This is a genomic window from Mesorhizobium sp. M0296 (assembly GCF_040321675.1).
In the GTDB taxonomy this organism is placed as follows: domain Bacteria; phylum Pseudomonadota; class Alphaproteobacteria; order Rhizobiales; family Rhizobiaceae; genus Mesorhizobium.
Genome location: NZ_JAMYRZ010000005.1, coordinates 170,680 through 227,577, shown reverse-complemented (window position 1 = coordinate 227,577; position 56,898 = coordinate 170,680). Strand labels below are relative to the sequence as shown.

Here is a 56,898-nt window from a genome sequence, read left to right as displayed (position 1 = left end):
CGCGAACACCACCGAAACACGCAACACCTGTCCATACTGCTCGGTGGCTTGCGGCATAATCTTGTATTCGAAGGGCGATCTCAGAAAGGGCGAGCCGGCCGAGATCACCCATATCGAGGGTGACACTGATCATCCGACCAATCGCGGCACCTTGTGCCCCAAAGGGTCGGCCCTGCTCGGATTTGTCAAGTCGCCGACCCGTCTGCAACATCCGATGATCCGCAAACCGGGCTCGGACAAGTTCGAGCCGATAAGCTGGGAAGACGCGCTCGGCCGCATCGCCCGCCTGATGAAGGACGATCGCGACAAGAACTTCGTCGCGACGAACAATGACGGCGTGACGGTCAACCGGTGGATCACCACCGGCTTCCTCGCCGCCTCGGCTTCGACCAATGAAACCGCGTTCGCGACCTACAAGGTGGTCCGCAGCGCGGGCATGCTGGTGTTCGACAACCAGGCACGTGTCTGACACGGCCCGACGGTGGCGAGTCTCGCCCCAACATTCGGCCGCGGCGCAATGACCAATTCCTGGACCGACATCAAGAACACGGATCTCGTCGTCATCATGGGCGGCAATGCCGCGGAAGCGCATCCTTGCGGCTTCAAATGGGTCACAGAGGCGAAGGCCAACCGCGGCGCCAAGCTCATCGTCGTCGACCCGCGCTTTACGCGCTCGGCTTCGGTGTCGGATCTTTACGCGCCGATCCGCCAGGGAACGGACATCGCCTTCCTGCTCGGGCTGATCAACTACTGCATCCAGAACGATAAGGTGCAATGGGACTATCTGAAGGCCTTCACCAACGCGACGTATGTCGTCAAGGAGGGCTTCACCTATCAGGACGGCCTCTTCTCCGGCTATAACGAAGCGAAGCGAGACTATGACAAGTCCAGTTGGGACTATGACATAGGCACGGACGGCTTTGCCGTTGTCGACGCGACATTGGCCAATCCCCGCTGCGTCTGGAATCTGCTCAAGAAGCATGTCGCGGTCTACACGCCGGAGATGGTCGAGCGCATCTGCGGCACACCGAAGGACCGGTTCCTGAAGGTGGCCGCAATGGTCGCCGAGACGTCGTCTCCGACCAAGGCGATGACCTCGATGTACGCGCTCGGCTGGACCCAGCACTCGAAGGGCTCGCAGAACATCCGCGCCATGGCGATGCTGCAGCTTGTTCTCGGCAATATTGGTATACGCGGCGGCGGCATGAACGCGCTTCGCGGTCACTCCAACATCCAGGGGCTGACCGACCTCGGGCTGATGTCGAACCTGCTGCCCGGTTATCTGACGCTGCCGACCGAGAAGGAGGTCGATCTGGCAGCCTACATGTCGACCCGAGGCTTCAAGCCGCTCCGGCCGAACCAGATGAGCTACTGGCAGAACTACAGGAAGTTCTTCGTAAGCTTCCAGAAGTCAATGTGGGGCAACGCGGCAACGCCGGAGAACGGCTTCGCCTACGACTACCTGCCGAAGCTCGACCTGCCGGGCTACGATCTGCTGCGGGCTTTCGAGCTGATGCACCAGGGCAAGATGAACGGCTATTTCTGCCAGGGCTTCAACCCGCTACAGGCAGCTCCGAACAAGAAGAAGGTGATCGAGTCCCTCTCGAAGCTCAAATACCTCGTCATCATGGATCCGTTGGACACGGAGACGGGCCGGTTCTGGGAGAACCACGGGCCGTACAACGATGTCGATCCGTCGCAGATTCAGACGGAAGTCTACCAGCTTCCCTCCACCCGAGGACGACGGCTCGCTGGTCAATTCGGGGCGCTGGCTGCAGTGGCATTGGGCCGGTGGCACGCCCCCCGGCGAGGCCAAACGCGATACCTGGATCATGGCGCAGCTCTATCTGCGCCTGAAGGGGCTCTACACCAAGGAAGGCGGCGCCTTCGCCGAGCCGATCGTCAAGCTCAACTGGCCTTATGCCGATCCCGGCGATCCGAAGGCCGAGGAGCTTGCCCAGGAGATCAATGGCAGGGCGCTCGCCAGGGTAACCGACACGGCCGACCCGACAAAGGTGCTGGCCGAGGCCGGAAAGCTCTTGCCGGGCTTCGCCGCGCTGCGCGACGACGGCTCCACCTCCTGCGGCTGCTGGATCTATTCCGGCTGCTTCAACGAAAACGGCAACAACATGGCCAGGCGGGACACCACCGATCCTGACGAAACCGGCGCCTATTCCAAATGGGCGTTCTCATGGCCCGCCAACCGCCGCATTCTCTACAACAGGGCGTCGGCTGACCTCACCGGAAAGGCTTGGGATCCAAGCCGCAAGGTGATTGAATGGGACGGCACGAAGTGGTCGGGCTACGATGTCCCCGACATCTTGCCAACGGCAAAGCCCGATCAAGTAGGCCCGTTCATCATGAATCCGGAAGGCGTCTCGCGCCTCTTTACCCGGGGCATGATGCGCGACGGACCATTCCCGGCGCATTACGAGCCATTCGAGTCACCCATCGCGAACCCGATAGCTCCCAAAGTTCGCGGCAACCCCGCAGCGCGGGTGTTCGAAGGAGATATGGCCCAGTTCGCCGAATCGGCTTCGCAGGAGTTCCCCTACGCGGCGACCTCCTACCGACTGACCGAGCATTTCCACTTCTGGACCAAGCACGTCATCACCAATGCGGTGATGCAGCCGGAGTTTTTCGTGGAAATTTCGGAACAGCTTGCGGCCGAGAAGGGCATCACCAAAGGCGGCTGGGTGCGCGTCTGGTCGAAGCGCGGTTCCGTTGTGGCGAAGGCCATGGTGACCAAGCGGATCAGGCCGCTCACCTGCGATGGCAAGACCGTCCACATCGTCGGAATACCATTGCACTGGGGCTTCACGGGAGCGGCGAAGAAAGGCTTTGGCCCGAACATGCTCACCCCCTTTGTCGGTGACGCCAACATCGAGACGCCGGAATACAAGGCGTTCCTTGTCAACATCGAGCCCATCGTCGGGCCGGTAGCGTAGGAGGAGTAAGCGATGTTTCCTCCACTTCCAAATCCTTCGACGACGGATACCGCACCGCGTTTTTCCGACAAGGACCTCATCCGCCGCTCTGCCTCGACGGTTCCCGCGCCCGAGCAGCAATTGACGGAAGTCGCCAAGCTCATCGATGTTTCGAAATGCATCGGCTGCAAGGCGTGCCAGACGGCCTGCATCGAGTGGAACGACACGCATCCGGAGATCGGCTTCAATGCCGGCGTCTATGAGAATCCTGCCGATCTGACGCCGGACATGTTCACGCTGATGCGCTTCAGCGAATGGGACAATCCCGAGACGAACGAACTCGAATGGCTGATCCGCAAGGATGGCTGCATGCACTGCGCTGACCCGGGCTGCCTCAAGGCTTGTCCGGCACCAGGCGCCATAGTGCAGTATTCGAACGGCATCGTCGATTTCGTCCATGAGAACTGCATCGGCTGCGGCTATTGCATCAAGGGTTGCCCGTTCAACATTCCGCGCATCTCCAAAGTCGATCACACGGCCTACAAATGCACGCTCTGCTCCGACCGCGTGGCTGTCGGCCAGGGACCAGCCTGCGCCAAGGCCTGCCCGACCCAGGCAATCGTGTTCGGCACAAAAGACGAGATGAAACAGCACGCCGACGGCCGCATCAAGGACCTGAAATCGCGCGGCTATTCGAATGCCGGCCTCTACGATCCGCCCGGCGTCGGAGGGACGCATGTGATGTATGTGCTGCACCATGCCGACCAGCCGGAACTCTATTCTGGTCTGCCGAAGGAGCCGAAGATCAGTCCGCTCGTGGAGGCGTGGAAGGGCGTGACCAAATATGCCGGCCTCACCATTCTCGGCGTGGCGGCCGGCGTCGGCCTGCTTCACCATCTGGTGATGGGACCGAACAGGGTCTCCGAGGCGGATGAGGAGCATGCCGAAGAGCTGACGGAAGGCGACAACGATGGCCGCATATGACGTGAAGCCGAACGAGCAGGTACATCCCGGCAAGCCAGTCATCGTGGACCGCTACACGGTGAGCGCGCGGATCAACCATTGGATCACGGCGGCCAGCCTGATCCTGCTCGCCTTGTCCGGCCTTGCCATGTTTCACCCGAGCCTGTTCTTCCTGTCGGGGCTGTTTGGCGGCGGCCAGTTCACGCGCTTCATTCACCCATGGATCGGCGTCTTGCTCTTCTTCAGCTTCCTTGGGCTTTTCCTTCGGTTCTGGAAGGCCAATTTGTGGAGGCCCGAGGACGGAACGTGGCTCGCCCGTTTCCGTGACGTATTGTCCAATCACGAGGACAACGTTCCCGACGTCGGCAAGTACAATGCCGGCCAGAAGCTCGTCTTCTGGTCAATGTCGATCCTCATCATCATCCTGATTTCGAGCGGCATCGTCATCTGGCAACAATATTTCGCCGCTTACACCACGATCGGCCAGCAGCGGGTGGCGCTGCTTGTTCATTCGATCGCTGCCGTGGCGATAATCGGCGTCTGGATTATCCATTTCTATTCGGCCATCTGGGTACGCGGCACCATTCCCGCCATGACGCGCGGACGGGTGACCGGCGGCTGGGCTTGGCGGCATCATCGCAAATGGCTGCGTGAACTGGTCGCAGGCAAACCGGACGGACGTTCGGGATCGAATCCCGCCGAATGAGCGGGTATTTGTTTTTACGCAATTCCGGACGGAAAACCGTTACACACTTTTCGTGGAATTGCTCTGGAGCAGTATCAAGCCGACCACGTGGCCCGTGAGGTTCGTGAGGTTGAAATGCCAAAGCAACAAGATCCGTCACGCCCTGACCCGACTGTAATCGGCGAGGTCTCGGCCCCACCCTTTGCGCGCCTGCCTGATCCGCGGACCTTGTTCATTCGCCGCTCCGAGCGATTGGATGTGTTGGCGGATGACCACCAGCTCGGCCCCTATCTCCGCTTCCTTTCTGCACTGACGGATGCGCAGCACCGCATCCAGGACGGCTTGCCGGAGATCGAATTGCCGACCGCGGAGGCGCGCGAGCGCGCACGAACCTTCGGTATGCCGCCGCTCGATCGCAGCCAATCCACTTCGGATGCCGCCCTTGGAATGACGCTCGGCCGCCTGTTCGAAGTGGCAGCCACGATCGAAAAACCCAAGGCGGCCGCAGCCGCCTTGGACAGGCTGGCGAATATCGATGCGTCCGGGGTCGACTCCATGGTGCGCAATGTGCTCACCGATGCGATCCCAATGAACGCGCTTGCCGAGCATGTCTATGTCGCGGCCGCGCTGCAGGTTCACTTTGCCCGCCTCGCGGCATGTCTCGACAGCTCGAAGCTGGTTCCGGTTGCCGACGGCGCCTGTCCGGCCTGCGGTGGGCCGCCCGTATCCTCGATCATCGTCGGTTGGCACGGCGCACACGGGGCGCGGTTCTGCGTCTGCGCGCTGTGTGGAACATTGTGGAACCACGTCCGTGTCAAATGTACGCTGTGCGGCTCGACTAAGGGGATAGGCTATCAGGAAATCGAGGGAGGCCCTGGCACGGTCAAGGCCGAGACCTGCGATGCATGCGGCTGCTATGTAAAGATCCTGTACCAGCACAAGGATCCGGCTCTCGATCCGGTCGCCGACGACGTGGCGACGCTCGGCCTCGACCTGCTCGTCCGCGAGGGTGGCCATCGCCGCGGATCGTTCAATCCGTTCCTTGTTGGCTATTGAGGATACGATGACCGCTTCATCCGCAAACCCTTTGCGCAATCTTCCGTCGGTCGACCAAGTGCTGAGGACCCCGCTGGCGGCGGCCGCAATCGAGCGCTTCGGACGGCAGGCCGCGACGGAGGCCATTCGCCGAGCCGTCGCCGATGCGCGAATGGCCTCCCGCAATGCCGCAGCCGTCGTGCCGGAGGCAAACGATCTTGCCGGCGACGCGCTCGTGCAGCTCAGGGACGGCGAACGCTCTTCCCTGCGCCCCGTTTTCAACCTGACCGGAACGGTGCTGCATACCAATCTCGGACGAGCCCTCCTCGCGAAAGAGGCGGTCGAGGCTGTTCGGCTGGCGATGCGCGAAGCGGTGGCTCTCGAATTCGATGTCGAGAAAGGCGAGCGCGGCGAACGGGACGATCATCTTCGATCGCTCGTTTGCGAGCTGACCGGAGCCGAGGATGCAACCGTCGTCAACAACAACGCGGCTGCCGTCCTTCTCGTGCTCAACACGCTGGCGCTCGGTCGCGAAGCGATCGTTTCGCGAGGCGAGTTGATCGAGATCGGCGGCTCTTTCCGGATGCCCGAGATCATGACGCGCGCCGGCGCCAGGCTTGTCGAGGTCGGCACCACCAACCGCACGCATCGCAAAGACTATGTCGCGGCGATCGGCCCGGAGACCGGGCTCATCCTCAAGGTGCACACGTCGAACTACCGGGTCGAAGGATTCACGGCCGAGATCCGGGCACCCGAGCTCGCTTCAATCGCAAAGGCGCATGGGGTACCGCTGGTCCATGATCTCGGTTCGGGCACGCTGGTCGATCTAGCCCGCTACGGCCTTGGGCGCGAGCCGACCGTGCGCGAGGCGGTCGCCGACGGCGCCGATCTCGTCACATTCTCCGGCGACAAGCTGCTTGGCGGTCCGCAGGCGGGTTTCATCGTCGGCCGCAGGGACCTGCTCGCAGCGATCAGCCGCAACCCGATGAAGCGGGCGCTCAGGGTCGACAAGCTTCGTCTGGCCGCGCTCGAGGCGACGTTGAAGCTCTACCGCGACCCCGACCGCCTGGCCGAGCGCCTGCCGACGCTAAGGCTGCTCTCGCGCTCGGTGAGGGAGATTGCAGCGCAGGCAAAGCGCCTTGCTCCCCTGGTTGCTGACGCCGTGGGCGACGCCTTTGCGGTCGACACGGTGGAGTGCCGGAGCCAAGTCGGATCCGGCGCGCTGCCGCTCGAAACTGTGCCAAGCGCCGGGCTTGCTCTCAAGCCGCGCTCAGGGAGCGGCCGGGCGCTCGAAGCGCTTGCGGCTGCGCTGCGTGGGCTGGGCGTCCCTGTGATCGGGCGCATCGAAAACCAGGCGCTCGTGCTCGATTTCCGCTGCCTGGAAGACGAGGCGAACTTCATCGCCAATCTAGCCGGCTTAAATCCGGGAGGAACCGATGCGCTGGCTTGACCGCCTTGCGCGCCGCCCAGCCGAGACGCCTGTGGCCGCACGCATGACCGAGGCCCTCGAAGCCGCGCGGCGAGGCGATCATGCCGTGGCTCTCTCCATATGGGAGCCGCTGGCTCACCAGGGCGTTGCCCGCGCTCAGAACAATATCGGCGCCTGCTTCGCCGAAGGGCTCGGCGTCGAGCGTGATGCGGATATGGCCTTTCGCTGGCTGGCGCTCGCCGCCGAGGCAGGAGATCCTGTCGGGCAAAGGAACCTGGCGTCGCTCTATTTCCGCGGCGAAGGCGTCGAGCAGGACTTTCGCCGGGCGGCCGAGCTCTATCGGGCCGCGGCGGAAACTGGCGACGGACCGGCGCAGGATATGCTGAGCTGGATGCTGCTGGAGGGCGAAGTGATGGCTCCCGATGCCGGCGAGGCGCGACGCTGGGCGCTTGCCGCGGCCGATCAGGGCATCGCATCCGCTATGACCCGGATCGGCATGCTTTATCACAATGCGCTCGGCGTGCCGCGCGATCCGGACGAGGCTGTCCGCTGGTGGCGCCGTGCTGCCATGCGAGGAGACGCCGAAGGGCAGGCAATGCTCGGCGCCGCCTGCCATCTTGGTACGGGCGTGCCGGCTGACGCGGTCGAGGCGCTGGTTTGGCTCCTGCGTGCCGAGGCAGGCGGCAGCGCCCTTGCCCGCCGCTATCTGGCTGCGGTGCGGGCCGAATTGAGCGCGGGCGATGCCGCCGAGGCCGAGCGTCGCGCCGCCGCGCCGTTGCCGGAGACCGCATCATGATCGTCGGCACGGCGGGACATGTCGACCATGGCAAAACTGCGCTGGTGCATGCGCTGACTGGTATAGACACCGATCGTTTGCAGGAGGAAAAGACACGCGGCATGACGATCGATCTCGGCTTCGCCTATTTGCCGGTGCCGGGTGGGGATAGCATCGGTTTCGTCGATGTTCCCGGGCACGAGCGTTTCGTACACACGATGCTCGCCGGCGCCAGCGGCATCGACTTCGTGTTGCTCGTGGTGGCCGCCGACGACGGCGTCATGCCGCAGACCCGGGAGCATCTCGCCATCGTCGATCTGCTCGGTGTCAGGCGCGGCGCCGTCCTGCTCACGAAATGCGATCTGGCCAGTCCCGAGCGCCGTACCGCGGTGGCGAGCGATATCCGCTCGGTGCTTGCCGGGACGATGCTTGCCGAGGCCCCCCTGATTCCCGTCTCGGTCGTTACAGGCGAAGGTATCGATGAACTCAGGTATCTCTTGTTCGAGGAGGCGTCGCATCTTGCCCGGCGTGCAGTTTCGGGCCGTTTTCGACTAGCGGTGGACCGCTCGTTCACGCTGCGCGGCGTGGGCACCGTCGTGACGGGCACCGTGCTTTCGGGTTCTCTCGGTACTGGCGACAACGTGGTCGTAAGCCCGTCAGGATTGCTTGCGCGGGTCCGATCGATCCACGCCCAGAACCGGCCGACTGAACGTGGTCGGGCGGGAGACCGTTGCGCGCTCAATCTGACCGGCGAAAGGGTTTTCAAGGAGGCGATCCGGCGCGGCGACGTAATTGTCGATCCGAAGCTTCACGCGCCGTCGGACCGGATCGATGCAAGCCTTCGCGTTCTGCCGGGTGAACGCAAGCCGATCGGCCAATGGTTTCCGGTGCGGCTCCACCATGCCGCGACGGAGGTCGGGGCACGCATTGTACTCCTCGGAGACGAACCGATCGGGCCTGGCGGCACGGCCAATGTTCAATTGGTGCTGGACAGTCCGATCGCGGCCACTGCCGGAGACGTTTACGTGGTGCGCGACACGTCCGCGCAGCGAACCATCGGCGGCGGACATTTTCTCGATCTGCGAGCGCCCAGCCGCAAACGCCGCGCGCCGGAACGGCTGGTCCAACTCGATGCCCATGCGCTATTGGCGCCCGAACTGGCCGCCGCCGCACTCCTTGATGCGCCGCCCCACTATTTCGACCTGAAGGCTTTCGCGCGCGACAGGGCGCTCAGTGACTGCGAGACGGAAGGCCTGATCGATCAACTCGGGCTTGTCCGTTTTGCCGTCGGAGAAATGCTTCTCGTGCTGTCGCCAGAGCGCTGGTTGCGATTCAAGCGCGACTTGGCCGCGACCCTGGAGAACTTCCATGCCGACAATCCGGATTTGCCGGGCGTAGGAATGGAGAGACTGCGTATTGGGCTTGATCCACGTCTGCCGGCTCCCTCTTTCATAGCAGTTCTGCGGAGCCTTTCGCATGCTGGAGAAGTTGCCTTGGACGGCGCCTGGGTGCGGCTGCCCGGTCATGAGGCGCACCTGACGGCAAAGGATGAAACTCTCTGGCTGCAGATCCAGCCTCTCATCGGCGGACCCGAACAATTCCATCCGCCGAGAGTGTGGGATATTGCCGAGGTGCTGGCCGCTCCGGAGACGGAAATCCGGCGGCTTCTGAAGCTTGCCGGCCGCATGGGGAAGGTCCACGAGGTCGCTCATGATCACTTCTTCCAGCGCCAGGCGTTGGCGCAGATCGTTGAGATCGCGCGCGACCTCGCTGCGTCGATGCCCACAGACGAGTTCGCCGCTGCTCAATTTCGCGATCGCGTGGGCAGCGGACGCAAGGTCGCCATCCATATCCTCGAATTTCTCGATCGGCACGGCGTGACGCTGCGGCGGGGAGACTTGCGCCGTCTGAACAGGCGCAGGCTGGACCTGTTCCGCCTGACAGGTGAGGGTGAGCCGCCGATGGCGCAAATTTCTGGAGGAGCATCGTCCCCGGTGGGGCGTCCGGACTTCAAATCCGGGAGGGGCCGCGAGTCGGTCTCTGGTGGGTTCGACTCCCACTCTCTTCCGCCATCCTAGTGAGCCAAGATGAACCCGACGGCTTCCTTTCTGAATGACCTGAAAACGACGGCTGAGACCGCCAGGACAACCGAGGCAAGCTTCAGGCGACAAGCGGCCAATCAGATCGCGGTTCTGGAACAGGAGCGCGCTTTCGCCTTCAGGCGGCTCAACCTCATGCAGGCGATCTCGGACGCCGTGGCCTCAGCCGAAAGTGAGGAGATCGCCGTGGCCAGCGCTTTGGCCGTCCTGCGCTTGCGGCTCGGCTGGAATGCGGACAGCGAGGCGCGCACGGAAGCGATCACGCATTTTGGCCCCGTTGCGCTTGCGTTGTTCCAGGCTGCGAAGCTGCCCGAGGACGAACCCGCCACCAATATCGGCGAGGCCCTTGCGATTTTTGAGCATTGGTACTCCGAATCCCGGGGATCGTCGTTCTGGTTGCTATTCGAGCACCAGATCGTGGACACGCCGCTGGTCGACTTTTGACCGACGGACTTTTCGGCATACCCGGATGTGAAAGCAGAGAGCGCAACGTCGCTTTATTACCGACGACACGATACGGTAACCGGCGCCTCGGTCACCGCCGCAAGCAGCTGCTTTGGGGGCGGACGCCGGAAGCCGTTCACTCCCATGACATAGGAGCCATATCGCATCATCGACAAGGCGCGCGAGCAAGGCATCAACTTCATCGACACCGCCGACGTCTACCACAACGGCAAGTCCGAGGAAGTCGTCGGTCGCGGCATCAAGGCGACGCGCGATCATTGGGTCGTGGCGACCAAGTTCGTCAACTCGCATGACAAGGGGCCTAATCTCGGCGGCCATTCGCGCAAATGGGTGATCCAGACGGTCGAGAACAGCCTGCGCCGCCTTGGAACAGACTACGCCGGCCGCGGTTTGGGTGCAGCATTCACGCGGCAGGAATTGACGCCGGAGGCGCTGAGTGTCTTGGGGGCTGTCGAGCAGGCTGACGCGCTGATCGTCACGACGCCGGTCTACAACGGCTCCTATGCGGGCCTCTTCAAACATCTGTTCGATCTCATCGATCCGCTGGCGCTCGTCGACCGGCCGGTCCTGATCGGCGCAACAGGCGGCGGTCAACGCCACGCTCTGGTGGTCGAGCATCAGCTTCGCCCCCTGTTCGGCTTCTACTCGGCACTGACGGTGCCAAGTGCCGTCTACGGCAGTGACAGCGACTTTTCCGACGGGAAGCTCACGGACCCGCAGGTTCTGGCGCGGGCCGGGCAGGCGGTGGACCAGTTCGCCACCCTGGTTTCGGCACGGCAGCCGAAGCGCCAACAGGTCAGTCTGGCCTCAGCCTAAGGGGCAGCGAGTCGTAGACGTCCCTGGTCCTTAGGTTCGCCAGACCATACGAGAGAATGCGAAGGAAATGGGTTGGCGAACCCTCCGCTAACGTATTGATTTCCCAGTAGGGAACGTTGACCCTGCAGGTCGAAGGGTCGCATTTGTTCGCCATGGCATCGTTCGCGCGTTGGAAGCGATGTTAGCATGCGGGCGAGGCATGATGAAAACGGGGAAGGTCTCATGAGTTTGGATGATATCGATCTCAATTTGCTGAGAGTGTTCGACGTGATGATGCGTGAAAGGAGCGTAACGCGCGCAGCTGCCGAATTGGGAAGAACACAATCAGCTGTAAGTCATTCCCTATCGAAGCTTCGCTACCTGTTGCAGGATGAACTGTTCACGAGAGACGGGGGCGAAATGCGACCAACCCCTCGGGCAGTGGAGTTGCTGTCAGATATTTCTGCTGCGCTGGCGACGATCCGCGCGTCGATCGACCGGCATCAGATCTTCAATCCAGCAACGACGCGACGCAACTTTCGCGTGGGACTCACTGACTATCACGCCATGATATTCATCCCAGGGCTCATTCGAGAATTTTCGAGGCAAGCGCCTGGCGCGACGCTGAACGTCATTCCCGCAAACGGACCCGAAATCGGTTCATCGGTCTATTTGAGACAAGTCGACTGTGCACTGACGGGAGCGGCAATACGCGACGACCCAGGTCTCTTGAAGGTGGAGCTTGGCCAGGATCGATTGTTTTGCGCGGTGTGGAGTGGAAGCAAGATCGCCAGGAACGCAATGACACTGGAAACATATTTGGCCAGTTCTCACCTGCAGATTTCCGCAGATGGTCTGGCAGAAGGTCTCGCGGATGCCGCCCTCAAGCAGCATGGTCTCCGGCGCAATGTCGTTGCGACCATCTCGAATTATCTGGTGCTGCCCTGGGCGCTTCGCGGCACTGATCTGATTACTCATTGCGGCGATGCAATCCTGCAAATGCTGGACGAGAGGAGTGAGGTGACGTTGGTCCCGCCGCCCCTTCCCGTTTCGAATGTGAATGCCTGGCTCATTGTTCACCGCCAGATGGCGAATGACCCGGGTACCAAATGGCTCCGGGAAATAATCATGAGCATCTACAACGAGTCGCGGACCGAGAGAGACCAAGGGTCAACTGTCGGAGCACCGGGGTTGGCTGCACCATAGGTCGCGCGCGCCGTCGCTCATTCGATTAGCCCGCCCCAAGCAAACTAGCCCGATCAGCACCCAAGCTCCCTTTCACCCGAGAGCGAGTGCCTCCTCAATTATGAATGACGCTCATTTTCGCAATGAGAACAGTCAATTTGACGAATAGTCATACTTGAGGCCACATTCCCTTCAACAAAAACAGGGGAATACCGAAATGAGATCGATGTTCAAGGGCTTTCTTGCCCTCGCTATCGCGTGCACCGCCTCCTCGGCGTGGTCCGCAACCCTCGACAATGTCAAGAAAAATGGCGTGCTGACGTGTGGCACAAATTCGGCCACGGCTGGCTTCAGCCTTCCCGATAATGAAGGCAAATGGACCGGATTTGTGGTCGACTATTGTCGCGCCGTGGCCGCTGCCGTGCTCGGGGATGCGCAAAAGGTTAAGTTCATCCCATTGACGCCAAAAGATCGCTTCACCGCCTTGCAGTCGGGGGAGATCGACATTCTTGCACACAACGCAACATGGACATCGTCGCGCGATACGTCGCTCGGCATCCTGTTTGCGGGGACGTACTTCTATGACGGTCAGGGATTCATGGTGCGCAAGGCGGACAACATCACATCAGTCAAGGGGCTCGAGGGCGCATCGATTTGCGTCACCCAGGGCACCACGACCGAGTTGAACCTTGCCGACTATTTTCGCTCGCAGTCGATCAAGTACACCACGGTTGGTTTCGCCGACGAGGAAGCTGTCGTGAAGGCTTACGAGGAGGGGCGTTGCGACGTCCTGTCGGCGGACACCTCCACCTTGAACGCATCGCGGCTTCGCATGGCCAAGCCGGACGACAGCATCGTTCTTCCCGAACTGATCTCCAAGGAGCCGCTTGGCCCGGCAGTGCGGCAGGGAGACGACCAGTGGTTCAATGTGGCTAAGTGGACGCTTTACGTCATGGTGGCCTCCGAAGAATACGGGGTCACCTCCAAAAACGTTGATGCGATGAAGTCGTCGGACAATCCCAGCATCCGCCGTCTGCTTGGCGGGGAAGGCAGCATCGGCAAGGACATCGGGCTCGGCGACGACTGGCCGGTCGAGGTGATCAAACAGGTCGGTAACTACGGCGAAGTGTTTGATCGCAATGTCGGCAAGGACTCCCCGCTGAAAATGGAGCGCGGCATGAACGCGCTCTGGAACAAAGGCGGCGTTCAGTACGCTCCGCCGATTCGCTAGGCAAAGCATGGTTGCAAGGCGCTGGCGCGTTACCGCCAGCGCCTCGCACAGATCCCGATAGGAACAGGCCATGTCCGATTTGTCGCTTCCAGCGCCCTCGCGCAGGAGCCTATCGCTGCACGATACGAAAGTGCGCGGCGTTTTCTACCAGCTCTTGCTCGCAGGTTGCCTGTTGGCTTTGGCCCTGGGCATCGGCATGCAGACCGCATCGAATATGCGGGTCCGGGGGATTCCGCTCTCATTCGATTTTTGGGGTGAGGCTGCCGGCTTCGACATCAATCAAACCCTGATACCGTATGATGCACTATCCACCTACGGTCAGGCGTTCTGGGTGGGAGTGGTCAATACCCTCTACGTCAGCTTCCTCGCAATCTTGCTGGCCACCTTGCTTGGCTTCGCCATCGGCGTTGCCCGCCTGTCACCGAACTGGATCGTTTCGAAGGTGGCGACCGCCTATGTCGAGCTTGTGCGCAACGTCCCGTTGTTGCTGCAGTTGCTGTTCTGGTACAATGCCGTCCTCAAGCCGTTGCCTTCCCCGAAGGCGTCCATCGCCATCCCCGGCCGCATCTACCTCAACAATCGCGGCCTTATCATTCCGGAGATCCAGTGGCATCCGGGGGCGGGGCTTGTGGGCCTGGCATTGGTAGCGGCCGTTTTCTGCTGCATTGCATTCTGGTTCCGCGCCAAGAGTGTCCAGAAACGAACTGGCAAGCAGTTGCCGGTGCTTTTGGTCAGTTTGGCGACCTTGATAGGATTTCCGCTGATCGTGTTCCTGGCGGCTGGCGAGCCGGTCTCGTTTATCGCGCCGCAGCTGCGGGGTTTCAATTTTCAAGGCGGGCATCAGCTCTATCCAGAGTTTGCCGCTCTCCTGATCGGTCTATCGGTCTATACCGCATCTTACATCGCCGAGATCGTCCGGAGTGGAATCCAGGCAGTGCCAAAGGGCCAGAGCGAGGCTGCATATGCGCTGGGGCTGGCGCCGGGCAAGACGCTTCGCCTTGTCGTTGTTCCGCAGGCGCTGCGTATTATCATCCCGCCTTTGACAAGCCAGTATCTCAATCTAATCAAGAACTCGTCGCTTGCGGTGTTCATCGGCTATCCCGACCTCGTTCAGATCTTTGCCGGGACGGTACTCAACCAGACCGGCGCCGCCGTCCAGGTCATGGCGATCACCTTGTCCGTCTATCTCGTTATCTCCCTTGCCACGTCGTTGGCCATGAACGCGTGTAACCGACATTTTGCGATCGTCGAGAGGTGACGCATGAGCGATCAGTCCATGCATTCGCCAGTTGTCAGCAGCGCGCCCATACCAGCGATGGCGCCCCCCGCTGACGTTTGGCCGGGTCCAGTGACCTGGATGAAAAAGAATCTGTTTTCGACGCCGTCTTCAGGCGCGCTGACAATATGCTTTCTCCTCTTCGCCGTGTGGCTGCTGCCTCACTTTCTGAGCTTTGCGATCTTGGACGCGGTCTGGAGCGGCGGTCGCGAGGCTTGCCGCACGAACAGCCAAGGAGCTTGCTGGCCTTTCATTGCCGAGAAGTTCGACTACCTGCGATACGGCGCGTACCCGGCTTCCGAGCGGTGGCGCGTTGATCTCGCACAGGCTATCGGCGCCATCCTCATCGTTTGGCTCCTGTGGACGAAGGCTCCGCGGCGCAAAGTGGCGGCGTTGCTATTCTTCCTTGTCTACCCCGTTGCCGCGTTCGTTCTCGTGCGCGGGGTCGCCTGGCTCCATTTGTCTGTCATCGATACGACGCTCTGGGGCGGTCTCCTGATCACGCTGCTGATGTCGATTGTGGGCATCGTCTTCTCGCTTCCGATCGGGGTTATCCTGGCGCTTGGACGCAGGTCCGAACTCCCTTTCGTCAAGGCGGTTTGCGTCACATTCATCGAAGTCGTCCGGGGGGTGCCGTTTATCACGGTATTGTTCATGGCGAACTTCATGATGCCGCTCTTCGTCCCGGACTATCTGACGCCTGATCGTCTCCTGCGCCCGCTCATGGCGATAGCGCTGTTCTCGTCCGCCTATATGGCCGAAGTTGTGAGGGCCGGCCTTCAGGCGATCCCGAAGGCCCAATACGAGGCGGCGAAGGCGCTTGGGATCAGCTACTTCGACATAATGCGCCTGATCGTCCTCCCCCAGGCGTTGACGATCGTCATACCGAGCATCGTCTCCACCTTCATCGGTCTGTTCAAAGACACGACTCTGGTCGCCATCATCGGCATCGCGGATTTCCTGAAAGCCATCGAAACGGCGCGCGTCGATCCGAACTGGGCAGGCCCGACGATCTCATCAACCGGCTACCTCTTTGCGGGACTGGTCTACTGGGGCTTTTGCTTCGGCATGTCCCGTTACTCGCAATCGATGGAGCGCCAATTGGCGCGCGGCCACAAATCTTAGGACGCGACGATGATGCCACAAGCAATGTACGCATCGACGAAGGGACAGCCCTTCAACAAGGCGATGGCCATTGAACTGCGTGACGTCAACAAATGGTTCGGTTCATACCATGCGCTCAGGAACATCAACCTGTCGGTGCCTCAGGGGCAGCGCATTGTGATCTGCGGCCCCTCGGGGTCGGGCAAATCGACGATGATCCGGTGCGTCAACCATCTCGAGGAGCATCAGTCGGGCGAGATCATCGTCGACGGCAAAGCGGTAACCGGGGATCTGCGCAAGATCGATGAAGTCCGCAGCAATGTCGGGATGGTTTTCCAGCACTTCAATCTGTTTCCCCCTCACGGTGCTTGAGAATTGCACGCTTGCGTCTGTTTGGGTGAGGAAGATGCCGCGGACGGCAGCTGAGGAATTGGCGCGCCATTATCTGGAGCGCGGCAGAATTGAGGAAAAGGCGGACAGCTACCCGGGTCAGCTGTCGGGTGGCCAGCAGCAACGTGCTGCAATTGCTCGGGCCCTCTGCGTGAATCCCAAAATCATGCTCTTCGATGAGCCGACCTCTGCCCTCGACCCCGAGATGGTCAAGGAGGTGCTCGATACGATGGTGTCGCTTGCTGACGAAGGCATGACGATGCTGTGCGTGACGCATGAGATGGGCTTTGCGCGGGAGGTGGCCGATCGCGTGGTGTTCATGGACCGCGGGGAGATCGTCGAGACCAACACGCCCCATCAGTTCTTCACCAACTCACGATCAGAGAGGGCGCGGCAGTTTCTGGCGCAGATCCACAAATAGAGACGTCCGCGGAGGCAAAGCGGCCGTATCCGTGGCAACAGATTTTTTCAGGTGATTATCAAATGGCTTGTGCAGACACGCCCGCATCGGCGCTTGGGCAACGGGATATCCCGGGGATAGATTTCGACCAAATCCACGACCGCCAGCAATTCGGATCCGTCAAATGGGCCAACCAGTGGGACGAGTTCTCTCCGCAGGTCGAGGGCCAGGACCTGCTGTCCCTATGGACGGCAGATATGGATTTCCGTGCTCCGGAAACCGTCATCGCGCGGCTGCGCCAGGCCGCGGATCATGGCATTTACGGCTACACACGCCGCGATCCGCGCCACTATGAGATCGTGCAATCGTGGTTCTCACGCCGGCACAACTGGTCGCCGATGCTGGAGACCCTGCTCCCCGCGCCGGCGATCATGCCGTCGGTCGCTGCGATACTGCGAACCTTTACGAAGCCTGGTGACGGCGTCATCGTTCAGTCACCCGTGTACTCGCCCTATTTCGAAGTGGTTCAGGGAAATGGGCGGATTCTGCTCACGAACCGGCTGAGGCTGCAAAACAACAGGTATGAACTCGATCTGGAAGACTTCGAGAAACTGGCGGCCGGCGGCGCCAAGGTGTTCCTGCTGTGCAATCCTCACAATCCTGCCGGAATGGCCTGGACACTCGAAGAATTGACAGCGCTGAACGACATTTGTGAGCGCCATGGGATTTTGGTCATATCCGACGACATTCACTGCGACATAAGGTTGTCGGACCGCCCGCACATCGTCTTCTCCTCCATCTCGGACGATGCCGCGGAGAAGTCGTTCATCTGCACCGCTCCGACGAAGACTTTCAACCTCGCCGGGGTGCCTTCGGCAACCATTGCGGTGGCGAGCAAAAAGCGCCGCGAGCAGCTTCTTGCCGCGATGCAGGCCTCATTCATGGTGAATGCAAACTTTTTCGGCCGCCTGGCTCTGGAGGTTGCCTACAGCACCGGCGCGCCCTGGCTCGATCAACTCTCAGGCTACATCGCCAGCAACATCGATCTGGTTTGCGAATTCGCCGGTAAACATCTCCCAGGCATCACGCCCATGCGGCCCGACGCGTCGTTTCTGGTGTGGTTGGACGCGCGCACACTCGATTGCAAAGTGGGTGGAATTCAGAAGTTCTTTGTCGATCAGGCCGGGGTCAATCTGTATGACGGCCGCGTCTATGGGCCTGGCGGCGAAGGTTTCATCCGCCTGAATGTCGGCTGCCCGCGTCCTCTGCTACGCCGAGGGCTGGAGCGGATGTCCAGCGCGCTGGCATCCTTGTGACTGAGCGGAACCAAGCCAGGATGCCCCGAATGCGAATTGCCATCATCAATCCCAACACGACCGCTTCGATGACCAGGGGGATCGTCGCAGCCGCCATGGCGGTGGCAGGCCCAGGGACGAGATAGTGGGCATGCATGCCAACGGCTGGACCTGAAGCGATCGAAGGGCCATTTGACGGTGCACTCTCCGTACCGGGCCTGCTCAAGCAGGTGGTCGCGGCGGAAATGGACAATGTCGACGCCATATATTGGCTGCTTAGACGATACGGGTCTCGACGCGGCAAGGGCCATCGCTACCAAGCCCGTCATCGGTATAGGCAAGGCTTCGCTTCATCCGTCAGCCTTGTCGCTCACAGCTTCTGTGTCGTGGCCACTCTGTCGCGTTCCGCGCCACTGATTGAAGACAACATTCGCCGTTACGGGTTCTCCCATCGCTTCCGGCGCGTGCTTGCCTCCGACATCCCGGTCCTCGAGTTGGAGAGATCTGAAAGTGGTGCCTCCGAACGAATTTCGGAGCTCATACGCGAAGGTGGAGGCATAGGCTGCTTTGGCGCCGAGCTGGAGGTGGTCTCCGACCGGTCGCCGAACTGATCACCTGGAATACACCGATGATCATGCTCGGCATGAGCGCCGGCCCAAATGCCGACGCGCAGTATTTGTTCAGCGAGGACGTGCTTGGCCACACCGCTGGCCACAGGCTGCGCCACGCCAAGACCTACCGCAACTTCGCCGCCGAATATGAGCGGCTGCAACGCGAGCGTATTGCCGCCTATCGCGAGCTCATATCCGACGTGCAGACGGGCGCTTTTCCCGAGCCGCAGCACGTGGTCCCGATCACAGATGAAGAGTTCTCGATCTTCAGCACCGCTCTCGAATAGAAAGCCAAGATACACAACAGGCTGCGAGATTCCCTTGCGGTACGCTGACCAAACGAACCTAATCTGTTCGGTCAGTTCACGACCTCGGTTCTCGCAGGTGGAGGTCAGCTATCTCCGCTCCGGACACAAAAGCTGACAGGCTGCCTTCGTGACCCAAATAGCCAATACAGAACTGCAGGGCGAGCGATCAGCGCTTGTCCGTCGGCTGGCTGCTCGTCGTCGAAGGGATGCGGGCGATGACCTTGATCTCGAAATCGAAGCCCGCAAGCCAATTGACGCCCACTGCGGTCCAGTTCGGGTAGGGAGGTGCACCGATTTCTTCCGCTCGGACGGCCAGAACTGTCTCGATCTGTTCGTCCGGGTTAGTGTGGAACGTTGTGACGTCGACGAGGTCGTCGAAGCTGCACCCGGCGGCCGCCAAGACCGCGCGCAGATTGGCGAAGGCCCGTCGAACCTGATCCTCGAATACGGGCTCAGGCGAGCCGTCCTCACGGCTCCCGACCTGACCCGACACGAAGAGAAGATCGCCGGACCGAATGGCTGCGGAATAGCGGTGGATATCGTATAACGCGTGCCGGTTGGCCGGGTAGACGGCGTCACGTGTAGGCATCTCATGTTCCTTTCTGTCTTGATAAGAGGTGGGCACGAGCAGCGGGCCGGAGCCGGGGGTCACAGCCGCGCCAACTCCTCGTCTGTGAAATCCGCCGCAACCGCGATGTCATTCTGCCGGTCGAGCTCCTCGATGCGTCCGCCGAGTGCCTTGCGGATGCCGGCATAGGCCTCGGCACCGAGCACCAGCCGTTTCGGGAGCGGACCATCCTGATCGGCAAGCCTGATCATTGCGTCCGTCATGCGGTCGGGGTCGCCCTTGATCACCCATGAGACACCCAGCGCCTCGCGGATCTGACCGGCGGGTGTTCCCTCATAGGCCGCGAGCGGCTTGGTCCGCGCGAGATTGCCGCCGAACCCGGTCCGCGCCGGCCCGGGTTCCACAAGGCTGAATTCGATGCCGAAGGGAGCAGCCTCCTGCGCCACGGACTCGACGAACCCCTCGATACCCCACTTGGTCGCGTGATAGAGGCTGAAAGCCGGATAGGCGATCTGGCCTCCCTCGCTCGATACCTGTAGAATCCGACCACCACCCTGGCTGCGCAGATGCGGCAACGCCGCCTGGATGAGCGTGATCGAGCCGATGAGATTGGTGTCGATGATGTCCCGAACCTGCACATCGCCAGCCTCTTCAGCCGCGCCGAGCAGGCCATAGCCAGCATTGCTGACGACGATGTCGATCCGAGCGGATGCCGCGAAGGCCCGGTCGACCGCGGCGCGGACCGAGCTCTGGTCCTTGAGGTCCATTACGACGATGCGGAGCCGTTCGGGGTAACTTGCACGCAGGTCGGGAAGTGCGTCCTCGCTGCGGCTGGCACCGACGACGCGGTCTCCCCTGATCAGGGTCTTCTCCGCCAGCAGCCGGCCTAGACCGGAAGACACACCCGTTATGAGCCAGGTCTTTTCCATTTCTCATTTCTCCAATTGATCTCAGCAGGAGATAGGGCAATCGCATTGCGCGCATTAGCCGTTGAAATCGGCATGGGATAATGCAAAATCCCCATCAATGCCCCGCCCGTCGCTCAACGATCTCACCGCCTTCGTCGCCGTTGCCACACACCGCAGCTTCCGCCGCGCAGCGGACGACATCGGCACGGCACCTTCCACATTGAGCCATGCGATGCGTGCGCTCGAGGAACGCATGGGCGTGCGACTTCTGAACCGCACCACACGCAGCGTCTCGCCGACAGAAGCCGGGTTCCGGTTGCTCGACCGTCTTCAGCCGGCGCTCGCCTCGCTGGACGAGGCGCTCGACAGCGTCGCGGGGTTCCGGGGCAATGTCGCAGGAACGGTCCGCCTCAATGCACCGCGATTGGTGGCCGGGCTTCTCGTTCGCGCGGTTCTTCCGCGGATGGCGGAGCGCCATCCGAACGTGACCGTGGACATCGTCGTCGAGGGACGGCTCATCGATATCGTGTCCAGCGGGTTCGATGCCGGCGTGCGCCTCATCACATCAATTCCCAAAGACATGACCGCCGTGCCGTTTGCACGCGCGTTGACGTTCATCTGTATCGCGTCGCCCGCCTATCTCGATCGCTTCGGGGCGCCGGGAACGCCCGAGGAATTGCAACGCCACCATTGCATCGGCCACCGTATGCCCAGCGGCAAGCTCTATAGATGGGAGTTCGAACGCGCAGGCCAGGAACTGGTGATCGGGGCAAACGGCCCCATCGTCCTTGATGACGAGGAACTGATGGTCGAAGCCGCAATAGAGGGTCTGGGCATCGCCTATGTGGCGGATTGGGCCGCCGAAGCGGCGTTGTCCGATGGCCGGCTGCGCAAGGTCCTGACCGCGTGGACGCCAGCACCGGAAGAAGTTGCGGTCTACTACCCCGGACATCGAGCCGTGCCGCCCGCCCTGCGGGCTTTTCTCGATGTTGTAAAGGACCTGCTGAAGAAAGAACCCTAACCAGATCAACGAAGCCGACGCCCTCGCGCGGAACAGCCGCTCTCCGGACAAAGCTGCCCTCGCCACCGGTTCCTTGGCCATGCGCGTCTGAAGTTAGTCCGTGCGTCTGAGCTGGGCTGTGTGGGCGCCTACCCACTGCGTTAGACATGGCGCAGGAAAGGACGCCTTTGACACTAACTCCTTGGCCGCTAATCAGGCGGTGACTGGCTGCATCAGTTCGAAGATGTTGCCCGACATTTGCGGAAAGCCCGGAAAGCCCGTATATTCCGGAATAAAGGAGTCTCGCCGATGAGCACCACCGTCACCGCCGCCGCCGTCTCGAAAAATTTTGGCGCCTATCAGGATGCCGCGGTCCGCGACCCGGTAATCATCACCAAGAACGGTCGCCCGCGCACGGTGCTGCTGGCCTATGAGGATTTTGTCCGGCTGTCGAAGCGCGACCGGCGGGTCGATCTGACAGCGGAGCTCGGCTCGGACGAGATCGCCGCGGTCGAAGCCTCTGAAATGGAGCCGGATCTCGACCATCTCAACGACGAGCTCTCTGGGTCAAAACCCTCGGGTCGAAACCCCACGGGGCAAAAGGCCTGACGGCAAAAAATGCTACCGGCTGAAATCAAGGTCGGCTACGTCTTCCGTTACTCCTACCTCTGGCATTGGCAACACCGCGAAGGCCGCGAGGAAGGCGAAAAGGACCGGCCCTGCCTGGTGCTCGCGCTGGTCGCCATGCAGGAGGACGGCTCGCCGGTCGTCCGGGTCCTGCCGATCACTCATACGCCGCCGTCCGATCCCGATGATGCCATCGAGATTCCGGCTGCGGTCAAGCTGCGTTTGCGCCTTGACGGTGAGCGGTCGTGGATCGTTTTGACGGAAAGTAACCGGTTCGCCTGGCCGGGGCCTGACATCCGGCCGCTGGAGACGGAGAGCGGCTACTACGGGCCGCTGCCACCGGCGTTGTTTGCCGCGGTCAAGCGCCGGTTTGTCGCCATCGCGACAGGCCAGGCGCATACGAGCACGTCGCGTACGGCGTGACGTCGGCAGGTGCTGCGGCATGCCGAGCAGCGTGAGGCAATGGCAGTCTCCATCAGGGCATCTTCCAGGCAGGTTGAGGCCTCACCGTCGATATCCATCTGCACCAGCGCGAACCGGTCGTCCGACGCCCGCAGCCAGCCGCCCTCCAGCAGCGACGCATCGCGTAGCTTCGGCTGACGCTACGCCGGTGAGCGCGGTCCGCGTTGGGGGAGCACGTCGCGTTCGGTTTCGACGCCGTCATTCGCCCAGCGCACCGACAAGTCACGATCGCCGAGGTTGATCTGGGCCGGCACCACCAGCGGCATGACCGGTCCGGTTAGCCGCATCAGATGGGGAGGCTGGCCGAGCGCCGAGCGATTCAATGAAAATCGATGCGCTTTTGATAGTCTGCCGGATCGGGCAGGGGCATGCGCTCGGTCGAGCGATAGACGGCGTCCTCATGCGGGTCGTCCACCTCGACAGGCTTGTCGAGCGGCCGATGATCGCCAGGCGGGGCGAAGCGAACAGCTGAAGATCGCGGTCCTGCTCTGACCCAGCTCGCGTCGCATGAGTTCGAGCAACTATTCGAGCGAGAGCTTCTCGCGGGAGCGCAAATTCCTCGATCGGGGCTAGCTTCCCGAGATGAGGCAGGTCACCGCCCGCATCGGGCGATGCCGCCAGATCGGTGTAGATGCCGGCGATGATACGTTAGAGCTCGACCATCGGCTGGGTCAGCACGTCCTTCCCGCGATAGTCGTCGAAGGGTGGGGGATCACATTCTTGCTCACTGGAACAGCGCCTCCCTTACCGCCTGCTCGGCAAGCAGGACGCACTGCGTCGAAAAGGTGCGGTACGAAAATATTCGCCAGATCTGACGAGACGGTCCGACTCCGGTTAAACGCAGCGTCCAATCACTACCTTCCCGTGACCTTCCGAACGTCTGCAAACGAGCAGGGCCGCGCCGCTTTTCTGGCAGCTGTGAAAACGGCCTGGGGCGGGTACCAAGCGTGAGATTCACTAGTTGCAGCTAACACGGTGGAGGCATTCGCGGCCAGTTTACTGATGAACTGATGGCTCTCAGAACGCGGTCATCTGCTTAGCTCCGTTCAGCGCACCAGCGCGTCCCGATGACAGCCACACGGATTCCGGCAGTGCCGCCGACGCTATCCCTTGACCGCCGAGCCGACGATCGAATCCACAAAGAAGCGCTGCAGGAAGACGAAGAGCACCAGTGGCGGAAGCACGGCAAGCGTCGCGCCAGCCATCACCAGTCCCGTGTTGAGAGCGCCTCGATTGTAGCTGAGCAGGCGACTAAGGCTGATGACGATCGGATATTCGTGTGCATTGCCCTGTAGAACGGTCAGCGGCCAGAGATAGCTATTCCAGTGATAGACGAAGGCAAACAGCGCCAGTGCCGCGATTGCCGGCGCCACGCTCGGCGCGACGATCTTGAACAGGATCAGGAGTTCCGACGCCCCATCCATTCGCGCTGCGTCGATCAGATCGTCGGGCACGCCGGCTATGAACTGGCGCATCAGGAAAATGCCGAACGCATTGGCGAGATTTGGCACGATAATACCGGCAAGGCTGGCGTTCAGGCCGATTGATCCGACGAGACGGTAAAGCGGGATCAGCGTGACGATCGGCGGCAGGAACATGGTGGCGATCAGCACCGAAAACAGCAGTGAGCGGCCGGGAAAGTGATGCTTGGCGAAGGCGTAGCCAGCCATCATGCTGGTGACCAGAATGCCGGCGGTGGTGATCGTGGCGATCACGAGCGAATTCCACATCGAGCGGCCGACATTGATGACGCCGGACACTTTCTCATACGCTTCGAGGCTCGGCGTGCGCGGTATCCACACCGGCGGCACCTGCATGGTTTCGGCCGGCGTTTTCAGGCTGGAGAGCACCATCCACAACAGCGGGAAGGCGGACGCCACGGCAACCACCAGCATCAGCGTGGCGAGCAGCGCTCTGCGGCCCGCCAGGCGTTTGCGCGCCAACTGGCTCGATGCTGAGCGGCCCGGCGCGCTCATTCGTCATCCTTCCGGTTGGCGAATGCAAACAGCGCACACACAATGACGATCAGCGCCAGCATCAGCATCACTGCCATGGCCGAGCCCAGCCCGCCTTGTGCCCGCTCGATGCCGACTCGGCGGATATGGTAGGTCAGCACGTTGGTCGAGCCGACCGGCCCGCCTTGGGTGATCAGCGCCACCGGCTCGAACACCTGCACGGCATTGATGATGGCAACGACGGCGCTGAACAAGAGCGTGCGGCTCAATAGCGGCAAGGTGATGAAGCGGAACTGTTCGCGCCGGTTGGCGCCGTCAAGCGTCGCCGCCTCGTAAAGACTGCCTGGGATCTGGGTCAGCCCGGCAACGGCCAGCACCGTAAAATAGCCGATCTGCTGCCAGACATTGAGGACGACGATCGAGATCAACGCCGATCTTGGCGAGGACAACCAGAGTTGCGGGCCGATGCCGGCGAGACCGAGCACCTGGTTGAGCGGCCCCTCGCTCGGCGAATAGAGCTTCGACCAGACCAGCGTCACGGCGATCATCGGCACCATGTAGGTGGAAAACAACACGGTCCGCAGCGCCGTGCCGCCTGCGACATCGCGCTGGTGGACCATCAAGCCGAACACTACCGAAAGGGGCAGGATGAGCATCACCGACAATGCCGTGTAGATGGCGGTGTTGAGCAGCGCTCGCTTGAAATCCCGCCCGACCGAGGTCGGCCCGAATATTTCGCGAAAATTGTCGAAGCCGATGAAGCTCGCATTGGAAAAAGGCGTCTGCGTCGACCAGTCCTGGAATGACAGCCACATGGTGAGCAGCATCGGCAGCAGGATGAAAACGCCGATCAGTGTCACGGCGGGCGCCAGCATGATGCCCGCCGAGGCACGATAGGTCTTGATCATCGCTCTGCTTCCAAAGCGTCGGGCTCTCGAAACAGCGCCTTCGCTATTTGGCGGCACGCTCCAGGATCGAGACGGCATCGGCCTGCGCGTTCGCCTGCGCATCCTTGGCCGAGAGCTGCCCATACTGCAACGCCTCGAGCGTCTGCTGCAGCGATTCGCTGAACTCCTGGCCGCCCGGGACGACAGGGAAGGGCTTGGCGTCGGCAAGCACGCTGACATAGCCGGACAGGAACTCGGAGCCGAGCTTGTCCTTATGGGCTTCGATGTCGGAGGTCCGCGTCGGCAAGATGCCCATCGACATCAGAATATCCGACATTGCCGATGCGCCGTTCTTGCCGGACTTCGGATTGTTCAGCCATACCAGGAAATCCCATGCCGCTTTTTGTTCGGCCTGACCGGCATTGGCGTTGACGACGGTCATCCATGAATAGGAGATCGAGTGCGGCTTGTCGCCGCTCGGACCGACCGGGATGGGTGCGGTGGCGATATTGGAGAACTTGTCGCCCATGCCGCTCTTCAATGCGCTTTCCCACCAGTTGGCCATGATGATCATGCCGGTCTTGTCGGAGACGAAATTGTCTAGGAAGGGGCCGGTTGTGTTGGCGTCGGCCGTGGCCATCGCCGGATCGCTGGCGCCGGACTTGATCAGGTCCTCGTAAAGCTGGAAAGTCTCACCGGCTTGAGGACTGTCGAGCATCGGTTTGCCGTCCTTGACCAGCTCGCCGCCATTGGAGACCAGCAGCGAGGCGAAGGGATGGACGACGCCCGCCGCCCAGGAATTGATCATGCCGAAGCCTTGCTGGCCGGCATCTTTCCTGGTCAGCTTCTGGGCCGCATCCTTCAATTCGGACCAGGTCTTCGGCGCGGCTGTGATGCCTGCCCGTTTGAACAGCTCCTTGTTGTAGTTCAGCGCATAGACGTCGATCTCGTTTGGAATGCCGTAAAGCGTGGCGCCAACAGAGGCCGCACTGACGACACCGGCCGGCCACGCACTCTTGACCTGGCCGGCAACCGCATCGGGGGCCGGCGCGACCAGCTTGTCTCGCGCCAGTTCGGGCAGCCACAAATCATAGATGCCGCCGATCGTCGGCCCGTCCGAACTGCCGCCCTGGGAACGCAGTGTCGTCAGGAGATCGCCGAAGGGAACGGCGCGTACGGTGACGGTCACATCCGGATTGCTCTTGGCGTAGTCCTTGGCCGCGGCGTCCAGCAAAGCGACCGTTTCGGGCGACCAGTGGGTCAGATAGGAGATGTTGACCGATTGGGCCCAACCAATGGTGGGCGAGGCCACCAACCCTGCAGCCAATACCAGTTTCGAAATCCAAGCCAAAGACATCCGACCCTCCGCATAGCCACACAGCGATGTCCATGACGTTATGACAACTTGAAGCAACGATGCAAGCGCTATCTTCGTGGAGAGCTCCTGCCGGTGTTGCGACGTTTTCTCACTGCGATCCACAAAGCATGCTATATTACATCGTAAAAACAAGGCAATTAGCTGATACAGTTCGAGCTGATTCTCCGCTGCCGGCCATGCCCGAACATACTGCAAGGCACTTGCGGTCGAAGTAATGTCGTTATAATGACACTGAGCCGCTGCAAAGGACGCCGATGTCGAATGGGAGACGGAGCATGGTTCATCGACACGCTGCGCTCAGCCCGATCGGCTTTGGCGCCGCGTGCACCGGGGTCTGTACGGCACTGCCGACCAGAGCCGACGACACCGTGGCGTCGTGGAGCTGGCGCTCCGAGGACCGGGCGGTGGCCAGTCGGAGCCGCTCTCGATGACACGCGTTCTCGCCATTGATCTCGGCGGCACCAATTTGCGCGCCGCAATCCATACCGGCGATGTTCGCTGGCTGGAGATGCTTAGCCGCGAGCCTGCGCCGGCAAGCCTTGATGCCTTCGTCGCCCGAATCGGTGCCTTGCGCGCCGAGGCCGGTCCGGTCGAGGCACTTGGCTTGGCGGTGCCGGGGCTTGTCGAGGGCTCGGTCTGCCGCTGGATTCCGAACCTGCCCTATCTCGACGGCATCGACATCGTGGCCTTGTTTCCTCGTCTGCGCGTTGCCGTTGGCAATGACGCGCAGGTCGCCATGCTGGCCGAAGCGGTCGAAGGTGCCGCAAAAGGCCTGTCCGATGCCATCCTGCTGGCGATCGGCACCGGTATCGGCTCCGCCGTTCTGGCCAATAACCACATCGTCGCCGGCGCACGTGGCGGCGCCTGCTCATTCGGCTGGGCCTGCGCCGAGATCGAGGATGAAGGTGAGGACCGCAGCGGCTGGCTGGAGCGCTTCGCCTCCGGCCGGGCGTTCGACGCCGCGGCGCGCCAGATCGGGCTGGCCAATGGCGGCAGGCTTGTCGAGGCCGCGCGGGCTGGCAACACGGCTGCACTTGACGCCTTGGAGCTGCCGGCGCGCCGGCTGGGCACTGCCCTTGCGGGTGCGGTCGCGTTGCTCGATCCGCAGGCGATCCTGATTTCCGGCGGCCTTGCCGATGCGCTGGACGTGGTAGGGCCGCCGCTGCTTTCGGCTTTGCAGCGTCATCTGCCGCCGCATCTGCGCGATGTCGTGCTGCGGTCCGGCGAATTCGGCTCCCGCGCCGGTCTCGTCGGCGCCTCGCTGGCCGGTCTCGCCGGAGCACAGTGGAGGCAGATAAGATGAGCCAAGTCAGCTTCCAGCTGCCCGACCGCCGAAGGCCCGAGCCGCTCTGGTATCAGGTGGAAGAGGCCATCCGCGCCATCGTCAAGAGTGGCGAGTGGGCGACTGGCGACCAGATTCCGGCCGAAGACAGGTTATGCGCCCTGTTCGGGGTGAGCCGCATCACGCTGCGCCACGCGCTGCGCAATCTGGAGGAGCACGGGCTGCTCAGGCGCGAACATGGCCGTGGCACCTTCGTGCGCTCCACCACGCTGGTCGCTGGCACCCGCGAACTCACCAGCTTCACGCAGGAAATGGGCAATATGGGCGTGGTCGCCGGCTCGCGCTTGCTCGACTGCAGCCTGACCACCGCCAATGCCGCTGCGGCCGGAGCGCTGGAGATCGAGGAGGGCGACCCGGTGGTGCGCATCCGGCGGCTCAGGCTCGGCAACAACGAACCGATCGGTATTCAGACTGCGCAACTCTCGGCCGCGCGCGTGCCCGGCTTTCTCGATGCCGGCCTGTTGCAGGGCTCGCTCTACGAAGCGTTGGAACGCCATTACGGCATCGTGCCGGTCGCGGCGCGCGAAAACTACCGTGTTGGCGCTGTCGGGGCGGCGGATGCCGAGTTGCTCGATCTGCCTGCGGGGAGTCCCGCTTTCGTGGTCGAGCGCATCACCACCGACGAGCGTGGCCCATTCGAATTCACCGTCTCGGTCATGCGTGGCGACCGCTATGAAATCCGCTCGACGCTGCGTGCCGGTCGCGCCGCGCCAACCGCAAGAGGCTGAGCCATACCCAAGCCGACCCATAACAGGAGTACCGACGTGTCCGATCTTTACATACCTCGCCTTGCCGCCCTCATCGAACAGGCCTCGAAAGCCAATGCCGAAGCCTTTGGCGAAGCGGCCAGCCGCTTTGCCGACACGCTCGAGAGCGGCGGGTTGGTTCATCTTTACGGCTCAGGCCACTCGGTGTTGCCGGTCCAGGAAGTGTTTCCGCGCTACGGCAGCTATGTCGGCTTCAATCCGCTGACCGACCCGCGTGTCATGTGGCATAACGTGCTCGGCGCCGGCGGCGTGCGCGAACTTCTGTGGCTGGAGCGGACCGAGAAATACGCCGAGAAATTCCTCGACCACCAGCCGCTGAACAAAGGCGATTCGATCATCATCTTTGGCCACAGCGGCCGCAATTCGTCCGGCATCGACACCGCGCTTTATGCGAAAAAACGCGGCATCTTCGTCGTTGCGATAACTAGCAAGAACAATCTCGACAAGCCGGCGACGCACTCTTCCGGCAAACGGCTTGCCGATGCCGCCGACCTTGTCATCGACACCTGCTCGCCGATCGAGGATGCCATCGTGCCGGTCGAGGGCTGGAGCCGCCCGGTCTCCGGTTCGTCGACCGTGCTTGCCATGATCCTGGCGCATGAGCTGATCGCCCGCACCGCCGAGGCGCTTTCGAAACGCGGCATCGAACTGCCGGTTTTTGCCTCGCCGACAATTGCCGGCGTCACGCTGCACGACACCGACGTCATCTATGGCGTCTATCGCGAGAAAATGCTCGAGGCACAGAAGAAGCACCTGCCGACCTTCCAGGCGACCATGCGCGGCGAATGACAACCGGGGAGGGCACGCAAAACGCTAGGACGTAGACTCATCACCGCGTAGCCAGATGCGAGTTGAGACGAGTTTCAGGGCAGCAAGGTAGTTTTCTGCCAGCTTGTCATATCGAGTTGCGATGCGACGGAACTGCTTGGCCTTGTTGAAGAAGCGTTCGACGAGGTTGCGGGCCTTGTAGAGGAAGGGGCAGAAGCACATCGGGTCCTTGCGGTTGGCCTTGGGCGGGATGTTGGCCCATGCCTTTTGCTCGGTGACGGCATTGCGCAAGGCCTTGGCATCATAGCCCTTGTCGGCGAGCAGCATGGCACGCTCGGGCAAATCCTTGATCAAGTCCGCTGCGTAGGCGATGTCACTCATTTGACCTGCCGTGAGCGTCAGCTTGATCGGCCTGCCTTCGGCGTCGACAAGAGCATGGATTTTGGTCGTCAGCCCACCTCGGGAACGACCGAGACAATAACCTCGATCCCCCTTTTTGCTGTCGCGCCTTGCTGATGGACGCGAACAATGGAGGTATCGATCATCTGCACCGTTGCATCATGGGCTTTGGTGATGCCATGCATGAGGCGGTCCCACACACCTGCTTTCCGCCATCGAACGAAGCGATTGTAGCAGGTGGTGCGTGGGCCGTATCGCCCCCTGGCAGATCGCGGCATGGCGCACCCGATCGCAGCACCCAGAAGATGCCGTCTGCCGCTGTGCCTGGACGGTGATCGTGCCGAAGAAAACCAGTGCTGCAGCGAACGTTCCTCGTAATATTGCGTTTAGCCATGAAAGACGACGATTCGCCCAAAGCATGCAAAAGGGGCCATCGGCTCTCGCGCCGCGATGCAAGGCCAGGAAAGCCTTACGCCAGATCAGTTTGTGAAAAGTCATTGCCCTTGTAAAGCAGGGCAAGCCGGTGAGCCTTCGCGCAAGCGTAGGCAAAACAATCGCCGAAATTGAGATCGGCTTTGTGCCCGACTGCTTTGCCGTATTTCATGCTGGCTTCGATCGCCCGGTCGCCGATGTCGCCGGATATCATGATTTCCTTGCCGGCGATCTCGATCAAAAAGGCGTCGACGGTATCACGGGCTTGCGCCAGCATGTCGGCCGTGGGCTTGGCGTTCTTTTTGATGGCTTCGGCCGATGCTCGCGCGAGACCCTGGACTGCCTCGAACCGGACGAGCGGGGAGATATACAGCGGCTTGGTCGCGGCCGCGAGCCGCTTTTCCAGTTCTTCCGCGCCAGGTTCCTCGTTCAGGATGGCAACGATCACCGAGGCATCGACGAACATCAGTCGTCGCCCCACATTTGGTCGGTGAATTTCTTCATATCGAAATCAGGGTTGGCCGGCCCGATCCGCCGCGCCATTTCCTTGACTTTGGCAAGTCTCTCGCGCAGCGGGACGCTGCCGCGGTTGCGCTCGATCTCGTGGCGCAAGGCGGTTCTGACGGCCTCGGTCTTGCTGCGCGCGTTGGTAATGTGCTGCAGCTCGACGGCCATGGCGTCGACGTCGGGATCGCGAATGAAGAGCGGCATTTGTATATCCTCCGAGTGATATATGTATATCACATCGGAGATATACTCGCCAGCGAATTCGCGAGCGGCGGTTTTGATAAGGAGGGGAGGGAGGAATGCATCTCGCGAAAATCCGTCGGGAGGTTCGGTTCTGGTGCTCAGTCCTTGGAATTGCTCGGCGTCTGAAACACGTCGCTCCGGCCATGTCATTGTCAACGCCCACATGCCCAAGGCGTATCGACGCTAAGTGCGCCGACGCATGCGCATCCCAACATCCGCGGCGACCGATTGATGTCGATAGACCGCCCACGCGCCCGACGAGGCCAGCGCCAGCTGCATCGATTGCGTCAGGTTCATTACGGCCATAATCCCGGCCCAGCGAACTCTCTCCGTTAGGGCAGCTCGGGGAGTGCTACGGCTGGATGCTCTTGGGAACATCCCGAGCGCATGATCCGGCGGCGAGGATAAACAATCTGAACCACGCGCTGCCTCCACATGATGGCGCCGGCGAACTCAACGAAGCCGTGCTGCCATTCGTGGTGAACTGGATAACACGACCTATCTTCTCGCTCGAAAATTCGGCGGCCTCGACAATCATTGCCGGGGTTACCTCGACGGATCCCTTCGCCGTCTATCCGCGTCTCATCGGCTGTCGCGCTGATCCGGATTGACAGCCACCCGCAATTAAAAGGGCCGTTTGATGCACCTAGGCCTCCCCAGCAGTATTAGTTCACAAAGCAGGTCGGCACCCCTGCGATCCGCTGGATCCGGTCAGCGTGTGCTTCGGGTTCGGGGTGCAAGATCAGGCGGTGCCATTTGCACGGATGGCGGCGAACCAACCACCACGGCAGGGGCGCCAGATTGCTCACCACGTTGGCTCTCTTCTTCGCGGCTCATACTTTGGTGAGCAGCTTGCATCTCCGGAACGGTGAAAACCGGCACCTCGCCCTTGAAACCTTGGAGCTCAAAGGCGCCCGCCTGGACGACCGGCATCGGCGCTCCTGCCGCAAAGCCGGGACCAAGCACCAGGGGGATGCCCAGCTTCTTGGTCGTCGACTCGAGCCGAGCCGTGCGGTTCACCGGCGAACCGATCGCGGTGTAATCGAAGCGCCGTTCGGAGCCGAAATTGCCTACCGAGCAGATGCCCGTCTCGATGGCGACGCCGATTGCGATGGAGGGGTGGCCGTCCGCGCTGAAGGCGGCGTCTTCACGCTTCACCCGTTCGATCAGGGCAAGCCCCGCGTCGAGCGCGCGCTCGCGATGGTCCGGCTGATCAAGCGGCGCGTTCCAGAAGGCGAGCACCGCATCGCCCATGAACTTGTCGATGGTGCCGTCGCGCTTGAGGATCTCATCGGTCGCAATGCCGAGGAAGTGGTTGACCACCTTGGCGATTTCCTGGGTATCGAGTTGTTCGCTCATCGTCGTGAAGCCGCGTATGTCGCTGAGCAGAATTGTGATCTCGCGCTTCTCGCCGGACAGGATCGCTTCGGTGTCCGAGCTTGCGAGGCGCTGCACCACGGAAGGCGATAGATACTGGGAGAATTGCCGTGCCAGGGTGGACCGGCGCTGCTCGCTGCGCCTGTAGAGGACATAGCCTTCGAAGCCGGCTACCAGGATCGTCGCCAGCGCCGGCTGCAGCGGGTCATAGAGTTTACCCTGCATGCTGTATTCGAGAGCGCCGAACACGAAGGGCGTGACGGCCAGCAGCACGAGAGCCAGGGCGCCAAGCACGACACGCCCGGCGAGCACTCCGGAAAGCCCGATGAAAATGACGGCACTGAGGACAAACCAGAGCCGCTCCACCGTACGCGCGTGCGTCGGCTCTGTCAGGTAGCGCCCGGCAAGCAACTGGCCGATTGCATCGGCGTGGATGTCCGCGCCTGGTCGCGCTGGACGCGTCGGGGTGGGCAGGTACTGCGTCAGTCCCACGGCCGACAGATCGACAATGGCGATGGCGTCCCGCAGCCGCGGATCGCCATGGCCCGAAAGGATAGTGCTGGCAGACAGGCGGGGCGTATCGGTGTTGGTTTCCCAGAGGCGGATGCTCCCCTCCGGCTCGAGCGGCACAATGGCGCCGGCCATCCTGAGTGCGTCGAACCCGGCTGCATTCATCCGGGCTATGTAACCGTCCTGTCCGGCGTAAAGGCGCAGGAGCTCGAGTGCGAAGGACGGCCACAGCTGCACGCCTTGAGCGGTGTTGCGAAGCCACAGCAGCGGCACATGGCGCAGTACGCCGTCGGGATCGGGCAAGGTGCGAATCACGCCGAGGCCCGCGGCGGCGTTCGAGAATTCGGCAAGCGAGCCGGTCAGGCCGGTGAAGCCGGGAAGTGTGTCGGGTACCTGCCCGACGATCGACCAGCCGGCTTTGGGTTCTGCTTCTGAAACCGTCGCCTCATTGCCCAGGCTGACGGCAAGCGCCGTTCGATTTTTGGCCAGTGCCGCTGCCAGGCGCTTGTCTCCGGTGATGCCCTCAGGCGAGGTGTCGGCCTCGGGCAGCACCAGCGCAAGCCCGATCACCGTGGCGCCGGATTCGGTGATACTACCGACCAGATCGGCCAGTAGGCCACGGTTCCAGGGCCATCGCCCATGTGCCTTGAGGCTGGCGTCGTCTATCGAGACGATCACGACAGGATTGCTCGTCGCCTGGCGCGGGGCCAGAAACTGGTAGAAGTCGTAGGTACGCTCACGCAGGCGCGACAGCGGCCCGTCAAAAACCAAATGGCAAGCGAGCAGCAGGAGCACGACCAGAAGGCCAGACATTTTGCGCCTGGCAGCTTGCCGCCAATCAGCCCAGCGCCAACCGGCCAGGAGGCTCATGTCGCGCGGCCGGGCCTAGTTGCAGTAGTAGTCGCAGCCCTCGCCATCGCCATCGCCATTATCCTCCATCCCGCCGCCGGCAGGTGGCGTTGGGCTGTCGGGGAACTCCATGACCACTCCCGGCAGTGCGCCATCGCTGGACTCGCAGACCTTGAGCGAGCCGCCGAGTGCCGACGCACAAAGCGCGCTTACATCCAGTCCCGGACCCGGTGCGCCTGGCAGGCCGGTGCCGGCTATCCGGTCGATGCTGTCCAATATCGGGAAGGTGTCGATTCCGCCGTAGCCGGTCAGCAGCTTGCCATCTTCCGATGTGCAGGCGTAGCCCGGGTTTGTGATGACCAGCCGTTTGCCATTGATCGTGCAGGTCATGCGGCCGGCGCGCAGAATGCCGACGGTCTGGCCGGCTGCCACCAGCACTTCGATGATGCCGCCTCTGGCTCCGAGCACCATATGCGGTGTCGCAACCTGCATGACGCCGCCTTTCGAAACCTGGCCGCCATAGAACCGGGCCAGGCCGCTGTTCATCCCGATGTCGATCTTTCCCGATCCGGAGCCCGGATTGTAGACGAATTCATCGATCGTCAGGCTGGTGTTCGGACCAATCTTGGCGCTCGATTCGTCCCGGAACACCAGCATTCCAAGACCGGTGGGATTGCTGCGCAGCTGGTCGCCGAGTTCGACGCCGGCCCCAACGTTCATTGTCCCGCCGTTGTTGCGGACGATGTTGGTCTGGTAGGCCGTCATCGACCCGACCGTCTCAGCGGCGGATGGTGCCGCGAAGGCAAGGCAGGCGATAAAAATGGCGATCTGACGGTACGGGGTCCTCATCGCGGCCTCTTTCAATTGAGCGTCAACGTATAGCTCATGAGCATTTCGAACGATTTTCGGTCGCGGTTGGCGATGTCGAAGTTGGTTTCGCGATAGGCGAGATCGACGCTGATCTTCTGCGCCTCCGTCAGCTGAAAATCGCTTTCCGAGGCAATGCGCCAGAAGTCGCTCTTGATGTTTGTGCCGATGCCGACAGACAGATCGGGAGTGTCGCTGTGGCCGGCCGAAAAGGCGATCTGGTGCGACCATGCGAAAAGATCCGGTACGTTCATCAACAGGCCGCCATAGCGGACCTCGCCCGTGTAGCTGCGGCCGATTTCGCCAGATCCGGAGGCGAAGTCATTCGACCCGACCAGGCGCAGTCCGAGCGCCTGGCCATTGCGGAAGCGGTAGCTGCCGCCTGCCTCATAGAAAACCCTGCTATCGGCGAAAATGCCTTGCGAGGGGCTTAGATCGATGTAGCCGCCGCCTGCGAAAAGCGTCGTTTCGACCGTCGGGCGCACGAGAAAGCGTCCACTGACACCGATGCCGGTTTCGTGGATATCGCTGTCGAAACGATCTGTAACGGTAAACGCCGAAAGCAGCAGGCGCAGCGAATCAATCCCACTGTTGGGCAGTCCCTTGTCCCAGGTAATCGCTGCGTCGCCGTGGATAAAAGTCTTCTCGCTACCCGGAACCGACAGGTCTTCCGTGAAAAAGCGCTGTGTCGCCGTCAACGACCCCGAAAGGACGAGAGCGTCGGCGCTTGGCGTGCCGAGGTCCCATCGCATAAAGCCTTCCGCCCGCCCATAGGGCGAGACGAAGCTGTCGTCGTCCTGCGCCCCGCCGGGCTCAAAATCGGTAAATGCGCTGAACACGCCGCCGGTCAGGGCGAGTTCCCAGGTGACGCCACGCAACGCGCGCTCGATGCGGGCGAGCAGGCGAACAGCTTCCTGCTGCTCACTTGCGGTCAGGCCGCCGACTTCGATGCCATACTGCACCTGCCGCCGGGCCAATTCATAAGAGCCGACGTGGTAGTACAGCCGGCTGGCCGCAAGCCGGGCGCGCGCATCGCGGGGATATTTGATCAGATACTGCTCGATTGAGGAGATCGCCTGATCGTATTGCCCCGCGTTGACGGCAACTGTGACGAACTGGGCGAGCGTTCCGTTGTCGGCCGGACTGGCGATGCGGGCCGAAAACGCATCGTCATAGGCCGGAAAGAGACCCTGCGCGCCGGCCGGCAATACGCCGGTACAAAGCAGCGCCGCGGCGAAGCCGAAGATAGCTGGAAACGAAGATTGCATGCCGAGAACCCACCCCAAACCCGACTAGTGCAAGGACTTAGCACGACCACAAGAAAAAAAGCGACTGAACTTTGACGAAATCGTCCGAGTTTTCAACAGCTGTTGCAGCCGCGCAACAAACCATCGGAGTTATTCCTATTCCGGCTGCGCCGGTTGTAAGAAATCTTCTCAGCGTTGCAGTAACGATTGAAGTATTCGGCACCAGCGGCAACTAAATCAAATCATCATCAGTGGCGGATCGCGCAGCCGACAAGATTAATATTGTTTGCGCGATTCTGCGCGTATCTGGTCACCGAATGAGGCTTCAAGGTCACCCACGGCTCATCCAAAGGTCTTCCGTCGCGTTGCGCAGGGTCGGAGAGCTGCCGGAAGGTGCTTATCGCGACGCGTGCGCGATGCGGCCTGGCTCTTGCTATTTCGTTGAACGCGAGGAGGTCAGCTTATCGCCCCCGACTCCCAGGGACGCGTCACCGGACGCGTCTTGCTACAGCACGAGCATGGTGGCCAGCCCCAGCATCAGGCCCATGCCTACGATATCGGTCACGGTGGTGAGAAAGATCGCCGAAGCGACCGCCGGATCGGCGCCGACCCGGCGCAGGCCCAACGGGATCAGCACGCCGGAGATTCCGGACATGAGGCACGATCCGGACATGGCAAGCAGGATCACAAGTGCCAGCATGGGCGCCTGGGCCGCCGACTCCGGTTGCCGCGACGCGTAGAACCACATCGCCGCAGCCGCCACAAGACCGACGAGCACGCCGTTGGCAATCCCGAGCGCGCCCTCCCGCATCACCAGGTGCAGCTTCGGTCGTTTGTCCACATCCCCCAGGGCAAGGCCACGCAGCGTCATAGCCAATGCCTGGCAGCCGGTGTTTCCGCTCTGCCCGGCCAACACCGGTAGAAATGCCGCTAGGGCGACGATCTTCTCGATCGTGCCTGTGAACGAACTGACCACGAAAGCGGCCATGAAGGCCGTTAGTAGGTTCAGCTGCAGCCACGGATGACGCTTCAAAAAGGCTGAAAATAGCGGCGTAAAAGAACGCTCCTCCTTCTGGACACCCACCATCTGGCCAGACTGGGCAGAAATCTCGATGATTTGCTGCTCGAACAAGCGCCAGCCGCGAACCTGCCCGAGCAGCCGGTTCTCCGCGTCCACCACCGGATAGACAGGGTAGTGACGGCGTACCGCCGCCTTGCAGGCGTCGCTCAAAGACAGACCGACGTTAAGGGCGAACGGCTTTGGCAGCATGATCTGATCGACCATCGCGTCCGGTTCGCTCAGCATCAGATCGCGCAGGACCACCAGGCCAACCAATTTATCGCCCCCGTCCGTGACGTAGAGATAAGTGAGCTCGGTCGGCACCTGGGCGCGTCTGACCGCCTCCACTGCGGCGGCAACCGTCGTCCCGACAGGAACGCTGGCGGGAATCGGGTCCATCAGTTCGACGAGCGAATCGGGGATCACGAAATCCTTGCCATCGGTATCAGGCTTGATAGGCCTCATATGCGCTGGCAAATGCTCCGCCACTTTGCGGGCGTGCCCATCCGGCAACAATTTTAGTGTGTCCCGGATGAACTCGGGAGACTCTCGGGCAAGCAATTCAGCCGCGTCATCAGGTGCTCGAGCACGCAGCGTGCGTACCAGCTTCTGAACGTCGTTCTCTTCCTTCATCTGCCGCCGCCCCCAAATTACTAGTGTCTTGCCTCTGACAGTATGACACGGATCGGATCGCTCTGTCTGGCGCGCAGTGGCCCAAGCGCCTCGATCCCGAAATCTTCGCCTCTCGGGCCCGAGTGGACCGAACCCAGACAGATCTGCGTCATTGCGTGGGTGCATACAGGCGGGCTGTAACGTCAGAGTGTCGCCGAGAATTTGACGTGTTGCGAACTTCACCGGTCTTTTGGGCTTTGCGAGCACGCCGCACCAATGAAACTTAAACCCGGAAATTCTGCAGAGGCAGGGTCTCCGGCGTTCGAATTGATTGCCTCATCCGGCGCATCTTGCCAGTTTCACCAGGTATTGACGCCACGGCCGGTTAAGATCTGCGACTGCTTGCACAGAAGGATGTGGAGCACGAGCTCCTTCGAGGACGATTTCATGACGGTCTTGCACCAAGGCAAAAACTTCGGCAAGTTCGTTGCGTCTTGGGAGAGGGCAACAACAATGAAATTATCTTGCGTAGGCATGATGCCGGTCGCGGCAATGGTGATTTGCGCAAACTCGTTCGTTCCAACCGCCGCCCGCGCTAACTCGGTTGCCTTCGATTATGGATATCAGATGGCGGCTTATTTGTTTTGCTCTCAATCGATCTATAACGACAGACGTTTTGGCGACTTTCTTGTTGAGGATGGGAATTATGACAAAACGAAAGAGTATAATCGTGGCGTTGCCGCTCTGAAAGCCGCGCTCAAAGGCCCCCACCCTAGGAAAGTGTGCTTCGATGCCGCCCGCGCCAGCGGTTGGTGGACCGACCGCTGACGGCTTTCGAACTCGGTCTTTAGTTGGTTGCTTATCGGCTTCGGCTCACCGCCAATCGGCAGGCCGTCGAAGCCGTGCAACCATGCCACGCTCGCTGTCGCGGCGCTAGCAATCCGGCTCCACGATTGACGTCCAGGGACGGATCTCGAAAGCCGGCGACTCGGATGTGCGGGGTGCGCTCTGCGAGGCGGTATCGGGTCTGGTGATCCGCTTCAAGGGCAGGGACAAGGTCAAGAGCTGGGGTGAGGCGACCGCCAAACGCTCCTGCCACCGCAGAGCCAGCGTCGCGGTGGCCCCGCAAGCTGGCGGTGATCATCATCGCCTTTGAGAACCTCTTCGCCATGGAACCGGGTCAGTTTCGGCAGACCCCGGCCGAGGTGGCGCAGACGGTTAAGGCGGTCGGCCATCCGAACTTGGTGGCGCTTATCGATTTCAGTCACGCCTATATTGAATCCACCCATCGCGGCCTGAACTTCCGCGAGCAGCTGCGGGCCATGGCGCCGGTGGCAGGGCACCTGCATGTCCATGACTCCTTCGGGCGCCCGGCAGGGCTTCCACAGAACCTATCTCCCGCAGGAGGATGCAGCGCTAGGGATAGGCGACCTGCACATGCCTCTCGGCCGGGGCGATATCGAATGGGATGACATCTTCAGTGAGCTGGCCTTCTTGCGGGGGACCGTTCTCATCATGGAAATCGGACCCCGTTATCGCAACGATCAGCCCGATTGCCTGGCCCGGGCAAAAAACCTCATCGGCTTGAACGATCGCGCTGAGCGCGGAGCGGCGGAGTAAAGGTCGAGAATTCTCGGCTGTGGTGCTGCCAATTCGACCAGAGCTGCCGAACTCGTTGCCAGCGAGCCGTTCCGCATTAGCAAGATCGACCGTAACGCGTCTTGTCGGTCCTGTTTTCGATGAGATTGTAAGAAAGAGTGCGCCTGCCGGCCTACGATACGCCGGCCAGCATTTGGTTGGCCGGTCCGTGGAGGTCGAGCGCGGGCAGGGGCCGGAAAGGTGCCAGTCGCGTACCCGTTGGCCAGCCGGGCCATCGGCTGATTTCTGCTCCATGTGATCGCATGCGTGCTCGCCAACCCAGTACCTTGGCGGCGTCCGCCAGCCCGCTTCTGACTATTCCCTTTCCGTCGCACTTATCTTGATTCCGCGCCGTTCCGCGTACTCGATCAATGCGAGTTCTATGACCGAGGTGATAGAACGCCGCTCCGCTTCTGCAAGCTGTTGCGCCAAGGCCAACACCGGCGGGTCAAGGCGGGTGGTGAACGGCTTTTTTGTCATTTTCGCTCTGCGGCTTGATATTCAGTTTCAAAAGGCGCATAGATATGCACGTGCACCGCACTTGCATCGCACGTGCGGCGGCTGGCCGGAGCGCGCCAACACTCCAGTCAGCCTGACCACAACCCAAGCTGATGGAGCTCGGATCATGGCTGATTCCGACAATACCACGACTCTGCCTTACGTCACCCGCAGGCGAGTGCTTGAGGGAACAGTCGTGGCCACCACCGCGTGGACGCTCGAAGGCAACGCGCCCGCAAGCGGCGCCGGAAGCACGAATGTGCGTTCTGATCCTGCACTGGCGCTCTGGCGGGAATGGGAGAGAGTCCACAAACAGACCGAGCGGCTTTGCCGCAAGCAGCAGCGTTTAGAGACAAGGCTTGTCGAGAGCGTCGGCTTTCCTTGTGTGACCCTCCGCGTGCCCGAAGGTGAGCAGGTGACGGTCCACTCGATCGAGAGGCTACATGAAGTGCTCGGCAAAGGGCCGGATACGGCCGCTCTCCGAGAGAAGGCCGAAACTGAGTTCGCAATGCATCAAGCACGCTGGAATGCGGCGGCCGAGGAGACAGGTTACACCGCTGCACTCAGGGCCGAACGCGAGGCTTGCGACCGGGCGAAGGATTTTCTGGAAGCCTTCTCAACCACCCACGCAACGACTCTCGCTGGCGTGGCCGGCAAGCTCGATGCCGTGTTGCGCGAAGGCGAGGCATGGGAGGAATGCTCCGAGTTCCCCTGGCCACAAATCCGTTCAGCGCTCAGCGACCTGGTGCGCATCGCCGAAGGCTTTGGTGCTGACCGGGAGCGGCGCCGAAGGATCCGTCAACCAAGCTGAAACTCTCCGCCATTCCCGATGACCGTCCGGTCAAGATCACGGCCGAACTGCCCGGCGCCGTTCATCGCGATTTCGTCGCCTATGCTGAACGGCCGCGAGACCGGACAGATAGTCGCCGATCCGGCAAGCTGATAGCGCCGATGCTGACCCGGTTCATGGCAACGGACAGAGCCTTTGCTAGAGCCCGACGAACCCTGAAGGCGGGATGACTATTCGGGTCATTGTGGCCGTCAGGACGAATACCGATCGCGCAGGAACGCGATGAAGATCGGCAGGGCAGGATTGGCGTTGTCCGGGCGCCAACGGGCAAAATTGCAGATCTGGATTGGCTTGCCCCCGATCCGCAGCTTACGGCAGACGGCACCTTCAGGAACACCGTTGGAATCTCCGTCGTGGATCAGAGCGACTCCCAGACCGTTTCCGACGAGGCGCAGAAGGATGCCCGCACTGACGTGATGTTCGACGATTGCGGGAAGCTGCACGCCATTTCCAACAGCGTCGGCGAGCAGAAATGCTTCGCCCCTGCGCACGAGCAGCGTCTCTTGGCCTAGCTCCGACCACTCGATCACGGGACGGCTTGCGAGAGGATGACTGGAAGCGAGTACGACGGCTAGGGTATCCTTCCACAATTTCAGTTCGAATGCGCCGCCAGTGGATCGGGAGGAGGAAGTGACGGTGACGTCGACCTGCGTGCCGCCCATCGCAGCCCTGGGCTCAGGATGAGAACCTTCTATCAAGCTGACGGTCACATTTGGATAACATTTCCCGAACTCAATGATTGCACCCAGCGCTCGCCCGGCGAGGATGAGTCCGTTGGAGCCGATGGAAAGCCTTTGTTGTTCATCCTTGATGCCCGTCCTGGCCAGCGTCAGAGTATTGTCCAGTTCGAGCAGCACGGAGCGAAGACGATCGAGGAAACGCTCGCCGGCCGGGGTTGGGCCAACGCCGCGGGCATGGCGATGAAATATCCTCGTTCCCATCTCGTATTCGAGATCGCGGATGCGCCGGCTGAGCGCGGTGTGATCGATCCCAGTGCGCCGTGCCGCGCGCAGAAAGCTGCCCTCCTCGGCGACTACAAGCGCATAATTGAGAGTCGCTAGTTGAATGGAGTTCCGCATCTCTGCTCGACGTCTAGGTGGCGACAAATCGCACACGTTTGAGCGCTTTTGGCCGCGGCGGGCTATCACCAAATCTCAGTATTGACTCAGATGAGGCCACCGACGCCTCTTATGAAAGAAACAACGGACGTCAGGTGGCGTGCAGCAATCTCTCGCCATCACCGGGAGCGATCCCCGAATGCGCATCGGAGTAGACGAGCTCGAATGTGTGTATGGTTTGCGCCGCCTTGACCTGAGGAGAACCTTTAAACTCGAGTGGCACTCATGGTCGGCCACGGCGCCTCGCCGTCATTTATGCTGCGTCGGTACGGTGGGTCCGCTGGCAGGGGAGGGCTCGCACGAGCCGATCAGCGATGGTAGGGCGCTCGCAGCGATGATCCCGAAGGACACTCACTCGAAAGAGACCACTCCGTTTTCGCGCTCATCTAATGGAGGGGCTCGCCCGCGAGCTCCAGGGACAATACCGGCCAAAACATCTATCTCGGAAATCCGGCGCTTGAACAAAGACGGAGCGGCGGACCGGCTCGAATTGAAGGTCCGCCGTTCCGGGTCGTTCAGATCACAAGGAACGAACCTGCTGCAAGCGACAGACCTGGAGAGAGGGTGGCGAATTGTATTTGAGCTGCGCCACCGATCCCGTCGCTGTCGAAAGAGAGCGCCCCGGTTGAGCTGTTGTAGATGATATGGTCGGAGCTGTCATGCGCGGCCGTGCCAGCAAAGAAAGCATCGGATGAAAGGCCACCCAGCTTTAGGCCGGCAAAAACCGCGTCGTCGAGTTGGATCTTGTCTTGGAGCTTGTTGAAGTCGGTGATCCTGTCGATATTGCCGGCTCCAAGAGCGCTGTTGAACACGAATGCATCATTGCCCCCGTTACCGGTCAAGATGTCGGCACCGCCGCCACCGTTGATGATGTTCGCGCCGGCATTGCCTTGGATGGTCTGGGCAAAGGCGTTGCCGGTCAGGTTGATTGCAGACGTACCGGACGGATACCTCGTGGCGAGAAGCTCGACCTCCGAGCCGGCCGCAAGCGCATAGCTCACCGTGGTGGCTATGTTGTCGCGACCGCCGCCTACCGCTTCGATCACTCTGTCGCCGACATTGTCGACATAGTAGCCGTCGTTGCCCCCATAGCCGACCATCGTATCGGCACCACCGAGGCCATTGAAGACATTGCTACCGGCATTGCCCTGGATGGTCTGGGCGAACTCGTTGCCGTTGAGGTGGATCGGCGCCGTGCCGGACGAGTTGCTGGTGGCGAGAAGCTCGATGTGCGAGCCGGCGGTAAGCGCATGGCTCACCGAAGTGATCACCTTGTCGGTGCCGCCGCCTACCGCCTCGATCGTTTTGTCGCCAGCATTGTCGACATAATAGGTGTCGTTGCCGCCATAACCGATCATGGTGTCCGCGCCGCGTCCGCCGTTGATGACATTGGCACCGGCATTGCCCTGGATGGTCTGCGTGAACTCGTTGCCGACGAGATTGATTGCGGCCGTACCGGAGGGGTTCGTGGTCGCAAGAAGCTCGACCTGCGAGCCGGCCGAAAGGACATAGCTCACCGAGGCGAGCACCTTGTCGGAGCCGCCGCCAGCGGCCTCGACCACTTTGTCGGCAGCATTGTCGACATAATAGGTGTCGTTGCCGCCATAGCCGGTCATGGTGTCGGTGCCGCCGAGGCCGTTGATGACGTTCGCGCCGGCATTGCCCTGGATGGTCTGGGCGAACTCATTGCCGGTGAGGTTGATTGCCGCCGTGCCTGATGCATTGTTGGTGGCGAGAAGCTCGATCTCGGAGCCGGCCGCAAGAGCATGACTTACGGAGGCAAGTGCTTTGTCGGTACCGCCGCCCACCGCCTCAATCTCCTTATCGCGGACGTCATCGACATAATAGGTGTCATTGCCGCCATAGCCGATCATCGTGTGGCCGCCGGCCCCGTGAAACACATCGTCGCCGCTGGTGCCATACAAGGTGTCGCTTGTGTCGACGGGAGGCGGAGCGGTCCCAGTCGTTGCGAGATTGTGCTCCCGGAAAACGGTCTGCAGTTCCGGGGAGCTCTCAAGCGCGGTGTCGCCTCGCTGCGAACCCCAAGCGTATGCGTAGTCGAAGGCGGGTGACGGAACCAGCTTGGCCCAGTGCTCCATCATGGTTTCCATCTGGGCGGCGGTGGGCACGACATATTTGCCACCCATGTCGGTGTTATACTCGCCACCTCCAAACGCCTGGTAGCCCGGAACGATTTGGCTCGTCGGGATGCCCGATGCCTGAGCGGCGGCGACGAATTTATCGATCATGTTGTAGTCGACCGGGCCATCCGTGCGGACGGGATAGACATCTATGCCGTAGTAATCGATACCCGTATTGGCGGGATTGTACGTGCCCCTAAAATCCGGATTCGCCGACGTCCCCAAGCTCATCATTGTGATGTAGGTCTTGGCGCCTGGAAAATGCTCATGGATCCAGTCGGATTCTGCCTTCAGATTTGCGGCAGAGGCGTAGGTACCCCATTGGCCGGTGGGATCCGGCTCGTCAACCAGGAAGAACCCAAATACGTTCGGATTGCCGAGGAAAGGAGTAACCTTGTCGATAAAGGATTGCGTTACTCCGTTGGCCTCGTCGAGATAGACCAAGCCTTTCATGCCCTCTGGCAGCTCGTTGACCTGGTCAACATATTGCACGCTAGCCAGATTGAATCCGGCTTTTGCAATGTCCGTGCCGGATCCGCCCGACGTGTAATGGAGAGTCGCCATCCATAATCCCTCATTTTGATTCGATAGCGCCCCGCGGATGCCTGCCTACTAGAAGGTGTATATTAGCGCCAAATCACATACCTGCACGCCCTGATAGAATGGTTGATCGGTGGCAGGGTTCTCACGTTGCGGCGAAAAATATACTTAGGGATAGTCGACATTGTGCAAAGCAAATTTATCTTCAGAGATGCCAACGTTGTTTTCCGAGAGATGATTATTGATATTTCTACTACATTCTACTTGTTACTAACAGCATAAGATAACATGATCGACGCCGTTTAAAAAAGAAAATTGAATTTTTATTAAAATTAGTTTGATGATTGGCCGGTTGCTACTAGAGAGGCGTTGGAGGCGCTGACTTATCTGAAGAAAAGCGAAAAAAAATCCGATGTTTTGGATTATAAAAAGTCTCAAACTATAAGATAGAACGCCAAGACATGGCAGAAAAACTGCTTTTTTCTACAAGATGTATTTGACTACCGGCCAATTGAGCCGACATTAAACTAAGATGCCAGCCGCATCGCGCTCTCTGCCGGAGACACCAATTTGTTGTGGACAGATACCGCAGATACCAGTCCGCGACCAAGGTGTTTGCAACTGAGATTACGACTCGGGAGATCGTCAGAATTGGAGAACTGGCTGGGGCGCCAGGATTCGAACCTGGGAATGTCGGTACCAAAAACCGATGCCTTACCACTTGGCGACGCCCCAACAGCCGGAGCCTGCCCGCTGTGCGCGCGGCCTTATAGGACGAGCCGCGAGAAAGCTCAATGCCGACATATCGACTATGCGCGACCGACCCGCCAGTTTTGCAATCGTCACTTTGAACGGACCTATTCACCCCACAGCGCCACTTCATTGCCGGCCGGATCGACGAAATGGAACCGCCTGCCGCCGGGGAATGAAAAGATGGGCTTGATGATGGTGCCGCCGGCATTTTCGACGGCGCTCAATGTTTTCTCCAGCCTTTCGGAATAGAGCAGGGGCAGCGGCTTGACCGGCGCATCTTCGCCGTCCGCCTGAAAACCGCCGTCCAGCCCTTCGGCAAAAGCTGAATAGGTCGGCCCGTAATCGGTGAACGACCATGAGAAGCTGCGCTGTAGAAAGCCTTCACGTTGTCCAGCGTTCCGCCCGTCGCCGGCACTTCCAGATAATCGAGCTTTCCGGTCATTCTCATCGTTCTGCCTTTTTGTTCGCGTTATGTTCTACAACAAAGCTTTCCAAAAAGCAAGTCTTTTCGGCGCCGCTTTTCCTTAATCGATTGTAGAGGCCGGCCGGCCTGGTCGATGCCTTGCCTTTCGCATTGCAGCATCATATCGCTCGATTTGTCAGTATTTCCAATCTCCTGCAACCTGGGAGCAAGCATGACCAAATGGGTCTACACCTTTGGCGATGGAGCGGCGGAAGGCCGTGCCGGCGACCGCAATCTGCTCGGCGGCAAGGGCGCCAATCTTGCCGAAATGTGCAGCCTGGGCCTGCCGGTGCCGCCAGGCTTCACCATCACCACCGAGGTCTGCAACGCTTATTACGCCAACGGCCACGCCTATCCGGCCTCGCTGGAAGCGGATGTTGCGGTCGCCCTCGACCACATCGGCCGGCTGACCGGGCGCCGTTTCGGCGATCCGTCGAAACTGCTTCTGGTGTCGGTTCGCTCCGGTGCCCGCGCCTCCATGCCCGGCATGATGGACACCGTGCTCAATCTCGGCCTCAACGACGAGACGGTCGAAGCCTTGGCCGCCGATTCAGGCGATCCGCGCTTTGCCTATGACAGCTACCGCCGTTTCATCCAGATGTATTCCGACGTGGTCATGGGTCTCGACCATGAGGTGTTCGAGGAAATTCTCGAAGACCAGAAGGGCGGCCTCGGCCATGAGCTCGACACCGAGCTGACAGCCATCGAATGGCAAGGCGTAATCGCGCTCTACAAGGCCAAGGTCGAGGAGGAGCTCGGCAAGCCGTTTCCGCAGGATCCGCACGAGCAGCTGTGGGGCGCCATCGGTGCGGTGTTTTCCAGCTGGATGAACAACCGCGCCATCACCTATCGGCGCCTGCACGACATTCCCGAGAGCTGGGGCACGGCGGTCAATGTCCAGGCCATGGTCTTCGGCAATATGGGCGACACCTCGGCCACCGGCGTTGCCTTCACCCGCAATCCGTCAACCGGCGAAAAGCAGCTTTATGGCGAGTTCCTGGTCAACGCCCAGGGCGAGGATGTCGTTGCCGGCATCCGTACGCCGCAGAACATCACCGAGGCGGCGCGCATTGCCGCCGGCTCCGACAAGCCGTCGCTGCAGAAGCTGATGCCGGACGCCTTCCAGGCTTTCGTCAGCATCTCCGACCGCCTGGAAAAGCATTACCGCGACATGCAGGATCTCGAATTCACCATCGAGCGCGGCAAATTGTGGATGCTGCAGACCAGGTCCGGCAAGCGCACCGCCAAGGCAGCGCTGAAGATTGCCGTCGACATGGCCAAGGACGGGCTGATCTCGAAGGAGGAGGCCGTCGCCCGCATTGATCCGGCCTCGCTCGACCAGTTGCTGCATCCGACGATCGATCCGAAAGCGGCGCGCGATATCATCGGCGTCGGCCTGCCGGCATCGCCAGGTGCTGCCACCGGCGAAATCGTGTTTTCCTCGAACGACGCCGAGGAGGCCAAGACACAAGGCCGCAAGGCGATCCTGGTGCGCATCGAGACCAGCCCCGAAGACATCCATGGCATGCATGCGGCCGAAGGCATCCTGACGACGCGCGGCGGCATGACCAGCCACGCCGCCGTTGTGGCGCGCGGCATGGGTAAGCCTTGCGTTTCGGGAGCCGGCTCGCTGCGCGTCGACTACAAGGCCGGCACGCTGATGGCGATGGGCGCGACCTTCCGCAAGGGCGATATCATCACCATCGACGGCGGCAACGGCCAGGTGCTGAAAGGCGCGGTACCGATGCTGCAGCCGGAACTCTCGGGCGATTTCGCCGCCATCATGGAGTGGGCCGACGGCGCGCGCCGCATGAAGGTGCGCACCAATGCCGAGACGCCGCTGGATGCGCGCATGGCGCGGTCCTTCGGCGCCGAGGGCATTGGGCTTTGCCGCACCGAGCACATGTTCTTCGACGGCGACCGCATCGTTGCCATGCGCGAGATGATCCTGGCCGATACCGAAAAGGACCGCCGAACGGCGCTGGCCAAGCTGTTGCCGATGCAGCGCTCGGATTTCCTCGAGCTGTTCGAGATCATGGCCGGCCTGCCGGTGACGATCCGCCTGCTCGATCCGCCGCTGCACGAATTCCTGCCGAAGACCGAGGAGGAGGTGGCCGAGGTCGCCGCCGCCATGAACGTATCGCCGGACAAGCTCCGGCGGCGCACCGAAGCGCTGCACGAGTTCAATCCGATGCTCGGCCATCGCGGCTGCCGACTTGCCGTCTCCTATCCCGAAATCGCCGAGATGCAGGCGCGCGCCATTTTCGAGGCGGCCGTCGAGGCCGGCAGGAAGGCCGGCGCGCTGGTGGTCCCGGAGATCATGGTGCCGCTGGTCGGGCTGGCGAAGGAGCTCGAATTCGTCAAGGCGCGCATCGACGCCGTCGCCAAAAGCGTGATGGAAGAGACCGGCGTCAGGATCGGTTACCTGACCGGCACGATGATCGAGCTGCCGCGCGCCGCGATCCGTGCCCAAATCATCGCCGAGGCGGCCGAATTCTTCTCCTTCGGCACCAACGATCTGACCCAGACCACCTTTGGCATCTCACGCGACGATGCGGCCTCGTTCCTCGAGACCTACCGGAAAAAAGGCATCATCGAGCAGGATCCGTTCGTGTCGCTTGACATAGACGGTGTCGGCGAGCTGGTGCGGATGGCGGCCGAAAAGGGCAGGGCGACGCGGCCCGACATCAAGCTCGGTATTTGCGGCGAGCATGGCGGCGACCCGGCCTCGATCCATTTCTGCGAAAAGGTCGGCCTCGACTATGTCTCGTGCTCGCCCTATCGGGTCCCGATTGCCAGGCTGGCCGCCGCGCAAGCGGCGGTGCAGGCTGCAAAGAACGGCCGCGGATAGGAGTTGGAGTCCACCGGCATCTGACCTTACCGATTTGTAACCGAGTTCACGCGAACGTGCGTCTGTCGGCTCCAAATCCCGACATCGTTTCTGCCCAGTTTCCGGCCCCCGAACCCGCCCCGGTGCCAGAAACAGATGTTGCAGAACCCGCCCACGCACGTCCGCTCGATTCTCATCCTCCAGACGAAATTCATCGGCGATCTTGTCCTCGCTTCCGCGCTCGCCAGAAACCTGCGCCTCCAATATCCAAAGGCCAGGATAGTGTTCCTTTGCGAGGCGAACTTTGCCAGTTTCCTGTTGGCTCATGGCATCACCTCGGACGTGGTGGCGTTCCGGCGCGTACGGATGCGTGGCACCCCTGTGCAGCGTGGTCGCGAGCTTTACGCGATGGTGCGCGCTCTGCGCCGGTTCCGGTTTGACCTGACCATCGACCTGGCCGATTCCAAAACCTCACGCATCATCGTCAGGCTCGTCAACGCCAAGACCCGCGTCGGATATGATCCTCCCGAAAAACCGTTGCGCTGGCTGGAACGCCAGCCCGCCAACGTCCTAGCCAAGCCGTTTGGCTTTGGTGGCCAGCATTATCTCTACCGCTATCTTTCGCCGCTTGAGGCGCTTGGCGTGGAGTTGCGTGCGCCGGTCCCAACGATTGAGCCGCTGCCGCTGGAGACCGCCAGGGCATTGGCGCTTCTCGACCGGCATCATCTCCGGCGTAACGCCTTCATAGCCGTTCATGCAGGAGCGAGCTTCCGGGGGCGGCAATGGCAGCCGGAACGATTTGCGCTGGCGATCGACGAGATCTCGCGGCAGACCGGGTTGGACTTCCTGCTTGTCGGCGGCCCCGATGAACGGGCATCTGCCGAGCGCATCGTCGCCAAGGCCGCTTCGCCGGTCGTCAACGTGGTCGGGGCGCTGTCGCTGGCAACGCTGCTGGCGCTCCTCGGCCAGGCACGCCTGTTTCTGGGAAACGAGAGTGGTCCGATGCACATGGCCGCCGCCGCCGGAACGCCGGTTGTCGGCCTGTTCGGCCTGACCGACCCGGCCGTCTGGGGCCCTGTCGGCGTGGCCAGTGTTACGCCGCGGCCCTCCATGCCTTGCGAGTGCATAGCCAGGGACCTGTGCCGCCGACCCGATCCGAGCAAGGCTTGCTGCGTCTGGCGACTTGAGGTCAAAGCGGTGGTCGACGCGGTGCTCGCGATCCTTTCACGTAAGGTTAAGGACGTGGAGCACGCATTGTGACCTCGCGCTTGCCAAAGGTCAGGCTGGCGGTCAAATTGCCGCTGCCGACGCTTTTGCAGGGGCATCGTCCCGATTTCCGCCTTGATGGCGGTCTTGGGGTCGCCGCTTCAACTTTGATCCGGCCGACCTGGAAATAATCGATGCGCCCGTTCCAAAAGTATTTTTGCGCCATTGCGATATGGCTGTGGGCTGTTTCTCCTGGCAACGCCCAGTTGCTCGTCGCACCGACGCTGCACATCAAGGCCGAGGCGGGCGGCGGCCGCGTCGCGCTGACGCTCGATGCGTGCGGCGGAAGGACCGACACACGGATTCTCTCGGCGCTGGTGGAAAACAAGATTCCTGCCACCATTTTCGTCACCGGCATCTGGCTGAAGCACAACGCCGCCGCCGTCGAGATCATGCAGGCGCATCCCGAACTGTTTGAATTGGAAAACCATGGCGGCCGCCATGTCCCGGCTGTAGACACGCCGCAAAAGATCTACGGCATTCGCAGTGCCGGCAGCCCGGAGGCCGTGCTGGCCGAGGTCGAATCGGGTGCTGCCGCTCTTGCCGTGACAGGTGAACCGGCGCCGAAATGGTTTCGCGGCGCAACCGCCGAATACAGCCCGTCGGCAATCGCGATGATACGCAAGCTTGGTTTCAAGATCGCCGGATTCTCGATCAACGGCGATGGCGGCTCATTGCTCGGCGCAAAAGAGACCGCCCGGCGCATTGCCGCGGCGAAGGACGGCGACGTCATCATCGCTCACATCAACCAGCCGACCCATGCGGCCGGCGAAGGCGTGGTGCAGGGACTTCTGGCGCTGAAGGCCAAGGGCCTCACCTTCGTGCGTCTCGACGATGCCGACGGCGATGAAGGCACCACCGACTGATCAGCCGGGCGTGGCCTTGATCGTCACCTTGCTTGGATAGAACGCGCCGTGATCGCGAATGTCTGACATCTCGTCGAACGGCCGCTCATAGGCCCACATCGCATCCTTGCCTGCATCGCCGGCGGGCAGCACGCTCCAATAGCTGGCATCGCCCTTATAGGGGCAATGGTTCGAGTGTTCGGTCTTGCCAAGCTGTTTGAAGTCGATGTCGCCGAACGGAATGTAGAAAACAGGCGGATAGGGAGGTTCGGTCAGCACCTTGACCTTCTTGGACGAAGCGATGATGACATCGCCAGCGCGCACCGTCACGGTGCCCTTGGAAGGCTCGACTGTGATGACCTTGCCCGGATTCTGCTGAAAGCCGGGTGACGGATTTGCGATCTGGTCCATATCGGATCTCCTTGCCTCAACCCCAAGATGTGTCTGGCAAGAGCCTTGCGCAAGACCTGCCTGCCACCAGGCGGGCGTCGCCCGCGGAGAGAAGTCTCGCCTCTTTCTTCCGCTTCCCCGAAAAACTCAGGCGGCGGCCTGGAAAGCGTCCATCAGCCCGGCATACGCGGCGGCAATGCCGGCCACCGGATTGGTGCTTTTCGAGGTGGTCTCGACCTTCAGCGCACCACCGCTGGTCGGCAAGGTGAGCAGCAGGAACTGGCGATTGCCGCCGTCGCCGACGCAGGCGGCAGCGACGTGCTGACTTTCGCCCTCGTTCTCGACGCACATCTTGAACAAGAGCGTGCCGCCGACAGCTTCGAGGGCGCCACCGACGACCTCGACGAATTCATCTTCGGAAACGGCTTTGGCGTCAGGCACCAGATCGGCCTGCGCGACGTCGGCCGCCACCAGATCGGCCAGACTTTCGGCAAGCGTATTTTCGAGGGCTTTGTCGTCGAGCTGCGCGTCCATGCGAACCTCTTTCATTCGCCAATCGCGCCCCGCCGTTAATCAACGTTAACGCCGAGCATGGCCGGATTGTGGCGAATTCGGCTTCAATTGGCTCCATGCCCCGCTCCAGCCCGATCCTGGCTGGACAATCCGCCGGTTCGTCCCACAATGGCGAAAAAATAACGGGAGGAACAAGATGCTCGGGCTGATGCAGGAATGGCCGCTGCTTTGCCATAAGCTGATCGACAATGCCGAGCGGCAGCACGGCAGCCGCGAAATCGTGTCGCGTTCGATCGAGGGGCCGATCGTGCGCAGCACATATGCCGAAATCCATGATCGTGCCCTGAAGGTCGCCGAGCGGCTCGAGCGTGACGGTTTCGGGCTTGGCGACCGCATCGCGACCCTGGCCTGGAACACCGCGCGCCACATCGAGGCCTGGTACGGCATCATGGGTGTCGGCGCCATCTATCACACGCTCAACCCGCGGCTCTTTCCCGAGCAGATCACCTGGATCATGAACAATGCCGGGGACAAGGCGATCTTCGTCGACCTGACCTTCCTGCCGCTGCTCGAAAAGATCGCCGGCGCGCTCAAGTCGCTGAAGCAGGTCATCGTGCTGACCGACAACGCGCATATGCCGGAGACTGCGCTGCCCAATGTGATCGCCTATGAAGAATGGCTTGCTGAAGCCGACGGCAACTTCGCCTGGAAGACATTCGACGAAAACACCGCCGCCGGGATGTGCTACACCTCGGGCACGACGGGCGACCCGAAAGGCGTCCTCTACAGCCATCGTTCGAACGTGCTGCACGCCATGATCGCCGCCATGCCCGACGCCATGGGCCTGTCGTCGCGCGACACCATACTGCCGGTCGTGCCGATGTTTCACGCCAACGCCTGGGGCCTTGCCCAGAGCGCGCCGATGATCGGCGCCAAGCTGGTCATGCCCGGCTGCAAGATGGATGGCGCTTCGCTCTACGAGCTGCTCGATACCGAGAAGGTGACCTTCAGCGCCGCCGTGCCGACGGTGTGGATGATGCTCCTCCAGTATCTGGAAGAGACCGGCAAGAAACTTCCCTATCTGCAGAAAGTCGTCATCGGCGGTGCGTCCTGTCCACGCGCGCTCACGACGAAGTTCCAGGACAGTTACGATGTCCAGGTCGTCCACGCCTGGGGCATGACCGAGATGTCGCCGCTCGGCACGCTGTGCACCCTGAAGCCGGATTACGCCGGGCTGAAGGGCGAGGCCCGCCTCGGCGTCCAGCAGAAACAAGGCTTTACACCGTTCGGCATCGAAATGAAGGTGACGGACGACGCCGGCAACGAACTGCCATGGGACGGCAAGACCTTCGGCCGGCTCAAGGTCCGCGGGCCGGCCGTCGCGCGCGCCTATTATGGCGGCATCGGATCCGAACAGTTCGATCAAGACGGCTGGTTCGATACTGGTGATGTCGCGCACATCGATCCCGGCGGCTACATGCAGATCACCGATCGCGCCAAGGACGTGATCAAGTCGGGGGGCGAATGGATCTCGACCATCGAGCTCGAAAACCTCGCGGTCGGCCATCCCGATGTGGCGGAGGCCGCCGCCATCGGCATTCCGCATTCGAAATGGGGCGAGCGGCCTTTGCTCGTGGTCGTGCGCAAGCCGGGCAGGGAGCCGACCAAGACGGATATTCTCGCTTTCATGGACGGCAAGGTGGCGAAGTGGTGGATGCCGGACGACGTCGCTTTTGTCGGCGAAATTCCACACACCGCTGCCGGTAAGATCCAGAAGATTACCTTGCGCCAGCAGTTCCGGGATTATCACCTGCCGACGGATTGACCGGAGATGCGGCGTCTTTTCGCCTTCAAGCCGGCGCTGAAAGGCACTATGCCTTTGTTCGGGTTGGGGCAGCGCGGAAAACAATGACGGGAATTCCCGAGCGACAAACGTCGAGGGCTGCCGGTTGGTCGCGGCGCGCCGGTGCGTTTTCGGCGATCCTGCTGCTGACCGCTCTCATCGGCCACCGCTATGACCTCGTCGAGACGCCCGCATTCCTGTGGGTGCTTGGCATTGTCGCCCTGCTGGCCGCATTTGCGCTTTTGTTCGCCGGGTTTGCCTTTGCGCGACTGTGGAATTTCGGCGATCGCGGCGGCCACGACCTGACCGCCGGCGCCTTGCTGGCGCTTCTGGTGCTCATTCCTTACGGCGTCGCAGCCTATTGGGCGGCGACCTATCCGCCGCTGCGCGACATCTCGACGGATCTGGACGACCCGCCGGTGCTCGATATTTCTACCCGGACAAAGGCTATGAACGAGCTTTTGCCGCCGACGCCCGGCGAGCAGCGGCTGCAAATCGAAGCTTATCCGCTTGTTACCGGACGCAGCTATACCTTGCCTTTCGATCGCGTTCTGGAGGCGGTCAAAACCGTGCTCGATCGGCGCGGCTGGCAGCTCACGGCGCCGTTTCCCGACGCAGCAGGGCAAAGCGACGTGACGGTCGATGCGCTGGCCAAGAGCTTGCTGCTTGGCCTTCCCGCCGATGTCGCCATCCGCGTGACCGATGACGGCGATGCGGTCATCGTCGATATGCGCTCGGCCTCGCGTTACGGCCGCCACGATCTTGGCGACAATGCGGCGCGCATCACCGATTTCCTTGCCGAACTCGACCAGGAAGTCGCCGGCCAGGTGGGCGTGGCGCCGGCGAAATGATGTCGGGAGGGTACTACTTTGCCGGCGCATAGATGCCGTCGATAGCCGGCGCGCCATCGGTGTGGACCAGGCCGCGCGCCACCAGGTCTTCCAGATGGGCAAGCACCGACAGGCCGGCCGCGCCATGCAGGCGCGGGTCGGTGTCTCGATAGATCGCGTCCACCATGTTCTTGATTGTCCGGTCGCCGCTGTTGATCCGCTCCAGAATTGCCCGTTCGCGCATTTTGCGATGCGTTTTCAATCCGCGCATGAAGCTGCGCGGCTCGGTCACCGGCCCACCATGACCGGGCAGCAGTAGCCGGTCGTCACGTTCGATCAGCCGATCGAGCGATGTCATGTACTCGGCCATCGCGCCATCCGGCGGTGCGACGATCGTGGTTGCCCACGCCATGACGTGATCGGCCGAGAAAAGGATGCCGGTTCCCTCCAGGGCGAAGGCCGCGTGATTGGCGGTATGGCCGGGCGTCAGCACCGTCCGGATCGCCCAGCCGTCGCCGTCGATCACCATATCGTCCGGCAGCGCGATATCAGGAACAAAGTCGGTGTCGGCGCTGGCATCGAGTGGATTGACCTCGCCGGTGCGCAACGGCCGCGCCGGGCGATGCCGGCCCTCCGCCAGAACCACCGCACCGGTATGCTGCTTTAACCGAGCCGCCAGCGGCGAATGGTCGCGATGCGTGTGGCTGATGAAGATATGGCTGACCGGCCTGGTCCCGATCGCTTCGAGCAGTGTTCGAAGATGTGCCTCGTCATCCGGTCCGGGATCGATCACCGCCAGCGTCTCGCGCCCGACGATATAGCTGTTGGTTCCGTGAAAGGTGAACGGGCTTGGGTTCCTGGCGGTGACGCGTTGAATACCAGGCGCAACGGCTACGCCCTGGCCATAGGCCGGATCGAAGCCTGTATCGAATTTCAGCGCCATGCGAACGTCGCGACCTTTTTTGGGGCGAGGCAAAACCGATTGCCGCATAGCACGGAAGCCAATATAGGAAAACGCAAGGCCGCGTTCGGCGGCAATCCGGAACGGGGAAGACTATGGCAATTGCAACGACGATGCGTCCGCTCATTTCTCTCGCTTTGCCTGAAAAGGGCGCGGCCCGGCTGGCAGGACAGCTTTTGCTGGCGATCGCCGGAACGTTGCTGCTGATCTTGTCTGCCAAGACCAAGGTCATGCTCGGACCGGTAGACATCTCGATGCAGACGCTCGCCGTCTTCCTGATCGCTGCCTCTTTCGGCATGCGCCTTGGCGTCGCTACGCTGCTTCTCTACATGGCCGAGGGCGCGTTGGGCCTTCCGGTCTTCCAGAGCACGCCCGAAAAGGGCATCGGTATCGCTTACATGCTCGGTTCGACCGGCGGTTATCTAGCCGGCTTCGTCGTCATGGCAGCGATCGTCGGCTGGGCTGCCGACCGTGGCTGGGATCGCCATCCTATCAAGCTCTTCAATGCCATGCTGGTGGCCGAGATCGTCATGATGGCAATGGGCTTTGCCTGGCTGGCGCTGTTGATCGGCCCGGAAAAGTCCTGGCAGTTCGGGGTGGTGCCCTTTATCGTCGGCGACCTGATCAAGGTTGCGCTGGCCGCGAGCCTGGTGCCGGCTGTCTGGTCGCTGTTGAAGCGTTCGTGAAGCCGGTCGAGCGGTGATAACCTGTTCTGCGCGACAGTGATTTTTCGCCGTAGTTGGTGTGCCCGTGCAGGATCTTTGTCGCTGGCGGCAGGCTTGTGCGCGATGCCATCCGTCACATTAGCTTCAAGTCGACGGACTAAGTACCAGAACCAACGGGCGATTCGTCACGACCAGCGTAACCAAGCACCTACGCATGGAAATAAATTGCTCGACATAGCATCTCAGCCAGCTGAAAAAGAAAGCGGCTCGGTGATTATTTAGGCACAGCTAAATTTCTGGACAATGTGTAGGAAATTCTTAACCCAACCGCCTTGACTCTAGTGGCTTGGTTGCTTGCTGGTATCCACACACTGTCGTAACCGTTGACCTGAGATCATGCCGCCGACCGCCGAAGGAAGACACGTGAGTAGCGCGGAAAAAACAACGAGCAAGGCAACAGCCCTGTCGCCTGAGTCGACCGCCGCGCCGGCAACGCGCTGGTATGCGGCCAGCGTCTTTCCCGGGAAGGAGCATGTCGCAGAGCGGCATCTCCGGATCCAGGGATTCGAGCCCTTTGTGCCTCGCTGCGAGAAAACCGTGCGTCATGCCCGGCGGCTCGAAACACGGTCCGCAGCTTATTTCCCGGGTTATATGTTCATCGCCCTTGACGTCGCGCTGCAACGTTGGCGCTCGATCAACGGAACGTTCGGTGTGCGCTCCCTCGTCATGCAAGGCGACCGGCCTTTGCCTGTCCCCTCCGGTCTGGTAGAGCGCTTCATTGCGTTGACCGGCAGGCACGGCCTGCTCGACTTCAGTGGCGGCCTCGCAGCCGGTGCTTCGGTTCGGATCCTTTCCGGCCCGTTCGCCGAAATGATCGGTCGCCTTGACCGGCTCGATCCAGCCGGAAGGGCTCGGGTTCTGATTGCGATCATGAATGGCGAGATACCTGTCGACCTTGATACCAGGGATCTCGTCGCCATCGCATAGTCGTAAGCATCGAGGTGCGGCGAGGCGAT

Annotated in this window: 49 protein-coding genes, 2 tRNA genes and 6 pseudogenes (1 of these 57 only partly in view); 37 read left to right on the top strand and 20 right to left on the bottom strand. The window is 61.4% G+C overall.

All coding sequences use genetic code 11. The features are described 5' to 3' along the window. The 18 genes and pseudogenes from fdnG to NKI97_RS35465 all read left to right on the top strand — a co-directional run. Positions 1-2,948: pseudogene (fdnG, locus tag NKI97_RS08025) on the top strand (formate dehydrogenase-N subunit alpha) (it extends 131 nt beyond the left edge of the window). A gap of 12 nt (positions 2,949-2,960) precedes the next feature. Next, positions 2,961-3,911 (top strand): formate dehydrogenase subunit beta, encoded by a 951-nt coding sequence (gene fdxH / locus NKI97_RS08020; RefSeq protein ID WP_352833432.1) that lies wholly within the window; start codon positions 2,961-2,963, stop codon positions 3,909-3,911. Continuing rightward, entirely contained in the window at positions 3,898-4,596 is a 699-nt protein-coding gene (locus NKI97_RS08015) for a formate dehydrogenase subunit gamma (protein WP_352750143.1), read from the top strand. The genes fdxH and NKI97_RS08015 overlap by 14 nt, the downstream gene beginning before the upstream one ends. 114 nt (positions 4,597-4,710) lie before the next feature. Beyond that, on the top strand, positions 4,711-5,631 hold the full coding sequence (gene fdhE, locus NKI97_RS08010; RefSeq protein WP_352833429.1) for a formate dehydrogenase accessory protein FdhE: 921 nt from the start codon (positions 4,711-4,713) through the stop codon (positions 5,629-5,631). A gap of 7 nt (positions 5,632-5,638) precedes the next feature. Next, positions 5,639-7,060 carry an L-seryl-tRNA(Sec) selenium transferase gene (gene selA / locus NKI97_RS08005; protein ID WP_352833426.1) on the top strand — a complete coding sequence of 474 codons (1,422 nt, stop codon included), beginning with the start codon at positions 5,639-5,641 and terminating at the stop codon, positions 7,058-7,060. Continuing rightward, entirely contained in the window at positions 7,047-7,835 is a 789-nt protein-coding gene (locus NKI97_RS08000) for a tetratricopeptide repeat protein (RefSeq protein WP_352833424.1), read from the top strand. Before selA ends, NKI97_RS08000 begins: the two co-directional genes overlap by 14 nt. After that, positions 7,832-9,667: pseudogene (selB, locus tag NKI97_RS07995) on the top strand (selenocysteine-specific translation elongation factor); the annotation flags it as partial. The gene NKI97_RS08000 and the pseudogene selB, both read left to right, overlap by 4 nt. 123 nt (positions 9,668-9,790) lie before the next feature. Further along, positions 9,791-9,886, top strand: a tRNA-Sec gene (locus tag NKI97_RS07990). Positions 9,887-9,901: 15 nt separating this feature from the next. Beyond that, a complete protein-coding gene (locus tag NKI97_RS07985) occupies positions 9,902-10,357 on the top strand; it encodes a hypothetical protein (RefSeq protein WP_352579372.1) in 456 nt (151 codons plus the stop codon). A gap of 165 nt (positions 10,358-10,522) precedes the next feature. Further along, positions 10,523-11,194 (top strand): aldo/keto reductase, encoded by a 672-nt coding sequence (locus NKI97_RS07980; protein ID WP_352833463.1) that lies wholly within the window; start codon positions 10,523-10,525, stop codon positions 11,192-11,194. 222 nt (positions 11,195-11,416) lie between these two features. Continuing rightward, positions 11,417-12,379, top strand: a complete 963-nt coding sequence (locus NKI97_RS07975; protein ID WP_352833422.1) for a LysR family transcriptional regulator — start codon at positions 11,417-11,419, stop codon at positions 12,377-12,379. Positions 12,380-12,575: 196 nt separating this feature from the next. Next, positions 12,576-13,589, top strand: coding sequence for an amino acid ABC transporter substrate-binding protein (locus NKI97_RS07970; RefSeq protein WP_352833419.1), 1,014 nt, complete (start codon positions 12,576-12,578; stop codon positions 13,587-13,589). 70 nt (positions 13,590-13,659) lie between these two features. Beyond that, the gene (locus NKI97_RS07965; protein WP_352745340.1) at positions 13,660-14,847 is read left to right on the top strand and encodes an amino acid ABC transporter permease; all 1,188 of its coding nucleotides are present in this window, start codon (positions 13,660-13,662) and stop codon (positions 14,845-14,847) included. An 18-nt stretch (positions 14,848-14,865) separates the two neighbouring features. Then, positions 14,866-15,990, top strand: coding sequence for an amino acid ABC transporter permease (locus NKI97_RS07960; RefSeq protein ID WP_502907081.1), 1,125 nt, complete (start codon positions 14,866-14,868; stop codon positions 15,988-15,990). Between the two features lie 63 nt (positions 15,991-16,053). Beyond that, positions 16,054-16,780: pseudogene (locus NKI97_RS07955) on the top strand (amino acid ABC transporter ATP-binding protein). Between the two features lie 62 nt (positions 16,781-16,842). Next, entirely contained in the window at positions 16,843-18,075 is a 1,233-nt protein-coding gene (locus NKI97_RS07950) for a MalY/PatB family protein (RefSeq protein WP_352833413.1), read from the top strand. 134 nt (positions 18,076-18,209) lie between these two features. After that, positions 18,210-18,665 carry an aspartate/glutamate racemase family protein gene (locus NKI97_RS35470; protein WP_502901497.1) on the top strand — a complete coding sequence of 152 codons (456 nt, stop codon included), beginning with the start codon at positions 18,210-18,212 and terminating at the stop codon, positions 18,663-18,665. A gap of 17 nt (positions 18,666-18,682) precedes the next feature. Beyond that, the gene (locus tag NKI97_RS35465; RefSeq protein WP_502901496.1) at positions 18,683-18,952 is read left to right on the top strand and encodes a 3-methyl-2-oxobutanoate hydroxymethyltransferase; all 270 of its coding nucleotides are present in this window, start codon (positions 18,683-18,685) and stop codon (positions 18,950-18,952) included. Positions 18,953-19,139: 187 nt separating this feature from the next. Here the strand turns inward: NKI97_RS35465 and NKI97_RS07940 are convergent, their stop codons facing one another. After that, positions 19,140-19,562: a RidA family protein gene (locus NKI97_RS07940; RefSeq protein ID WP_352833460.1), complete on the bottom strand. Its 423-nt coding sequence runs from the start codon at positions 19,560-19,562 to the stop codon at positions 19,140-19,142. 59 nt (positions 19,563-19,621) lie between these two features. Next, on the bottom strand, positions 19,622-20,470 hold the full coding sequence (locus NKI97_RS07935) for an SDR family oxidoreductase (protein ID WP_352833411.1): 849 nt from the start codon (positions 20,468-20,470) through the stop codon (positions 19,622-19,624). 97 nt (positions 20,471-20,567) lie between these two features. Here NKI97_RS07935 and NKI97_RS07930 point away from each other — a divergent pair, with 97 nt between their 5' ends. The 3 genes from NKI97_RS07930 (at position 20,568) to NKI97_RS07920 (ending at position 22,499) form a co-directional block, all read left to right on the top strand. Then, complete coding sequence (locus NKI97_RS07930) at positions 20,568-21,470, top strand: LysR family transcriptional regulator (RefSeq protein WP_352833457.1); 903 nt, start codon at positions 20,568-20,570, stop codon at positions 21,468-21,470. 288 nt (positions 21,471-21,758) lie between these two features. Next, complete coding sequence (locus tag NKI97_RS07925) at positions 21,759-22,058, top strand: type II toxin-antitoxin system Phd/YefM family antitoxin (RefSeq protein WP_352678672.1); 300 nt, start codon at positions 21,759-21,761, stop codon at positions 22,056-22,058. Between the two features lie 9 nt (positions 22,059-22,067). Beyond that, positions 22,068-22,499, top strand: a complete 432-nt coding sequence (locus tag NKI97_RS07920) for a plasmid maintenance toxin (PemK-like) (RefSeq protein ID WP_352451699.1) — start codon at positions 22,068-22,070, stop codon at positions 22,497-22,499. 179 nt (positions 22,500-22,678) lie between these two features. On the opposite strand, the gene NKI97_RS07915 is transcribed toward NKI97_RS07920, so the two are convergent. Further along, positions 22,679-22,861 (bottom strand): hypothetical protein, encoded by a 183-nt coding sequence (locus tag NKI97_RS07915; RefSeq protein WP_352451700.1) that lies wholly within the window; start codon positions 22,859-22,861, stop codon positions 22,679-22,681. Between NKI97_RS07915 and NKI97_RS07910 the strand changes: the two genes are divergently transcribed. After that, positions 22,861-23,010 (top strand): hypothetical protein, encoded by a 150-nt coding sequence (locus tag NKI97_RS07910; RefSeq protein WP_352451701.1) that lies wholly within the window; start codon positions 22,861-22,863, stop codon positions 23,008-23,010. The genes NKI97_RS07915 and NKI97_RS07910 overlap by 1 nt on opposite strands. 631 nt (positions 23,011-23,641) lie before the next feature. Here the strand turns inward: NKI97_RS07910 and NKI97_RS07905 are convergent. The 3 genes from NKI97_RS07905 to NKI97_RS07895 are packed head-to-tail and all read right to left on the bottom strand — an operon-like array spanning position 23,642 to position 26,737. Then, a complete protein-coding gene (locus NKI97_RS07905) occupies positions 23,642-24,514 on the bottom strand; it encodes a carbohydrate ABC transporter permease (RefSeq protein ID WP_352451702.1) in 873 nt (290 codons plus the stop codon). Beyond that, positions 24,511-25,401, bottom strand: coding sequence for a carbohydrate ABC transporter permease (locus NKI97_RS07900; protein WP_352833408.1), 891 nt, complete (start codon positions 25,399-25,401; stop codon positions 24,511-24,513). Before NKI97_RS07900 ends, NKI97_RS07905 begins: the two co-directional genes overlap by 4 nt. 43 nt (positions 25,402-25,444) lie before the next feature. After that, entirely contained in the window at positions 25,445-26,737 is a 1,293-nt protein-coding gene (locus NKI97_RS07895; protein WP_352833405.1) for an ABC transporter substrate-binding protein, read from the bottom strand. Positions 26,738-27,185: 448 nt separating this feature from the next. Between NKI97_RS07895 and NKI97_RS07890 the strand changes: the two genes are divergently transcribed. Genes NKI97_RS07890 through NKI97_RS07880 form a run of 3 tightly spaced genes read left to right on the top strand, consistent with a single transcriptional unit; the run spans position 27,186 to position 29,656 of the window. Continuing rightward, entirely contained in the window at positions 27,186-28,061 is an 876-nt protein-coding gene (locus NKI97_RS07890; RefSeq protein ID WP_352833402.1) for an ROK family protein, read from the top strand. Next, complete coding sequence (locus NKI97_RS07885; RefSeq protein WP_352833400.1) at positions 28,058-28,828, top strand: GntR family transcriptional regulator; 771 nt, start codon at positions 28,058-28,060, stop codon at positions 28,826-28,828. The genes NKI97_RS07890 and NKI97_RS07885 overlap by 4 nt, the downstream gene beginning before the upstream one ends. A gap of 36 nt (positions 28,829-28,864) precedes the next feature. Continuing rightward, entirely contained in the window at positions 28,865-29,656 is a 792-nt protein-coding gene (locus NKI97_RS07880) for a sugar isomerase domain-containing protein (protein ID WP_023722251.1), read from the top strand. Between the two features lie 24 nt (positions 29,657-29,680). On the opposite strand, the pseudogene NKI97_RS07875 reads toward NKI97_RS07880, so the two are convergent. The 3 genes and pseudogenes from NKI97_RS07875 to NKI97_RS07865 all read right to left on the bottom strand — a co-directional run bounded on the left by NKI97_RS07875 (position 29,681) and on the right by NKI97_RS07865 (position 31,177). Then, positions 29,681-30,428, bottom strand: a pseudogene (locus NKI97_RS07875) (IS5 family transposase). 75 nt (positions 30,429-30,503) lie between these two features. After that, complete coding sequence (locus tag NKI97_RS07870) at positions 30,504-30,932, bottom strand: type II toxin-antitoxin system VapC family toxin (RefSeq protein ID WP_352451707.1); 429 nt, start codon at positions 30,930-30,932, stop codon at positions 30,504-30,506. Next, the gene (locus NKI97_RS07865; protein ID WP_352745369.1) at positions 30,932-31,177 is read right to left on the bottom strand and encodes a type II toxin-antitoxin system VapB family antitoxin; all 246 of its coding nucleotides are present in this window, start codon (positions 31,175-31,177) and stop codon (positions 30,932-30,934) included. Before NKI97_RS07865 ends, NKI97_RS07870 begins: the two co-directional genes overlap by 1 nt. 401 nt (positions 31,178-31,578) lie before the next feature. On the opposite strand from NKI97_RS07865, the gene NKI97_RS07860 reads away from it, so the two are divergent. Next, positions 31,579-31,827, top strand: coding sequence for a hypothetical protein (locus tag NKI97_RS07860; protein WP_352699633.1), 249 nt, complete (start codon positions 31,579-31,581; stop codon positions 31,825-31,827). 100 nt (positions 31,828-31,927) lie between these two features. Here NKI97_RS07860 and NKI97_RS07855 read toward each other — a convergent pair whose 3' ends face one another. The 4 genes from NKI97_RS07855 to NKI97_RS07840 all read right to left on the bottom strand — a co-directional run bounded on the left by NKI97_RS07855 (position 31,928) and on the right by NKI97_RS07840 (position 37,759). Continuing rightward, positions 31,928-33,898, bottom strand: coding sequence for a CHASE2 domain-containing protein (locus NKI97_RS07855; RefSeq protein WP_352833397.1), 1,971 nt, complete (start codon positions 33,896-33,898; stop codon positions 31,928-31,930). 90 nt (positions 33,899-33,988) lie between these two features. Further along, the gene (locus tag NKI97_RS07850) at positions 33,989-34,801 is read right to left on the bottom strand and encodes a FecR family protein (RefSeq protein ID WP_352833394.1); all 813 of its coding nucleotides are present in this window, start codon (positions 34,799-34,801) and stop codon (positions 33,989-33,991) included. 11 nt (positions 34,802-34,812) lie between these two features. After that, positions 34,813-36,087, bottom strand: coding sequence for a tetratricopeptide repeat protein (locus tag NKI97_RS07845; protein ID WP_352833391.1), 1,275 nt, complete (start codon positions 36,085-36,087; stop codon positions 34,813-34,815). Between the two features lie 484 nt (positions 36,088-36,571). Next, complete coding sequence (locus NKI97_RS07840; protein ID WP_352637103.1) at positions 36,572-37,759, bottom strand: magnesium transporter; 1,188 nt, start codon at positions 37,757-37,759, stop codon at positions 36,572-36,574. A 426-nt stretch (positions 37,760-38,185) separates the two neighbouring features. On the opposite strand from NKI97_RS07840, the gene NKI97_RS07835 reads away from it, so the two are divergent. The 4 genes and pseudogenes from NKI97_RS07835 (at position 38,186) to NKI97_RS07820 (ending at position 40,894) form a co-directional block, all read left to right on the top strand. Next, positions 38,186-38,566, top strand: coding sequence for a hypothetical protein (locus NKI97_RS07835; RefSeq protein WP_352745381.1), 381 nt, complete (start codon positions 38,186-38,188; stop codon positions 38,564-38,566). Between the two features lie 109 nt (positions 38,567-38,675). Beyond that, positions 38,676-39,210 (top strand): annotated as a pseudogene (locus tag NKI97_RS07830) (sugar phosphate isomerase/epimerase family protein); the annotation flags it as partial. Positions 39,211-39,758: 548 nt separating this feature from the next. Further along, positions 39,759-40,685, top strand: coding sequence for a hypothetical protein (locus tag NKI97_RS07825; protein WP_352833388.1), 927 nt, complete (start codon positions 39,759-39,761; stop codon positions 40,683-40,685). Continuing rightward, positions 40,682-40,894 carry a DUF2274 domain-containing protein gene (locus tag NKI97_RS07820; RefSeq protein WP_352745471.1) on the top strand — a complete coding sequence of 71 codons (213 nt, stop codon included), beginning with the start codon at positions 40,682-40,684 and terminating at the stop codon, positions 40,892-40,894. Before NKI97_RS07825 ends, NKI97_RS07820 begins: the two co-directional genes overlap by 4 nt. Positions 40,895-40,915: 21 nt before the next feature. Here NKI97_RS07820 and NKI97_RS07815 read toward each other — a convergent pair whose 3' ends face one another. The 4 genes and pseudogenes from NKI97_RS07815 to NKI97_RS07800 all read right to left on the bottom strand — a co-directional run bounded on the left by NKI97_RS07815 (position 40,916) and on the right by NKI97_RS07800 (position 45,724). Beyond that, positions 40,916-41,803: a LysR family transcriptional regulator gene (locus tag NKI97_RS07815; RefSeq protein ID WP_352745386.1), complete on the bottom strand. Its 888-nt coding sequence runs from the start codon at positions 41,801-41,803 to the stop codon at positions 40,916-40,918. 554 nt (positions 41,804-42,357) lie between these two features. Beyond that, entirely contained in the window at positions 42,358-44,547 is a 2,190-nt protein-coding gene (locus NKI97_RS07810) for a calcium-binding protein (protein WP_352745389.1), read from the bottom strand. A 636-nt stretch (positions 44,548-45,183) separates the two neighbouring features. After that, positions 45,184-45,258: transfer RNA gene (locus NKI97_RS07805), tRNA-Gln, on the bottom strand. A gap of 122 nt (positions 45,259-45,380) precedes the next feature. Continuing rightward, positions 45,381-45,724: pseudogene (locus NKI97_RS07800) on the bottom strand (VOC family protein). 187 nt (positions 45,725-45,911) lie between these two features. Between NKI97_RS07800 and ppdK the strand changes: the two are divergent. The 3 genes from ppdK to NKI97_RS07785 all read left to right on the top strand — a co-directional run bounded on the left by ppdK (position 45,912) and on the right by NKI97_RS07785 (position 50,701). After that, the gene (gene ppdK / locus NKI97_RS07795; protein ID WP_352833385.1) at positions 45,912-48,590 is read left to right on the top strand and encodes a pyruvate, phosphate dikinase; all 2,679 of its coding nucleotides are present in this window, start codon (positions 45,912-45,914) and stop codon (positions 48,588-48,590) included. A 135-nt stretch (positions 48,591-48,725) separates the two neighbouring features. Continuing rightward, positions 48,726-49,829 carry a glycosyltransferase family 9 protein gene (locus NKI97_RS07790; protein ID WP_352745395.1) on the top strand — a complete coding sequence of 368 codons (1,104 nt, stop codon included), beginning with the start codon at positions 48,726-48,728 and terminating at the stop codon, positions 49,827-49,829. A gap of 140 nt (positions 49,830-49,969) precedes the next feature. Continuing rightward, the gene (locus tag NKI97_RS07785; RefSeq protein ID WP_352833382.1) at positions 49,970-50,701 is read left to right on the top strand and encodes a polysaccharide deacetylase family protein; all 732 of its coding nucleotides are present in this window, start codon (positions 49,970-49,972) and stop codon (positions 50,699-50,701) included. Here the strand turns inward: NKI97_RS07785 and NKI97_RS07780 are convergent, their stop codons facing one another. Both NKI97_RS07780 and NKI97_RS07775 read right to left on the bottom strand, forming a co-directional pair. After that, complete coding sequence (locus tag NKI97_RS07780) at positions 50,702-51,091, bottom strand: DUF427 domain-containing protein (RefSeq protein ID WP_352833379.1); 390 nt, start codon at positions 51,089-51,091, stop codon at positions 50,702-50,704. It abuts the gene before it with no gap. A gap of 126 nt (positions 51,092-51,217) precedes the next feature. Next, positions 51,218-51,604: a hypothetical protein gene (locus NKI97_RS07775; protein WP_352570751.1), complete on the bottom strand. Its 387-nt coding sequence runs from the start codon at positions 51,602-51,604 to the stop codon at positions 51,218-51,220. A 175-nt stretch (positions 51,605-51,779) separates the two neighbouring features. Between NKI97_RS07775 and NKI97_RS07770 the strand changes: the two genes are divergently transcribed. Together NKI97_RS07770 and NKI97_RS07765 are read left to right on the top strand one after the other, a co-directional pair. Beyond that, positions 51,780-53,408 carry a fatty-acid--CoA ligase gene (locus NKI97_RS07770; RefSeq protein ID WP_352833377.1) on the top strand — a complete coding sequence of 543 codons (1,629 nt, stop codon included), beginning with the start codon at positions 51,780-51,782 and terminating at the stop codon, positions 53,406-53,408. An 83-nt stretch (positions 53,409-53,491) separates the two neighbouring features. Beyond that, on the top strand, positions 53,492-54,277 hold the full coding sequence (locus NKI97_RS07765) for a DUF1499 domain-containing protein (protein ID WP_352745405.1): 786 nt from the start codon (positions 53,492-53,494) through the stop codon (positions 54,275-54,277). Positions 54,278-54,290: 13 nt separating this feature from the next. Here the strand turns inward: NKI97_RS07765 and NKI97_RS07760 are convergent, their stop codons facing one another. Continuing rightward, entirely contained in the window at positions 54,291-55,199 is a 909-nt protein-coding gene (locus tag NKI97_RS07760; RefSeq protein WP_352745406.1) for an MBL fold metallo-hydrolase, read from the bottom strand. Positions 55,200-55,312: 113 nt separating this feature from the next. Here NKI97_RS07760 and NKI97_RS07755 point away from each other — a divergent pair, with 113 nt between their 5' ends. Together NKI97_RS07755 and nusG are read left to right on the top strand one after the other, a co-directional pair. Beyond that, positions 55,313-55,903, top strand: a complete 591-nt coding sequence (locus tag NKI97_RS07755) for a biotin transporter BioY (RefSeq protein ID WP_352745408.1) — start codon at positions 55,313-55,315, stop codon at positions 55,901-55,903. A 375-nt stretch (positions 55,904-56,278) separates the two neighbouring features. After that, complete coding sequence (gene nusG / locus NKI97_RS07750) at positions 56,279-56,869, top strand: transcription termination/antitermination protein NusG (protein ID WP_352745411.1); 591 nt, start codon at positions 56,279-56,281, stop codon at positions 56,867-56,869. The last annotated feature ends 29 nt before the right edge of the window (positions 56,870-56,898 follow it).

Bases quoted from the DNA above. Each gene is read 5' to 3' on its own strand.
- fdxH (WP_352833432.1), top strand. From the start codon at position 2,961: ATGTTTCCTCCACTTCCAAATCCTTCGACGACGGATACCGCACCGCGT.
- NKI97_RS08015 (WP_352750143.1), top strand. From the start codon at position 3,898: ATGGCCGCATATGACGTGAAGCCGAACGAGCAGGTACATCCCGGCAAG.
- fdhE (WP_352833429.1), top strand. From the start codon at position 4,711: ATGCCAAAGCAACAAGATCCGTCACGCCCTGACCCGACTGTAATCGGC.
- selA (WP_352833426.1), top strand. From the start codon at position 5,639: ATGACCGCTTCATCCGCAAACCCTTTGCGCAATCTTCCGTCGGTCGAC.
- NKI97_RS08000 (WP_352833424.1), top strand. From the start codon at position 7,047: ATGCGCTGGCTTGACCGCCTTGCGCGCCGCCCAGCCGAGACGCCTGTG.
- NKI97_RS07985 (WP_352579372.1), top strand. From the start codon at position 9,902: ATGAACCCGACGGCTTCCTTTCTGAATGACCTGAAAACGACGGCTGAG.
- NKI97_RS07975 (WP_352833422.1), top strand. From the start codon at position 11,417: ATGAGTTTGGATGATATCGATCTCAATTTGCTGAGAGTGTTCGACGTG.
- NKI97_RS07970 (WP_352833419.1), top strand. From the start codon at position 12,576: ATGAGATCGATGTTCAAGGGCTTTCTTGCCCTCGCTATCGCGTGCACC.
- NKI97_RS07965 (WP_352745340.1), top strand. From the start codon at position 13,660: ATGTCCGATTTGTCGCTTCCAGCGCCCTCGCGCAGGAGCCTATCGCTG.
- NKI97_RS07960 (WP_502907081.1), top strand. From the start codon at position 14,866: ATGCATTCGCCAGTTGTCAGCAGCGCGCCCATACCAGCGATGGCGCCC.
- NKI97_RS07950 (WP_352833413.1), top strand. From the start codon at position 16,843: ATGGCTTGTGCAGACACGCCCGCATCGGCGCTTGGGCAACGGGATATC.
- NKI97_RS35470 (WP_502901497.1), top strand. From the start codon at position 18,210: ATGCCAACGGCTGGACCTGAAGCGATCGAAGGGCCATTTGACGGTGCA.
- NKI97_RS35465 (WP_502901496.1), top strand. From the start codon at position 18,683: ATGATCATGCTCGGCATGAGCGCCGGCCCAAATGCCGACGCGCAGTAT.
- NKI97_RS07940 (WP_352833460.1), bottom strand. From the start codon at position 19,562: ATGCCTACACGTGACGCCGTCTACCCGGCCAACCGGCACGCGTTATAC.
- NKI97_RS07935 (WP_352833411.1), bottom strand. From the start codon at position 20,470: ATGGAAAAGACCTGGCTCATAACGGGTGTGTCTTCCGGTCTAGGCCGG.
- NKI97_RS07930 (WP_352833457.1), top strand. From the start codon at position 20,568: ATGCCCCGCCCGTCGCTCAACGATCTCACCGCCTTCGTCGCCGTTGCC.
- NKI97_RS07925 (WP_352678672.1), top strand. From the start codon at position 21,759: ATGAGCACCACCGTCACCGCCGCCGCCGTCTCGAAAAATTTTGGCGCC.
- NKI97_RS07920 (WP_352451699.1), top strand. From the start codon at position 22,068: ATGCTACCGGCTGAAATCAAGGTCGGCTACGTCTTCCGTTACTCCTAC.
- NKI97_RS07910 (WP_352451701.1), top strand. From the start codon at position 22,861: ATGAAAATCGATGCGCTTTTGATAGTCTGCCGGATCGGGCAGGGGCAT.
- NKI97_RS07905 (WP_352451702.1), bottom strand. From the start codon at position 24,514: ATGAGCGCGCCGGGCCGCTCAGCATCGAGCCAGTTGGCGCGCAAACGC.
- NKI97_RS07900 (WP_352833408.1), bottom strand. From the start codon at position 25,401: ATGATCAAGACCTATCGTGCCTCGGCGGGCATCATGCTGGCGCCCGCC.
- NKI97_RS07895 (WP_352833405.1), bottom strand. From the start codon at position 26,737: ATGTCTTTGGCTTGGATTTCGAAACTGGTATTGGCTGCAGGGTTGGTG.
- NKI97_RS07890 (WP_352833402.1), top strand. From the start codon at position 27,186: ATGACACGCGTTCTCGCCATTGATCTCGGCGGCACCAATTTGCGCGCC.
- NKI97_RS07885 (WP_352833400.1), top strand. From the start codon at position 28,058: ATGAGCCAAGTCAGCTTCCAGCTGCCCGACCGCCGAAGGCCCGAGCCG.
- NKI97_RS07870 (WP_352451707.1), bottom strand. From the start codon at position 30,932: ATGTTCGTCGATGCCTCGGTGATCGTTGCCATCCTGAACGAGGAACCT.
- NKI97_RS07865 (WP_352745369.1), bottom strand. From the start codon at position 31,177: ATGCCGCTCTTCATTCGCGATCCCGACGTCGACGCCATGGCCGTCGAG.
- NKI97_RS07860 (WP_352699633.1), top strand. From the start codon at position 31,579: ATGCTCTTGGGAACATCCCGAGCGCATGATCCGGCGGCGAGGATAAAC.
- NKI97_RS07850 (WP_352833394.1), bottom strand. From the start codon at position 34,801: ATGAGGACCCCGTACCGTCAGATCGCCATTTTTATCGCCTGCCTTGCC.
- NKI97_RS07845 (WP_352833391.1), bottom strand. From the start codon at position 36,087: ATGCAATCTTCGTTTCCAGCTATCTTCGGCTTCGCCGCGGCGCTGCTT.
- NKI97_RS07840 (WP_352637103.1), bottom strand. From the start codon at position 37,759: ATGAAGGAAGAGAACGACGTTCAGAAGCTGGTACGCACGCTGCGTGCT.
- NKI97_RS07835 (WP_352745381.1), top strand. From the start codon at position 38,186: ATGACGGTCTTGCACCAAGGCAAAAACTTCGGCAAGTTCGTTGCGTCT.
- NKI97_RS07825 (WP_352833388.1), top strand. From the start codon at position 39,759: ATGACCGAGGTGATAGAACGCCGCTCCGCTTCTGCAAGCTGTTGCGCC.
- NKI97_RS07815 (WP_352745386.1), bottom strand. From the start codon at position 41,803: ATGCGGAACTCCATTCAACTAGCGACTCTCAATTATGCGCTTGTAGTC.
- NKI97_RS07810 (WP_352745389.1), bottom strand. From the start codon at position 44,547: ATGGCGACTCTCCATTACACGTCGGGCGGATCCGGCACGGACATTGCA.
- ppdK (WP_352833385.1), top strand. From the start codon at position 45,912: ATGACCAAATGGGTCTACACCTTTGGCGATGGAGCGGCGGAAGGCCGT.
- NKI97_RS07790 (WP_352745395.1), top strand. From the start codon at position 48,726: ATGTTGCAGAACCCGCCCACGCACGTCCGCTCGATTCTCATCCTCCAG.
- NKI97_RS07785 (WP_352833382.1), top strand. From the start codon at position 49,970: ATGCGCCCGTTCCAAAAGTATTTTTGCGCCATTGCGATATGGCTGTGG.
- NKI97_RS07780 (WP_352833379.1), bottom strand. From the start codon at position 51,091: ATGGACCAGATCGCAAATCCGTCACCCGGCTTTCAGCAGAATCCGGGC.
- NKI97_RS07775 (WP_352570751.1), bottom strand. From the start codon at position 51,604: ATGGACGCGCAGCTCGACGACAAAGCCCTCGAAAATACGCTTGCCGAA.
- NKI97_RS07770 (WP_352833377.1), top strand. From the start codon at position 51,780: ATGCTCGGGCTGATGCAGGAATGGCCGCTGCTTTGCCATAAGCTGATC.
- NKI97_RS07765 (WP_352745405.1), top strand. From the start codon at position 53,492: ATGACGGGAATTCCCGAGCGACAAACGTCGAGGGCTGCCGGTTGGTCG.
- NKI97_RS07760 (WP_352745406.1), bottom strand. From the start codon at position 55,199: ATGGCGCTGAAATTCGATACAGGCTTCGATCCGGCCTATGGCCAGGGC.
- NKI97_RS07755 (WP_352745408.1), top strand. From the start codon at position 55,313: ATGGCAATTGCAACGACGATGCGTCCGCTCATTTCTCTCGCTTTGCCT.
- nusG (WP_352745411.1), top strand. From the start codon at position 56,279: ATGCCGCCGACCGCCGAAGGAAGACACGTGAGTAGCGCGGAAAAAACA.